At 39.7% G+C, this 57,671-nt stretch carries 43 protein-coding genes (1 of these 43 running past the window's edge); 23 read left to right on the plus strand and 20 right to left on the minus strand.

The genetic code is table 11. The features are described 5' to 3' along the window. Window positions 1–759: 759 nt before the first annotated feature. The 7 genes from QQK09_RS12025 to htpX all read right to left on the minus strand — a co-directional run bounded on the left by QQK09_RS12025 (window position 760) and on the right by htpX (window position 13,103). Entirely contained in the window at window positions 760–1,551 is a 792-nt protein-coding gene (locus QQK09_RS12025) for a DUF3800 domain-containing protein (RefSeq protein WP_284204394.1), read from the minus strand. A 1,482-nt stretch (window positions 1,552–3,033) separates the two neighbouring features. Next, a complete protein-coding gene (yddG, locus tag QQK09_RS12030) occupies window positions 3,034–3,957 on the minus strand; it encodes an aromatic amino acid DMT transporter YddG (protein ID WP_284204395.1) in 924 nt (307 codons plus the stop codon). Further along, on the minus strand, window positions 3,920–7,894 hold the full coding sequence (locus QQK09_RS12035) for a translocation/assembly module TamB domain-containing protein (protein WP_284204396.1): 3,975 nt from the start codon (window positions 7,892–7,894) through the stop codon (window positions 3,920–3,922). The genes yddG and QQK09_RS12035 overlap by 38 nt, the downstream gene beginning before the upstream one ends. Before the next feature lie 17 nt (window positions 7,895–7,911). Continuing rightward, window positions 7,912–9,627, minus strand: a complete 1,716-nt coding sequence (locus tag QQK09_RS12040; protein WP_284204397.1) for an autotransporter assembly complex protein TamA — start codon at window positions 9,625–9,627, stop codon at window positions 7,912–7,914. Between the two features lie 233 nt (window positions 9,628–9,860). After that, window positions 9,861–11,045, minus strand: a complete 1,185-nt coding sequence (locus tag QQK09_RS12045; RefSeq protein ID WP_284204398.1) for a PAS domain-containing protein — start codon at window positions 11,043–11,045, stop codon at window positions 9,861–9,863. After that, window positions 11,038–12,015 carry an ABC transporter substrate-binding protein gene (locus QQK09_RS12050; protein WP_284204399.1) on the minus strand — a complete coding sequence of 326 codons (978 nt, stop codon included), beginning with the start codon at window positions 12,013–12,015 and terminating at the stop codon, window positions 11,038–11,040. Before QQK09_RS12050 ends, QQK09_RS12045 begins: the two co-directional genes overlap by 8 nt. A 212-nt stretch (window positions 12,016–12,227) precedes the next feature. Further along, a complete protein-coding gene (gene htpX / locus QQK09_RS12055) occupies window positions 12,228–13,103 on the minus strand; it encodes a protease HtpX (RefSeq protein WP_284204400.1) in 876 nt (291 codons plus the stop codon). Between the two features lie 127 nt (window positions 13,104–13,230). Between htpX and QQK09_RS12060 the strand changes: the two genes are divergently transcribed. After that, window positions 13,231–13,512, plus strand: coding sequence for a peptidylprolyl isomerase (locus QQK09_RS12060; protein ID WP_284204401.1), 282 nt, complete (start codon window positions 13,231–13,233; stop codon window positions 13,510–13,512). 78 nt (window positions 13,513–13,590) lie between these two features. On the opposite strand, the gene QQK09_RS12065 is transcribed toward QQK09_RS12060, so the two are convergent. The 3 genes from QQK09_RS12065 to QQK09_RS12075 form a co-directional block, all read right to left on the minus strand. Next, window positions 13,591–14,538, minus strand: a complete 948-nt coding sequence (locus tag QQK09_RS12065) for a sensor domain-containing diguanylate cyclase (protein ID WP_284204402.1) — start codon at window positions 14,536–14,538, stop codon at window positions 13,591–13,593. Between the two features lie 95 nt (window positions 14,539–14,633). Continuing rightward, complete coding sequence (locus QQK09_RS12070) at window positions 14,634–15,167, minus strand: hypothetical protein (RefSeq protein WP_284204403.1); 534 nt, start codon at window positions 15,165–15,167, stop codon at window positions 14,634–14,636. A 28-nt stretch (window positions 15,168–15,195) separates the two neighbouring features. Further along, window positions 15,196–17,403 carry an LruC domain-containing protein gene (locus QQK09_RS12075; RefSeq protein WP_284204404.1) on the minus strand — a complete coding sequence of 736 codons (2,208 nt, stop codon included), beginning with the start codon at window positions 17,401–17,403 and terminating at the stop codon, window positions 15,196–15,198. 384 nt (window positions 17,404–17,787) lie between these two features. Here QQK09_RS12075 and QQK09_RS12080 point away from each other — a divergent pair, with 384 nt between their 5' ends. From QQK09_RS12080 to QQK09_RS12170, 19 genes are all read left to right on the plus strand, one after another. Continuing rightward, complete coding sequence (locus QQK09_RS12080) at window positions 17,788–18,798, plus strand: glycosyltransferase family 4 protein (protein WP_284204405.1); 1,011 nt, start codon at window positions 17,788–17,790, stop codon at window positions 18,796–18,798. Window positions 18,799–18,964: 166 nt separating this feature from the next. Continuing rightward, window positions 18,965–20,227: a glycosyltransferase family 4 protein gene (locus QQK09_RS12085; RefSeq protein ID WP_284204406.1), complete on the plus strand. Its 1,263-nt coding sequence runs from the start codon at window positions 18,965–18,967 to the stop codon at window positions 20,225–20,227. Next, window positions 20,217–21,347 carry a glycosyltransferase family 4 protein gene (locus QQK09_RS12090; RefSeq protein WP_284204407.1) on the plus strand — a complete coding sequence of 377 codons (1,131 nt, stop codon included), beginning with the start codon at window positions 20,217–20,219 and terminating at the stop codon, window positions 21,345–21,347. The genes QQK09_RS12085 and QQK09_RS12090 overlap by 11 nt, the downstream gene beginning before the upstream one ends. Further along, window positions 21,344–22,810 (plus strand): lipopolysaccharide biosynthesis protein, encoded by a 1,467-nt coding sequence (locus tag QQK09_RS12095; protein ID WP_284204408.1) that lies wholly within the window; start codon window positions 21,344–21,346, stop codon window positions 22,808–22,810. The genes QQK09_RS12090 and QQK09_RS12095 overlap by 4 nt, the downstream gene beginning before the upstream one ends. A 167-nt stretch (window positions 22,811–22,977) precedes the next feature. After that, complete coding sequence (locus QQK09_RS12100) at window positions 22,978–23,724, plus strand: acyltransferase (protein ID WP_284204409.1); 747 nt, start codon at window positions 22,978–22,980, stop codon at window positions 23,722–23,724. A 1-nt stretch (window position 23,725) separates the two neighbouring features. Next, window positions 23,726–24,892: a glycosyltransferase gene (locus QQK09_RS12105; RefSeq protein WP_284204410.1), complete on the plus strand. Its 1,167-nt coding sequence runs from the start codon at window positions 23,726–23,728 to the stop codon at window positions 24,890–24,892. Continuing rightward, entirely contained in the window at window positions 24,889–26,433 is a 1,545-nt protein-coding gene (locus QQK09_RS12110; RefSeq protein WP_284204411.1) for a GumC family protein, read from the plus strand. Before QQK09_RS12105 ends, QQK09_RS12110 begins: the two co-directional genes overlap by 4 nt. Next, entirely contained in the window at window positions 26,430–27,542 is a 1,113-nt protein-coding gene (locus QQK09_RS12115; RefSeq protein ID WP_284204412.1) for a glycosyltransferase, read from the plus strand. The genes QQK09_RS12110 and QQK09_RS12115 overlap by 4 nt, the downstream gene beginning before the upstream one ends. Then, complete coding sequence (locus QQK09_RS12120) at window positions 27,539–28,753, plus strand: glycosyltransferase family 2 protein (protein ID WP_284204413.1); 1,215 nt, start codon at window positions 27,539–27,541, stop codon at window positions 28,751–28,753. Before QQK09_RS12115 ends, QQK09_RS12120 begins: the two co-directional genes overlap by 4 nt. Before the next feature lie 63 nt (window positions 28,754–28,816). Beyond that, window positions 28,817–29,506 carry a sugar transferase gene (locus QQK09_RS12125; RefSeq protein WP_284204414.1) on the plus strand — a complete coding sequence of 230 codons (690 nt, stop codon included), beginning with the start codon at window positions 28,817–28,819 and terminating at the stop codon, window positions 29,504–29,506. 6 nt (window positions 29,507–29,512) lie between these two features. Further along, window positions 29,513–30,529, plus strand: coding sequence for an endonuclease/exonuclease/phosphatase family protein (locus tag QQK09_RS12130; protein WP_284204415.1), 1,017 nt, complete (start codon window positions 29,513–29,515; stop codon window positions 30,527–30,529). A gap of 189 nt (window positions 30,530–30,718) precedes the next feature. Continuing rightward, on the plus strand, window positions 30,719–31,060 hold the full coding sequence (locus QQK09_RS12135) for an STAS domain-containing protein (RefSeq protein ID WP_284204416.1): 342 nt from the start codon (window positions 30,719–30,721) through the stop codon (window positions 31,058–31,060). Then, window positions 31,048–31,941 carry an OmpA family protein gene (locus tag QQK09_RS12140; RefSeq protein WP_284204417.1) on the plus strand — a complete coding sequence of 298 codons (894 nt, stop codon included), beginning with the start codon at window positions 31,048–31,050 and terminating at the stop codon, window positions 31,939–31,941. The genes QQK09_RS12135 and QQK09_RS12140 overlap by 13 nt, the downstream gene beginning before the upstream one ends. Then, window positions 31,938–34,058 carry an SLBB domain-containing protein gene (locus QQK09_RS12145; protein ID WP_284204418.1) on the plus strand — a complete coding sequence of 707 codons (2,121 nt, stop codon included), beginning with the start codon at window positions 31,938–31,940 and terminating at the stop codon, window positions 34,056–34,058. Before QQK09_RS12140 ends, QQK09_RS12145 begins: the two co-directional genes overlap by 4 nt. 46 nt (window positions 34,059–34,104) lie before the next feature. Beyond that, window positions 34,105–34,842, plus strand: coding sequence for a P-loop NTPase family protein (locus QQK09_RS12150; RefSeq protein WP_284204419.1), 738 nt, complete (start codon window positions 34,105–34,107; stop codon window positions 34,840–34,842). Between the two features lie 19 nt (window positions 34,843–34,861). Next, the gene (locus QQK09_RS12155; RefSeq protein WP_284204812.1) at window positions 34,862–36,388 is read left to right on the plus strand and encodes a response regulator; all 1,527 of its coding nucleotides are present in this window, start codon (window positions 34,862–34,864) and stop codon (window positions 36,386–36,388) included. A 165-nt stretch (window positions 36,389–36,553) separates the two neighbouring features. Continuing rightward, window positions 36,554–36,937, plus strand: coding sequence for a response regulator (locus tag QQK09_RS12160; RefSeq protein ID WP_284204420.1), 384 nt, complete (start codon window positions 36,554–36,556; stop codon window positions 36,935–36,937). Between the two features lie 209 nt (window positions 36,938–37,146). Continuing rightward, window positions 37,147–40,128, plus strand: a complete 2,982-nt coding sequence (locus QQK09_RS12165; RefSeq protein ID WP_284204421.1) for a PAS domain-containing hybrid sensor histidine kinase/response regulator — start codon at window positions 37,147–37,149, stop codon at window positions 40,126–40,128. Between the two features lie 31 nt (window positions 40,129–40,159). Beyond that, the gene (locus tag QQK09_RS12170) at window positions 40,160–41,569 is read left to right on the plus strand and encodes a sigma-54-dependent transcriptional regulator (RefSeq protein WP_284204422.1); all 1,410 of its coding nucleotides are present in this window, start codon (window positions 40,160–40,162) and stop codon (window positions 41,567–41,569) included. Between the two features lie 51 nt (window positions 41,570–41,620). On the opposite strand, the gene norR is transcribed toward QQK09_RS12170, so the two are convergent. After that, window positions 41,621–43,186, minus strand: coding sequence for a nitric oxide reductase transcriptional regulator NorR (gene norR / locus QQK09_RS12175; protein WP_284204423.1), 1,566 nt, complete (start codon window positions 43,184–43,186; stop codon window positions 41,621–41,623). Between the two features lie 208 nt (window positions 43,187–43,394). On the opposite strand from norR, the gene norV reads away from it, so the two are divergent. The 3 genes from norV to QQK09_RS12190 are packed head-to-tail and all read left to right on the plus strand — an operon-like array spanning window position 43,395 to window position 46,435. Next, the gene (gene norV / locus QQK09_RS12180) at window positions 43,395–44,903 is read left to right on the plus strand and encodes an anaerobic nitric oxide reductase flavorubredoxin (RefSeq protein WP_284204424.1); all 1,509 of its coding nucleotides are present in this window, start codon (window positions 43,395–43,397) and stop codon (window positions 44,901–44,903) included. Then, window positions 44,900–46,045, plus strand: a complete 1,146-nt coding sequence (norW, locus tag QQK09_RS12185) for an NADH:flavorubredoxin reductase NorW (protein WP_284204425.1) — start codon at window positions 44,900–44,902, stop codon at window positions 46,043–46,045. Before norV ends, norW begins: the two co-directional genes overlap by 4 nt. Before the next feature lie 54 nt (window positions 46,046–46,099). After that, entirely contained in the window at window positions 46,100–46,435 is a 336-nt protein-coding gene (locus QQK09_RS12190; RefSeq protein WP_284204426.1) for a TehB family protein, read from the plus strand. A gap of 84 nt (window positions 46,436–46,519) precedes the next feature. Here QQK09_RS12190 and secF read toward each other — a convergent pair whose 3' ends face one another. From secF to QQK09_RS12235, 9 genes are all read right to left on the minus strand, one after another. Next, a complete protein-coding gene (gene secF, locus QQK09_RS12195; protein WP_284204427.1) occupies window positions 46,520–47,467 on the minus strand; it encodes a protein translocase subunit SecF in 948 nt (315 codons plus the stop codon). Window positions 47,468–47,485: 18 nt separating this feature from the next. Beyond that, on the minus strand, window positions 47,486–49,348 hold the full coding sequence (gene secD, locus QQK09_RS12200; RefSeq protein WP_284204428.1) for a protein translocase subunit SecD: 1,863 nt from the start codon (window positions 49,346–49,348) through the stop codon (window positions 47,486–47,488). An 87-nt stretch (window positions 49,349–49,435) separates the two neighbouring features. Beyond that, entirely contained in the window at window positions 49,436–49,771 is a 336-nt protein-coding gene (gene yajC, locus QQK09_RS12205; protein ID WP_284204429.1) for a preprotein translocase subunit YajC, read from the minus strand. A 128-nt stretch (window positions 49,772–49,899) separates the two neighbouring features. Further along, window positions 49,900–51,027, minus strand: coding sequence for a tRNA guanosine(34) transglycosylase Tgt (gene tgt, locus QQK09_RS12210; RefSeq protein WP_284204813.1), 1,128 nt, complete (start codon window positions 51,025–51,027; stop codon window positions 49,900–49,902). A 112-nt stretch (window positions 51,028–51,139) separates the two neighbouring features. Continuing rightward, window positions 51,140–52,189 (minus strand): tRNA preQ1(34) S-adenosylmethionine ribosyltransferase-isomerase QueA, encoded by a 1,050-nt coding sequence (gene queA / locus QQK09_RS12215; RefSeq protein ID WP_284204430.1) that lies wholly within the window; start codon window positions 52,187–52,189, stop codon window positions 51,140–51,142. Between the two features lie 267 nt (window positions 52,190–52,456). Further along, a complete protein-coding gene (gene phoU, locus QQK09_RS12220; RefSeq protein WP_284204431.1) occupies window positions 52,457–53,164 on the minus strand; it encodes a phosphate signaling complex protein PhoU in 708 nt (235 codons plus the stop codon). Window positions 53,165–53,346: 182 nt separating this feature from the next. Beyond that, window positions 53,347–54,159 carry a phosphate ABC transporter ATP-binding protein PstB gene (pstB, locus tag QQK09_RS12225; RefSeq protein WP_284204432.1) on the minus strand — a complete coding sequence of 271 codons (813 nt, stop codon included), beginning with the start codon at window positions 54,157–54,159 and terminating at the stop codon, window positions 53,347–53,349. Between the two features lie 70 nt (window positions 54,160–54,229). Continuing rightward, window positions 54,230–55,888 (minus strand): phosphate ABC transporter permease PstA, encoded by a 1,659-nt coding sequence (gene pstA / locus QQK09_RS12230; protein ID WP_284204433.1) that lies wholly within the window; start codon window positions 55,886–55,888, stop codon window positions 54,230–54,232. Window positions 55,889–55,966: 78 nt separating this feature from the next. After that, on the minus strand, window positions 55,967–57,671 hold the 3' portion of the coding sequence (locus tag QQK09_RS12235) for an ABC transporter permease subunit (RefSeq protein WP_284204434.1). 521 nt of this gene lie beyond the right edge of the window; 1,705 of the gene's 2,226 nt are visible here — the last part of the coding sequence; its start codon lies beyond the right edge, outside the window — the gene reads right to left on this strand; the stop codon is at window positions 55,967–55,969.

Consider the following 57,671-nt stretch of genomic DNA (forward strand, 5'->3'; position numbering starts at 1 on the left):
GGGAAAAGTAATATTTAGATTGACGTGGGAAGTCATACCAACGCCTTGCTAAGCGGATAAAAATGGTTGGTTAAAATCGCGAAGCGATGACCAACTGTTTTTATTCCGTTTAAGCACCTTGTTAGCCGGCTTTATAAGTGACAAAAGTAGATTAACAAACGGCTGATTATTGGAGATTTAGCTTAACATTTCGAAGCTAAACTGCCAGTTAAAAAACAGTGCTAAATGAAGGCTTGATTGGAAACCAACACCCAAATAGCAAACTAAAAAACAATGAACGGAAAACTGATTCAAAGGAAAAACGACCACTCGTTTTTACAAAAATCATAAAACAAAACTAGCTATCTGCGAAGACAGCTAACGCCTTGCTAAGCGGACTAAAATGGTTGGTTATAATCGCGAAGCGATGACCAACTGTTTTAGTTCCGTTTAAGCAACTTGTTAAATGGCAAACCAAAAGTAAAAAAGAGCTACACACAAAACAAGTACTTGGCTTTTATTTAAATTATTGATTCATCATAAACGAAGCTAGTTTACGAACGAAGTAAATGCCCTATTCGATTAACATTTATGAGATGCTGGTTTTGATAACCCCAAGAAACAACGCATTTTACTTTGAATAAAACAGACTTTAGAAACCCAACATTTAGTCTGATTCACAGCCCATTTAACGCCTGCTTAAGCGGACTAAAATAGTGGGTTAAAATGTGTAGCGAAGCGAAACGTAACCCACTGTTTTAGTTCCGTTTAAAGCTCTTGTTAGGTGCGTTTTGGAAGTGGGTATTTAAGCCTTACAGGTTCAGTTGTAACTTCCCTTCCTCCAACTCTTGGATCAAAAAAGTACCATACATTGAACTTTCTCTCTGTGCCCCAAGTATCATGTTTTAAATCATCCCAGCCTAAGTATGTGGCTATTTTAGTGGCAACTGCTAATTTTGCTGGAGAAGAGGCTTTACCTTGAAAAGCACTCATCACTGCACCAAGCAAAAAATCAGCGATTTGAATATGCTCGGAATCTTTTGAGTCTTTAGTTACGACACTTTTAATGAGTGCGCTTCCTCCAAGCTCTTTTGTTAACATACTATTTGCTATTTTATGAAAAGCCTCGTCTGCTTTTTTATACCTTGATGGTAATGGATCCACTTCAATTCTAAATTCACAATCACGGCTAGGGTGAGCTTTTATTACTGCTTTAATTTTCGTAGATATAAGCTTTGTAAAATGTTTTCTCATTGCTAAGTCATAGTCGCCATCATGGAACGATTTATCAACCATTCCCTTTCTTATAACTATACAATGAAATGCTAACCATGAATTTTTGAAAAAGGTCTCGATTAACTCAGCGTAAAAATCAGCATAGAATTTTTTATGGGCTTTTTGCCACTTAATTTCATTGTGATAGTTATGTTTTTCTCTTAACTCCCGAATGATTCTCGTAAAATCACCTCGTCTTTGGTATTTCATCCAAAGAGAGCCAAAACCATAATATACCTGCCCATCTATACCCGATTCATCACAGGCAACGTGCCAAATTAGTTTACCTGTGCTCATTCGAGTCTCCTAGTAGCACCTAACGCCTTGCTAAGCGGATAAAAATGGTTGGTTAAAATCGCGAAGCGATGACCAACTGTTTTTATTCCGTTTAAGCAACTTGTTAAATGGCAAACCCAAAGTAAAAACAGAGCTACACACAGAACAAGTATTTGGCTTTTATTTAAATTATTGATTCATCATAAACGAAGCAAGTTTACGAACGAAGTAAATGCCCTATTCGATTAACATTTATGAGATACAGGCTTTAATAACCTCAAGAAACAACGCATTTTACTTTGAACAAAATAGGCTTTAGAAACCCAACATTTAGTCTTATTCACAGCCCATTTAACGCCCATATTAACTGGATAAAAATGGTGGGCTATAATCGCGTAGCGATGACCGCCGTTTTTATTCCAGTTGAATTGACTTGTTAAATGGTAGGCCTAGTGCACACTCAATTGAGCATAAAATTCAGGCAAAACCATTTCTAAAATTTAAGCTTCATAATAAACGAAGCTAGCTGATGAACGAAGTTAATACTATGTTCTCATTACATTTTTGAGAGTCGAGTTTAAAAACCAAACCAACTTACCGCACTTGGAAAAGCCTTAAATGTGCGAGCAACGAATTACGCTCAAGGTCGAAATAACCTAACCATTTTCGAGTATTTTCAAAGAAACTAGATATCAAACTGCGCAAACAACTTTGCACAAATTAGACCTAAAAAACACAAACCCAAAAGAACTCTACGAAAACCATTTAACGCCGCATTAAGCGGATAAAAATAGTTGGTTATAATGTTGAGGCACGAAACATAACCAACTGTTTTTATTCCGTTTAAATGCCTTGTTAATTGATGCCGGTAATAGAACTTTTTACACCAATTATTCTAGTGACCATTTCAATATTGAGAATCCAAATACCAAGCGGAAACTACACACCTTTTTAGCAAAATTGCACGCTCAATATTACGTAAAAACTAGGCAAAAAATGAAGCCTCTATTTACTAAAAACTAAGCTAATGAGTTTTATGCTTTTGGGTTTTTATAAAAGCAAAACTCTATTAGCGAAAATACCTTAATCTGGCTGAATGTGCAGATTAAAAGTCACATTCGAGACAACTTATTTGAGCGTATTTCATACATTAGTTGGTATTAAAAAAACTTAAATTTGAAAACATATCCCAAATAATTTTAAGGCCAATTAACAGCTTATTAGACAGAAAAAACCACCAATCTATAAAGAAACATGGAATTCAAAATCATTTTTAATTGACTTAATATACATTAGTTTAAACAGCTATTTCAATAATTTAATAAAATAAGTCAAAAAACTGTGATATAAAATTAATATAATTTTCTTTATTTTTGGTAGAAAGGCGGAAAAAGCAACAACTGAACATAAAAACAGCCCTTTGGTAAGCGTAAAGGATTAGAAACACGCTCGCTATTAAAGCCTTAGCTTAAGGTAATACTTAACCTATTGGGGAGTTTCTAGTTAAGAAGTGCCCTTTTGTCTTGTAAACCACCAACATAACAACGAAGCAATAGTCACCATCATCACACCTTGCCAAAAAGTAGCCGTAAGTTCGATATCTAAAATCATCGCCGATATAAAAGTAGATAAAAGTGGTGTGAAGTACGACAGTGTGGCTAATAGCATCATATTGCCGCCAATGATGGCACTATTCCACAGAGCATACGCACTGCCCATTGCAATTCCGGTGATCAGCAAATCAATGACTGAACTGCTATTAAATACCATCGTGGCTTCATCACTTATAAAATAGAACACCCATAAAGTAATAGCCGTTGCGATAAAAAATAGCGTGATTGCGTTTTTTCCATTAGCACGCTTTTTAGTAATATTACAATAAAAAGCCCATATGAAAGCGCCTATTAAAGCTAAAGAATAGCTGGTTGGATTGGTAATAAAATTATCAGCTAATTGTTTTGCTGAGAGTCCTTGATCGCCACTAACAGTCCAAGCAACACCAAAAAAAGATAATGCGATTACTGGGTAAACACGTTTATCAATCTTAGTATGACTCGTCAATGCCGTAAGTAAAACAACTAACGTAGGCCATAAATAGTTAATGACACCCATTTCAACCGCTTGAATACGAGAGTTAGCCATGCCAAGTGCCAATGATAAACAAATTTCGTAACTGACAAACAGTGCGCCGCCAATCATAATATATTTAACAGAAAAACGTTTTAAATGTGGGATGCCAAGTACCATGATTAAAAACAGTGCACTGACTGAATAGATCATTGCAGCACCGCCAATAGGACCAAGTTGTTCTGCTACATTACGGACCAGACCAACGGTTGCACTCCACAATAAAATGGCTAAACACCCTGCAATTGTATACTGCTTGTTGCTACTCACGTTTATCCCAATCCCATTCATAATACGCATCGACTGCCTGATAAATACCACTTGAAGCTTCGATGTATAATCGTTCCAATATTTCATAACGTAACGATAATATTGAGAAGGTATCAAATACGCCAACGCCATAACTTATCTCAACGCCGGGGGCAATTTCACCGCGAATACCGACGGATTGTTCATCCCCGGTACCACTTGACGAAAGCGATAAATCTTTAATTCCTATCTCTTCACCAATACTGCTCATTAGGTTATCTGATTGCCCTGCTGCAATATCGATTAACATATTTGCCATGGTACTACTGTCTGAACTGCTGTTTAGACCTTGTCCTCGGGTAAGATAAGATAATGCTTCTTGTTGTGCCATCGCAGGTTCAGAAAATATCACGAGTTCTAATTCATCAACAGGACCGGTCACACGGACACCAGCGGTGACATCATCTTCTATTTTGCTTGGATCACGTATCGCCTCTATTTGTAAATAAGGAGACTCTGGCGCTCCTTGGAATATAATTCGACTATCTTGTAGGGTCAGTTGCTGTCCTAAAGCACGGTAACTACCATCACTTAATTGTAATACGCCGTTAATACTCAAGTCTTTTTCAAATGGTTTTTCTATTAACAACTTTCCGCCGATAAAGGTATCTAATCCAAGTGCGACGATTTGTAATGAGTTACCCAGATCAACAGAGAGGTCGATGATCACCGGTAAATCAGGAGCAACCGTTTGTTGCTCGACATCAACAATTACAATATCTGAAGATTCCGATATTGCCCCTGCCGCTAACTCTTTAACGACGATTTTCCCTTTATCAACAAATAAATCACCATCAATTTTTACCTGATCATTAAATGAGATACTGATATCTGGTGTAATTAACAGATCGATCTTTCCATAATCATAAATCTCTAACTGCTGTGCATAGAAGTGAATATCACCCATGAACGTATTAGACCAATCAAATTGACCGGTGATGAATGCGACGCCTGGGTTTTCTTTTGCAACCTGCTGTACTTTCTCTTTATCAGCCAACGGGTGTAATATTTTACCCCCTACTTTTTTTACTGATTTATCAAAAAAATTAAACGTATTAGTTAGTAAGGGGACAGCAGCCGCTTTTTCAGTGATGGTATTATTACCACTGCTATTGAACGAACCTTGCAACGTTGCACTACTTTGTACGATTTCTATATTTGCACTCAATTCTTTAACATTCATAGGAAGATCGGTACTGCTTATTAAAGAATCGCGAATATTAACCTTACCGTTAACAGTCGGTTTATCTAATTTACCTGTAATCGAAACTTCGCTACTTAACTGCCCCTCTAACGAATCTAAAGCGGGAATGAGTGGTAAAAACAATGAAAAATCAGGAAGATTAGAGATGATTTTTGCATCTAGCGTTGGCTGTTCATTATAAGGTTGTAACTGCCCTTTAATATTAACGTCGATAAGTTTATCGGCATAAATTTTTGTATCGACCAAGATTTCATTCGCTTTTCCTTCGAGATTTATCTTAAACGTCTCCATTGCATAATCTCTGAATATTTCTGGATCAGAGTCGGTATTAATTTTTAATAACATATCGTCAGAGAAAAGGTTAACCAAAAACGTCGGGTTGACATCTTTTTGCCACTGTAGATCTGCATTAGCTGAAAGTGCCCCTTGTAGTTTCAAATGGGCAGGCAAAAAGGGTGTTAAGTTTGCTAATAGATATTTATCTATATCAAGTACGACATTACCTGACTCAGCGATATTGACCTGTGTAATACAAAGACGACCTGCATTACTCGTCTCTGGGGTTTTAGCCTGCCAACAGTGAGGTGTAATTTCGATATTATCCGCAGCAGATACCACATCAAAAGGCGTCGACAATGTCAGCGTTTGATGAGGCAAATCGATGATTGCATTATTCAATTTAACCAATAGTTGTTGATCGGTTTGAGTGACAAAAACAGCCAAGTCCGTGGAAATTAACTCGCTATTGGCCAACAACTCAATTTTGTGTTGAACACCTTCACTTTGCTCATTGTTCTCTGCATCGATGTCGTGGGTGATCTTGATGGCTAAATCATCAATTAATTGATCCGCTGCTATTATGTTGTTTGCATTGAGGGTTAACGAAATTTGTGGTTTTTCACTTAATAACACTTCACCATCAAGATTGATATTACCCACTTGATAGTCCTGATAAGTGAGGCTATTCGCAACCAACGAACTCTCTATCTGCAATAAATCAGAGGGTCCTGTGACATTAACCGTTCCTGTAATCCCGCCTTTTAATGCGAGCATGAGGTGACTAACATCAACAATATTTAATGATATCGCTAAATCATTTTGTGTTGCCAAATACCCATTAATTAACAAACTATTATCATCGTTGTCGATTGCTAATTTATCAAACAGTATCCCTTGTTTATCGTCACCTGAAATACGTCCACTCACGGTTAGCGGTCGCGTCAATAGCTCACCAACAATCGCTAACTCAGGGAAATCGAATTGCCACTCTGGATCTGCATTTTCAAAAAGTGTTACCGCGACTTGTTGTTTAATATTCCCTGAAAAATGTCCTTCGTATTCAGTCTCTAATTCAGCTAAATCGATATCAGTGATGCTCAGTTCACCTAACCAATCAATTTTTTCTTTCCAAGCGAGTAAGCCAGAAAAATCAATGTTACCGGACAGTGTTTCAACATTTAAAGATTCTATTTGTAGATGTTGCAAACCACCATTGGTTTTTAAGCTTACGTTACCTGCGGGAAGTTCACTCACCTGATAATCACTTTGTAATTCAATCTGGTAATCAAGCAGAGAGCCTTTACTGACAAAACGTCCCTGCTCTATGCGGTATTGTGCATCTCCGGTCAGCGGCCATTGTAAATTCTGCCAATCAAGTGATATTTGGTGTGGTAAGTTATCGGCAAACAGATCTAAATGACTGCGTAATTGTAAATCGATTTTATTTGAGAGTCGTAGTTCACTGTTTAGGTTCGACAAACTACCATTGCTGGTAAATTGGAAATTAATGTCTTTTAGTAATGTTGCTGGCTCTAGTTGTTTTATATTTTGAATTTGTCCATCAAGCGTAATATTTAATGGGTAATCGTCTATGAAGTTAATATTACCTGTTAAGTTGGCCTTCGTTTCTGGAATGTCGATAGCAAATTGCGTGATTGCAAGTTCTGACGCTTTAAAGGTAAATTGTGTATCAAGCTTATTCAGTGCAAACAATGTTTGCTTATTTTGTACCAGTTCAAAGGTATCGATATTGATCGGATCAACCGTCAGATTGATGGGTAAACTGACCGTGGGTAACATTCCATCTGTTAATATCGCGGCGATTGATTGAAATTGCAGATTTTGCTGTTTTTTGACGCTGCTGTTTGTTGGCTTACTGGCAATCACTTCTGGTGCACTATCAGGTAATGTTACAAGCAGTCCACTTATTTGCGATGCGAGTGTGACATCCTTTTTAAAGGCATCTGCTTGTAATGAAATTTTATCGAGATTAACCGCTAGCGTGCCCATCGTAAAATCAAGTTCACTAACGGTAATATCACCAACAATCAATGCGATTGGAATATCGATATTCAGTGGCTGTCCACCATCTTCAACAACCTCAGGTTCCTCTGCTTCACTCGTTTCTGGTAGCGATATCTGTACGCCAGCGAGTGTTAACGAATCTAAACAAACACGATTAAAGAGGCAACCCCAATCAAATTGATAATTGGCATGGCTAATCTTGATTTGCGTTTCACCATCTAACCAAGTGATATCTGAAAATGTGGGTGAACTTAATAGTGAGCCCTCTTCTAATTCCACAGACAAACGTGATTCAACTTGTTTTACAAGTGAAATAATCAACTGGTTTCCACTGTGGGTTAACAGCAAAAAACTACTCGCTAAGGCGGTGATAGCAAACAACGAGAGTAAGGTAACAAGGCTATATTTACTTATTTTCATTACCCACTTCAAGATAATCATAATTCAGGTCCTATCATGAAATGAATAGCAAAACTGTCTATCTCATTAGTAATGGGTTTAGCAACATATAAGCGCACAGGACCAACGGGCGAAGCCCAGACAACCCCCATACCAGCACTGCTCGACATCACTTCGGAAAAATCATCGGTTGCCGTACCGATATCGCTGAACAAGGCTATTTTCCAGTTATCTGCGACTGGAAAACGATATTCAAGACTGGCGACGGTTAAATATTTACCACCAAGTAGGTAACCATCGTCATCTTCTGGTGCAATACTTTCATAACCAAAACCACGTACGCTTTGATCGCCACCAGTGAAAAAACGCATGGATGAAGGTACATTATAAATAGAAGATGTTTGAATCGCACCCAGCTCTATCGACCCAACAAATTGATGCCCAGAATAGGTACGTAAATACTTAGCTTGCCCGTAAATTTTTATTAAATCATCGCTCGAAAGCCACCACTCATTGGAAACTTCAAGCGACGTCATTAGCCTATCCCCCCAAGTTGCGTTAATACCGCCTTTTGTACGGGTACGGCTAAAACTGACGCCGGGTATAATTAATGAGGTAGAAAAGTCTTCCTGTCCTTGCAAACCTTGTTCATGTTCATAACGAATAAAAGCAGTTCGTTCCCATTGATTAGAGAATCGCCAATGACGGCTAAAACCAACTAAAAATTGCGTGGTATCAGTATCATTCTGCTCTACCAATTTATAACCGGTTTGGACCGACATATAATTATAAATAGGATCTTCTAACGGAATTTTATAGGTTAAGGAAGCTTCTTGTTTTGGAATCGACGCCACGACATTCCCTTCTACCGAGTGTCCCCACTGTGTTACCCAAGGACGAACCCAACGAAACTTACCACGTATACCTTCATCGGTTGAATAACCGAAACCAGCATTAAAAGAGTCTTCCGGCTGCATCGATGCGACAACATTGAGTGGAACTTGTAACCCGTCTTTTTCATTAAAATCGGGCAGAATACTAATACTTTTGAAATACCCAGTTTCATTCAAATCACTATTAAAAAAACCAAGTTTTCGAGTATCAAAGGGGTCTCCTACCTCAAAACTTCTGAGGCTAATAATATTTTTCTCTGCCACAATGGGGGCATCAAACAGAAGTTCACCAAACAGATAGCGGGGGCCGGTATTGAACCATAAGTATACGTTGGCACTGTTGGTCAATGATGAAACATCTACGCGTGCTTTTTCAAAAGTAGCATCAAAAAAACCATAGCGTCTGGCAATACTTTTTAATCCTCCTTTAGCGCTTTCATAATTAGCATGTAACAAAGGATCCCCTTTGCTAAGCTCAAAGGTTTCGATTAATTGTTTGAAATCAGATAAATCTTTTCCGGCACCTTTTAACTCAATATCAGAAATATCTATCACCGTCACGGGGCCAACCACGATATCTAATGTGACAAGTTGATCATTACTTTTATCTGTAACAGTAATATCAACGCTAGATTGATAAAAACCAAATACACGTAATGCCGTTTGTGTTGAATTGACGACTTCAGATAAATAATCATCGTCATTGGCATTTTTAGGTGCATCTAGGTTATCTAAATAGATTTCAATATTATCTTCAGCATCGCCATCGGCACCGTTTATTTTAAACTTTATCTCAGCGCTGCTAGCCACACTATAAAATAGCGCCAGCAAGGGTAATATTAACGTTGTAAAAATCTTCATCTGTATTGTACTAATAACCTATGTGTGTAATAAATTGATCACGATTTTAAGTAACCGAAGTGGCTAAATGACACCAGTCATCACCGTGAGTATATTAATTGTTTACCCTAAACAATCACGCTAAAAGAGATACTGCGCATTAAAAGTGTGAACGAGCGGTAAATGGCAGCACGATATACTTGTATTACGGCTAACCGTTGAACGTTACTGCTAGCGACATTTCTACTGTTTCTTTATAGTACAGCCTCAACGACTTTCACATTGTTCGTTTTTTGAAAGTGACTTATCTCAGTATGAGTGCCTACAATGCGCAAAGGTTCCCCATCACTGCCCCAAGAAACCGTTTGGCCACGACTCAGTATCCAACAATAGCTACCGTTATGACAACGTATTCGGTAGGTGCTTTCAAAGAAGGAGTTTTTACCACTAAAGTGCAATTGTAATGCTTTAATTGTCGAGTTTAAGTCATCTTTGTGAATAAGTGCTTCCCACTCTTCGATGCTACTTTCAAACTCACCTTGTTGATAACCCAGCATCTCTTGCCAGCGCTGAGAAAAATAGACACTGTTTTTTTCAATATCCCAATCCCAGACTCCATCTCTCGCACCATTAACGGCATATAATAAACGTTGTTCTCGCGCAGAAAGTGTATTTAAGCGCTGATTAATCCGTTTTGTAAAACCAATAAATGCACGTTGTAAATCACCAAGTTCTCCATAAGCTACCTGTTGCTCCTCAGTATTTGCATTTAAGTCAGAAACTGACATTGTTTGCGCGAGTTGGTTAAGTGGATTGATGAAAAAGCGTTTTATCGCATAGATGAAAATAAGTAAACAAATTAATAATGTTAGCGTTACTTTTATCAGTGAGAACAATGTTTCATAACGTAGCTCAGTGATGGCATGACTCAATGAATAACGAATATAAATTAAACCGTTAAATTTACGATTTAATGTATTACCTTTAGAAAGCATCTGCAGCGGGACATACACGAGTAGGTCTTGCGCCCGTTCATTATATTCAAAAATAAAGTCATTTTTTTCAATCACTTGATTTAAAAGAGCACCATCATAATGGGGTAATTGCAACTGTGCAAACATATACTTGTCACGCAGTTGATTACTCAATACAATTTGTTGGTTGTGGTCAACGACAGCGATACGCATTAAATTATAATCTAGCGCTGCTTCAGAAATAATATTCTGAGCTTGGGCTTTCTCTAAGCGCATCAAGGCATAAGACAGGTTGGTTTGCAGATTACCCGCGATGCCTTTGATATGCTGTTCTTTTTCGCTATAAAGTTGTTGCTGTGCCTGTTGATATTGGAAAGTAAAAACCAAGGTTTGTAAGCAGATAATGGCTAAAAACAGTGCGCTAGGCACTGTCACGGCAAGGGATAAGTTACGAATACTATTCATAGATAACACGCTCTAAAATACGTGTAGAGATATTTGAGGTAAAATCGTTGGGCATTTTGCCGAGCATCTTTTTTTGCGTCATAAACAAGCTTAATTCATTGGCTTGTATTTCAATGTTTGATGGCGTGCCCGATAGATGCATTAATGCATCTTTTGGCTCAATAAAGCGCGTCCCCTTAAAGGATTCGGCTAATAACGAAGGAAATACCTGTAAACGCACCGCCATGGTTGTTAACGCTTGTTTTTCATTTTGTAAATAATAATCACGTGCATTATAAAATTGCGTTAAAAGTTGCGTGACTTTTATCGCTTCATGCTTAGCGACATCAGAACGTACGATCATTAAATGAGTAATACGCTGCTTTAATTGGCTAGAGTTGAGTAACTCACGCGCACCAAGTGCCAATAATTGCTGCTTTTGTGGTTCACGTACGATTAAACCATCAATATGCTCCTGCATATATACATCTTTCACTTCACTCTGTTTTACTTCTAGTAATTGAATGGTTTGATTATTCAGTCCCGAAATTACAAAGGCTTCATTCAGTAGTAATGCACCGGCGGATTTATTTTCATAACCAACAGAGTGCCACTTAAGACCTTGCAAAGAGGTTATTTCAGGCTTCACTAAAAGTGCATCGCCTCCCATTGAGTGATCAATTACAGATACAATTTTAAGGTCGATGCCTAATGCAACGAGCGTAAGCACTTCATCCAATGATAAAAAGGCCACATCCAACTTGCCCGCTTGAAAGGCTTGAATAACGCTACTTGCCGCTGACAATTCGAACAAAGAATACTGCTCTTCAGGTAGGTAATTTAACTCTTTAGCAAGAAATAAAAATTCGAAATTTGGCCACGGGGCAGCGGCTACGGTAAGGGGGCGATCATAGGGGTTGCAGGCTGATAATAAAAAAACAGACACCAATAAAATTGCTAAGCGCTGTGCCAATGCAGCAGGTAATGTCATAAAAAACCTAAATGGATGCCGTATACAAAAGAGTTAAAGGTGATCATGACAGATATAGACAAACAAAAAAACCGCTATTTATTGATAAATAGCGGTTTTTTATTATTTTGAGTGTTGGTACTTGTTCTACCGTCTCGGGATTGTGACTGCAAGTGCATTAAATAAGTGGTGATTAACCAATACAGATAATCATCACTTAAAGGCTGTTGATATTAGCCATTAAAAGCCTGAAGTGCCGCAATACGAGACTCAAGGGGAGGATGAGACATAAACAACCCCCCACTGCGTTTTCCTGAAATACCAAAGGCCATTAAACTACCTTCTAGTTGTGGTTCACTGCCCTTTTGTAAACGTTGCAATGCAGCAATCATTTTCTCTTTACCCACCAGCGATGCAGCACCAGAATCGGCACTAAATTCACGTTTTCTTGAGTAGTACATCACAATCGTACTTGCCAACACACCAAATATCATCTCTAAAATAAACACGATAATGAAGTATGAGAAGCCATGTCCTGAAGACTCTTCTTCATCATTGTTACTAATGAAGTTGTCAATAATACCGCCGACAACACGGGCAATAAAGATAACAAAGGTATTCACAACACCTTGAATCAGTGCCAAAGTCACCATATCGCCACTTGCAACATGACTGACTTCATGGGCTAATACCGCTTCCGCTTCATCACGCGTCATGGTATTTAATAAGCCGGTACTTACTGCTACCAGTGCTTTATTTTTGTTCATACCCGTTGCAAAGGCATTCATATCCGCTGCGTCATAAATCGCAACTTCAGGACACGCAATACCTGCTTTTTGTGCTTGAGCACGAACAGTATTAAGTAACCATGTTTCAGTTTCATTGGCAGGTGTTTCAATAACAACAGCACCTGTACTGCGTTTCGCCATCCATTTTGATATCGCTAACGAGATAAACGAACCACCAAAACCAAATACAATAGCCAGTATTAATAACCCACCAGTACTACGAGAATCCATCCCAGTAAAAGCAAAAATAACATTTAATACAATACCCAATACCAATACTACGGCTAAGTTAGTCATTAAAAAGAGAACAATACGTTTCATATAAACCTCGAATATAGATAAGAGAGGACATAATATGGCTTAGGGTTATTTTTGCAAGCAAAATGTTGATTGATCGCAATTTTTACTTTATCTTGCCTCCTTTATAAACTAAAAATAGGAATACCTCATGGCTTTAGCAAGTGCACGTCATATCTTAGTAAGTTCTGAAGACAGCTGTCTAACATTGAAAAACGAAATTGAAGCGGGTTCTGATTTTGCAGATCTAGCAAAAAAACATTCATCTTGCCCATCTGGTGCACAGGGCGGTGATTTAGGTGAATTTGGACCAGGTATGATGGTACCTGAGTTTGACAAAGTTGTATTCAGCGCACCAGTTGGCCAAGTTCAAGGTCCTGTAAAAACACAATTTGGTTACCACTTATTAGAAGTGACTTCACGTCAAGACTAATTAAGTAGACCTTAACGCCTTTGTTTATTGTTAAACAAAGGCGTTAAAAATTGAAAACATACTCTTTTACTCGGTAACCTATTCCTTCTTCGATATAGCACGGTTTCTACCCACCTTTTTAGCCATATAGAGTGCAGCATCAGCTCGATTTAATATATCGCGTACATTTTCATCTTCCTCTTTAATCGCACTAACACCAATCGATACGGAGATACCAACAGTACATTTTAAATTTACAATATAGAAATCATGCTTGTTAATCGCCAAGCGAATTCGTTCAGCTAAAATATAGGCTTTCTTTAAATTTGTTTCTGGCAGTAGCACCACAAACTCTTCACCACCAATACGACAAAGCGTATCCGTATTCCTGACCATATCTGTACACATTCTTGCTAATGCTTTAAGGACATCATCACCACCTTCATGACCATAGTTATCATTTACTTTTTTGAAGTGATCAATATCTAAGAGCATAACTGAAAAATCTTTATGGTAGCGTTTCGCTATCGCAAATTTTTTCTCCGAAATAACTTCAAAAAATCGTCGATTACTGATGTTGGTTAACGCATCGGTATTAGCAAGCCGTTCTATTTGTTGTACTGCTATCTCTAAATCATGTTGCAGTTTTTTCAACTCGGTAATATCGACACCAAAATAGATTTTAATATCCTGCTCAAGGTTCATTCTGGTCATACGAAACCAACGACCATCGGTGAGATCAGTTTCAAACTGATTAACCTCCTTCACCTTATGTAGCTCATTAACTCTAGCCATCCATTCATCAAAATCTTGTGTCTCAATATTAATACCACGCTTTGTCTGCCATGCTTGTTTTAATAATGTCTTGTTAGTTACCCCCACTAGCTGATCATTAGTGCTACCAAATATGTCAGCAAAAGTATGATTACAATAAAGAATTTTATTCTCTTCCCCTTGCATGACGACAAAACAATCTGGCGAGATTTCAAGCCCTTTAATAATTAACGATTTAAGATTAAAATCAGCTTCTTTATCATGTTTAATCACTGAAATTACTCCTTTTATTTTAATAGTGCATCTACAAACTAGCGTGCCCTATTATGACTGATTACAAACCCAATTCTTGTGGGATGAGTGTAGGTTTACCAGGTTAACTGGTTGTTCAATAAGACTTGTTGTTTTTGCAAAGCTGGCTCACCATCATAGAACCACACTTCAATCAGATAACTGTCGCTATCATTAAAGGCAATAAAATCTTGGTTAAATTGTCCATTTTGCAAATCCCCCGCCACAACACGACTTGAAGCATCCGGGTAATATTGACCAGAAGGTAACAATTGGTATTGACTATAAACGGAGACGTAAGCCCGCGCATCGGTTTGATTGTTAGCAGCGAGTAAATTATCAAGGTCAAGGGACACATTCACTTGCTGCTTGCTAGTAAACTGAAAATCATCACTGGCAATAAGTTCACTCATTCGCAGGGCTTCACTTTCAACTACGTCGAGTTGTTCAACGACTGGAGTTGTAATTTGTGTGGCAGTACTGACTGCAGTACTATCACTATCAACGCTAGCCGAACCCGCTGAAGATGAACCACCACCTCCACCACCACAACCTAATAATGTTGAAATGAACAGTGCACTACTTGTTATTTTTATTTTTGAAATCAACATAAAACTACCTCATGAATAAAGTTATAATTTAAAACAGGTGTCTTGCTATCGCCTGATTAAGGTCAAACCACTGACTGCCTTGATTACCATTGCTTTCAACAAAGGTTTGAAATTCAGGGTAAGCATTTAACAAAGGACTGCGTTCACTCGGCCATTTCCAAGGCCCTGATACTTCCAACGCCCAAGGTAGGTTGTTACTATTACGGAAATAACGCCCCGTTGAAGGATCACTGGTATCATCTGCAAGACCATAAAAATCACTGTTAAATTTTTCAGTCGGAGCCTTATCTACAAGATGTATTTCTAACCCTCTGCCAGGATGACTGGTAAACATTTCACCATGATAAAGCCCCTCAGTTGCAAAAATAAATGGGTCATAAGGTGCACTAATGGTGCCTATTTCAATCGGATTGATCAGCGGGACACTGATCTCAAAGTCAAAGCTTTGGGTTTGGTTACAACCTTTTTCGGTACGATGATAACTACACACACTGCTTGCTTGTTTCCACAGGTCTTGGCTTATGATGACGACCGCATTGCTATTACCCGTTTCTAATATGGGATAGGTAGTTGCCCCATTCGTGCCACTATATTGCTGTTCAATATTATTGTGCAGTAAACGCAAAGTTTGCTGATTCACATTGGTTGTGTCGACATCTTCTAACTGCACCGCAAAACCATTATGGTAAACACCACCCAATGCTTGTAATTCACCTTTGATATCAATACGAACCACTTGATTATCTTGTATCACTTCCACTGTACGGTAATACATAACAACATCATTCATATCGTAATCATCACTCGCTGGCCATTGGTCTTCGTAAGCTAAGGTCACCCAACTATTTTCACCAGGGTAATAACGATAACTAATGCCGGACTCACTAATTGTAAAAGCGTGATCTTCCACTTCACCAGAGCTACTACCGCCATAATAATTCAATTCAGCTTGCTGACTGAAACGGAATCGACTCCAACTATTACCTGCTACCGCGCCATCGGGAACACGTAATGACAGAACGTTGAGCCCTTCTGTTAAGGCAATATCAACTAAGCTTTGTTCATCTTGATCGTCAAAGTCACCATCTCTATTCCAATCAAACCAAGCACTCAAAATACCATCTCGTGACGCATAAACAGTGACCACCGAATCTAAACCAATCTCAAATGCAGTGACAAAATTAACCCCATCTTCATCATCGAAACTTTGATCATTTAACAGCGTGCTGTCGTCTGAATCGGCGCCAGTATAACCATCATAATCACCATCAGGGGCAGTTAGACCAAGATAGGTTTCCCCATCTAATAAATGTCGAGCACCATTATCAGCAAGCAAGGTTGCGTAGGTCTGCGGGGCATCACCAAAGTCAATATTTGAAGGTGAGTCTTCATCAATTAATGGTGCAGACGCGCAACGTGCACCATCGTTTTGACTAGAACTTGGTCCATCAGCAAAATGAATTGCGGTCACATCTAACGCTTGTAATTCGTCAATCGTGCTATTGCTCGTTACGCTAGAGAGATCGATTCTATAAATTTTCCCATCCTGATTACGTGATAGATAGAAATAACCATTTACATCAAAATACATTGCACCAAATGTGCCTGTTTCTCCACTCTCACCAATATACTTAGCAGCGCCCGTGTCGGGTGATATTTGGTACAATTTCCCCGTGCCATTATCAACACCGTAAAGTTGGTTGTCGTTAGGGTTGAAAGCAATATCCGTTAAATTAACACTGGCCTTACCAATATGCTGTGCTGTGAGTGCTGCTGTAATGTCATTATCCAGTGGGCTTAGGTCAATTTTATAAAGCCCTACATTTTTGCGGTATAGGTAATAGTGGTGACTAGAGACATCGCCGACAAAGAAAGTGTAATCTGCAGGTAAACCACTCACATTAAGTGCCTGAACTTGAAAATCACTGTCCATTCTCACCACTTGTAAATCTGTGGTATTAAAACCGTATAAATACCTATCTTGTTCATCAAAACCAAGACCGTTGATATTGGCATTAATGCCCGGGTTATCTTCTATCAACTGAAAGCTACCGGTGACAAGGTTCACGCCATAACTCGCAACTGGCTTGCCTTGAAATAAAAATGCCTTACTTGGGCAAGTACTAAAGGGGGCTGCATTAACTGCGGTGATACTCTGCCCAGCCATTAATGCACATGCTGTGAATAACGTTCTACTTTTAAAACCAAATTTACCAAGAGCCTTGTAATGCTGCATAATAGGTTTCCTTAAATCATCATCTGTTAACCAATGTTAACGTTGCTATGATTGATGTATTACAAGTCCTGTGCCAAAGTTTAAAAAAATCAACTGAATAAACTTAACTAGCTGTTTTTATGTGGCTTCATGTAGTTTTATGGCTATTTATATTTTTCCCCCGCTTCTGTTAGACCGCTGCCTAAGTACAACTATCAATGCAAATTAAGAGTAAAATTGCATTCTGCAATGCGCCATGCAGTTTTATTAAGGACAATCACAAACTGCGATATTGAACAAACAAGCGTACAGCCCACGCCCTTACTGTTTCTCTTTATATATATAAATCAAGGCATCAATCTTGCAATGTTGATAATCAGAAATTGACCAGTAAAAGGGAAATGCATGCAAAAACACAATATTTGGCTGCTGTTAGACAGCAGTAAAAGCGGTGGTATTGAGTCACACGTACAGCAACTCTCTGAGGGCTTGACGTCACATGGCGAACAGGTTGAAGTTGTTTTTATGACTGATTACGGACACCACCCCCTTCGCGACAGGTTAGATACGCTTGGTATTCGTCATACTAGTCTGGATGGCACTTTCAGCACGCTGTACAAAACAATAAAACAACAGCAACCAATGGTAGTGCATACCCATGGCTATAAAGCAGGAATACTGGGGAGATTTGCTGCACGCTTAAATCGTATTGCATGCATAAGCACTTATCACGCCGGTGAAATTGCTACGGGTAAATTGGGGTTTTACGATTGGTTAGATCGCTTTACAGCGTGCCTCTCAAACAAAAACTTTGCCGTTAGCCCACAAATAGCAACGCGATTACCCGGTCAGGTGGCACTGTTTGATAACTTTGTAAATACAGATCACTTATCTGATGCAACGGGTGAACAGATTGCGTTCGTGGGTAGAGTTAGCGAAGAAAAAGGCCCCGATTATTTTAAAGCATTAGCGAGTTTATTACCGAACCTCGATTTTCATCTCTATGGGGAAGGACCACAGTTACCCGAGTTACAGAAACAGTGTCCTAAAAACTTAATATTACATGGTCAGCAAGATGATATGTCTTTGGTATGGTCCAATATTGGTTTATTAGTCTTACCGTCACGCTTTGAAGGTTTACCGATGGCGGCACTTGAAGCGATGGCACGTGGTATTCCAGTACTTGCCTTTAATGTTGGCGCTTTAAACAAGCTGATCGATCATGGTTTTAATGGCTGGTTAATTGAGCCGGGCAACATGGATCTGCTCACTAAACAAGTAAGTGCATGGTCTACTTTTAGTGAACAACACAAGCAGTGCTTACAATCAGCCTGCAAAAGCACCATTAAAAAACAGTTTTCTAGCTGTGTCGCGATTCCTAAATTGATTGCAGATTACCAACAGGTTGTAAAATAGCCACACTCTCAATTTGCAAACTGCAATGCATGATCATAATAATCATGCTTAGCACTAGCCTCAACAACTACAAAACTGAAACATTTCATTTAAATACAACAAGTTAAAAACATGGCGCGGTGCTTGCAATTGTTCAACTATCAATGGCAAAAGCGAGTATCAGATCATGAATAACGAAACCAAGCAATCAGCAAAAACCATTCTTTTTACCCATTACGGTGATAACTGGATACGTGGCAGCGAACGTTGCTTATTAGATCTGATCACTCATCTTGATAAACAACAATTTAACGCGGTGCTTTGGTGTAACCAACCGCTGATGGCCGAAGAGGCAAAAGCCCTCAATATCGAAGTTTACTGCAGCGACTTCCCTTTATTATTAGGATGGACAGCACCGCGCTTTGATCTATTTGCTTTTGCAGGGCTTATTAAGCAAGCCACCCAGTTGATAAAAAATCACAATATTAGTCTCATCCATGCAAACAGTGCAGCCCCCTGTCAATGGCTAACCTTTGCTGCCAAAAAGAACAAGATACCGCTTATCTGCCATATGCATACCAGTTATCAACTGCGAGATAGGCTTACATTGGGTTTATACCAAACGGATATGGTAGTTGGCGTCAGTGACTATGTCGTCGCTCCTCTTCGCAAAGATAACAAACCAGATACACAAATTAATGTCATCAGTAATGGTATCGATACGCAACGACTTTTAGCACAACCTGTGGTCAGCCTGCGTGAATCATTAGGCATTAATGCTGGTGATTTTGTGATTGCTAGCGTCGGATCATTAATTGCACGTAAAGGGTTTGATCTATTGATTGAAGCCGTGGCGTTATTAATTGAAAAAGAGATATCTGTTCATCTTCTTCTGATAGGTAGTGGTCCCGAATATGGCAACTTAAAAGTGCAAAGTAAAAAACGCGGTATTCAGCAACACATCTCGTTTTTAGGTGAATGTGAAAACCCGGTTGGCTTGTTACGCGGAAATGCAGATATTTTTGTTTCAACAGCAAGAGAAGAAGCGTTTGGTTTGGTACTTGCAGAAGCCAGTCTAGCAGGGTTAGCCGTCGTAGCGCCGGACACAGGCGGTGTCCGTGACGTAGTTATTGATCAGCAAACAGGCACATTAGTAGCAACGGAAAATGTTGATGCCGTGGTTGGAGCGATTGAGCACCTCTATTTTCAACCAAGACTCTGTTTTGAGATGGGTAAAGCAGGACAGCAACATGTACTAAATAACTTTACCATCGAACAGAACACCCACAAATTTCAAAGTTTATATCATCAACAGCTTTCTACAGCAACGCACAAACAGGCATGGTACAAGAGTGTTGCATTAAGATGGGATCTCATCACTAGCTACTGCAGCGCATTAAAAAACTTTTACCAAAACAGCACTAAAAAAGGATTAATTCATGAAAGATAAACAGCATATTATCGTTGTTGATCCAACTGCATTTGCAGGGGGATCCAAAGTTGCGACAGAAAGTATTTTAGGCTTACTTGGTAAACAGCAACGTATCACGGTATTAACCGCCGACAGCAGTTCGTGGAAGAGTGATTCGATACAACGTGTCAAGTTATATGAACCCGCATGGTTGGCTCTACAAGAGCAAGGTATCGGCTATTTTATTCGTCATGCATTTATCGCCCTTCAATTGCTATTGATACGCTTACGTTTAGGCCCATTTGACACCGCAGTTGGTGCATCAGGCCCTGGTGTTGATTTAGCGCTGTACCTGCTGCGTCCAGTGATGAAATTTAAGATTATTCAACTGATTCACGGACCGGTTGCGAAATCACGCACTATCGCACGCTGTTTAAATGCCGCACATCAAGTACATTACTTACAAAGTAGTGCCCTCTCCTTAAAAAATGCACTCAGCACACTAGCAGGAAATCAAGTAACGTTGCCTGCAAACTTTCTGTTATTAAAAAATGGCCTCACCGATGCACAATGGCCAACAACATGCCAAACCCATACACCGGTCATTTTTTGGGCCGCTTCTTTGTTAAAATGGAAGGGATTAGAAACCTTAATAGCAGCACTCCAGTCCATGACAGAACATCCACGTACGCATATCTGTTATATCAAACCAAAAGGGGTGCAATTGCCAGTCAGTGACGCGCCAATTTTAATGGAAATGGTGAATTGGCATGACAATCCAGACAATATTGATCAACTACGTGCCAACAGTAATATTTTTGTATCCACCAGCAAAAATGAACCCTTCGGATTATCTATTTTAGAGGCGATGGCAGCAGGACATTGCGTTGTCATTCCTGAAGATGGCGCTTATTGGGATCTGCAATTAGAACATAATATTAACTGTGTTAAATATGCGGCAGATGACCCACAGGATTTAAGTGAAAAATTGTTAATGCTCAGCAATGATCTCACGTTAATTAATTCACTTGGTGCACAAGGTCGAGTTGTAGCGCAGGATTACCGAGCAGAGAAACAGTATCAACAAATTGTGACGTGTCTTTCCTCCCATGATATTCAAAAACAGATCAAAAATAGCGCCACAAGGAGCGTAACATGAACACCAATAAGTTAGTTAATCGCTTCAAGTTAACTAGCGACATGATACTCAGCCCGAATATCAAACAGGGAATCCTTTACGGTGCTAGCATCGCATTGATGAAAGGTGTGTCATTATTGATTCTGCCCTTTGTTGCAAACCACCTTAGCACCGAGGAGTTTGGTCGATTAGAAGTGATCAGCACCATCGCGGTTATCGGTAGTATTTTGGTAGGAATGGGACTTGAAGATACATTGTTTCGATTTGCAGGCAGCGAAAAATCAGCATTAAAACGACGTAATACCGCCGCTGAAATATTCACCTTAACGCTGATTATTGCTTTTTTCACATTGCTGGGCGGTTGGTATTTAGCGCCATTATTGACGCCTTATTTCCCGGGTGGTCCCTCTGTCTATGAAGTACGCATATTACTATCAGTATTAGCACTAGAAGGTGCCATTGCCGTCCCTTTAGGTTGGTTACGCATGAATGACCGCGCACTCAGCTTTTTCTTTTCGACAACCGGACGTGCGTTGATACAATCGTTGTTGGTGGTTATATTTGTTATGTCTGATCGTGGTGTGACCGGTATTCTAGAAGCAGGTCTGATTGCCGGACTGTTACAAGCGTTACTATTAATTGTATTACAGTTACGTGATTGCGGCCTTAAGTTCAACCAACAGACCAGTAAACGAGCCTTTATTTATAGCCTACCGATCGTGGCCAGTGGTTTAGTCGCCTTTGGGTTAAATGGCATGGATAGATGGGTGTTAGCTGAACAAGCGACCTTAACCGATGTTGCACAATTTGGGATAGCCGCAAAATTTGCATTAGCAATGGTATTACTTATGCAACCCTTTGGCATGTGGTGGTCTCCACGCCGTTTTGAGGTATTAAATAGTGATGATGGCAAACAAAAGGTAGCTAAATACATTGTATTAGGCACGGTTATCGCATTACTGATCACGGTTGTCGTTGCATTAATATCACCCGCATTAATTTATTGGTTATTACCCGCAACTTACCATCAAGCGGCACAATATGTAGTGGCGATTGCATTAATCATGTTACTAAAAGAGCTTGTTGAATTATATAATATTGGTTGTTTTAACGGCGAGACGACATCAAGCCAGCTGATTATTAATGTGGTTAGCACGATCATCGGTATCAGTTTAATGTTGTGGTTAACGCCACTATACCAAGTCTGGGCGGTTATTTTTTCGTTACTGATGGCGCAGCTAATTCGTTTAGTTTTGTTTTATCAGGTTAGCCAACACTTTTTATCACTCGCCTACCCTATCCACTCACTGCTGTTATTAAGCTTATTATCGGCTCTGTGGCTTTTAGTTGGCGCACAGGTTACTGGCTTAGCACTTTCATTATTAGTATTAGTTTGTGCTGTGGTTAGCCTACTGCTCGTTGCACAACAGCTTAAATTAATTAGCTTACCAAACACCTTACTCAATAAAGTCGCCTCAACCTAAACCAGAGTGAACGATTTGCAAATTGCGAAAGTAGTTTGCAAATCACCATCAACGTCGATTTCTAAAACACCAATAAAACCATAAGCAATTGATTTTATTGCACTTCAAAAGTTGGCTCGATCTCTGCAATAACCTAAGTAAGCAAATTAACTACTTAGGAGGCAGGGATGAAAGCAATCTCATTAAATCAAACCAAACATTGGCTTAAAACAAGCGAACATCCCTTTGCAAAATTTGTATTTGCTCAACTTAAAAGCATGCTCAAATTTGAATTACCGGCACCTAAATTTATGCTTCGTTCAGCTTATTTTGTGTATCAGATTTTAACCACCCTACTCACCACTATGAGCCGTATTTTATTATGGACCCCGTTGTTTAAAGGACGTTTGGAAAAAGTGGGTAAAAACTTAAACCTGTATGGCGGATTACCATATATCAGTGGTCCTGTTCGTATTATCATCAACGATGATTGTAGAGTCTCGGGACAATCCACTTTTACAGGTCGAAGTTGTGCAACAGTTGCCCCCGTTTTAACCCTTGGCAATAATATCGATATTGGTTGGATGACGACTATCGCAGTTGGTAGCAACGTTTCACTCGGTGATAACGTACGTATTGCAGGACGTGCTTTCTTGGCTGGATACCCAGGTCACCCATTAGACCCAACAGCACGTGCATTAGGCTTGCCAGAAACAGACGATCAAGTCGGCGATATTATTATTGAACAAGACGTTTGGTTAGCAACAGGGGTTTCTGTGATGGCTGGCGTACGTATTGGACACGGTACGATTGTGGCAGCGGGCAGTGTAGTAACACACGACCTGCCTGCGATGGTATTAGCTGGTGGAGTGCCAGCCCGTGTTATCAGAACGCTTACAACGTCAGATAAGTCTGACGCTGTTGAGGAGAAGTAATATGCATCATGATCTGATCGTATTTGCTGAAGACTGGGGTGGCTTGCCTAGCAGCACGCAGCACATTATTAAGCAACTGGCTAAAACACGTAAAGTAGTATGGATAAACTCTATCGGTTTACGCCAACCTACATTAAATATGCGTGATATTAAACGTCTATGGGAAAAGTTAACTGCATCAAAACTGAATGTGGATGACAGCCAGCAACATAACCAATGTATACCTCAACAAAATGAGATACACGGTGATCAACATTTTCAGGTTATTAACCCACGCACACTACCTGCGCCGCGCAGTAGACTGGCACGTTATATCGCTAAAAAATTATTACTGAAACAAATTTTACCGATCATAAAAAAGTCCCAACTTAACAACCCTATCCTTTGGACATCGTTACCAACCGCGGTTGATTTTGCAGGTTGTTTTGATGAAGCGGCATTAGTTTATTATTGTGGTGACGATTTTTCAGGATTGGCAGGCGTTGATCATGACACCGTTGCTCAACGTGAACATGAGTTATCTGAAAAAGCAGATTTAATCATGGTATCAAGTCCTAATTTACTGCCGCAATTTCCTGCTGAAAATACACAATTACTTACCCATGGTGTCGATTATGCGTTGTTTGCAACACCCGTCGAGCGAGCTCCAGACCTACCTAATGATGGCCGTAACATCGCAGGTTTTTATGGCAGTATTTCGCAGTGGTTAGATATCGAATTGTTGCTAGCTACGATACAAAAAATGCCCCATTGGCACTTTGTTTTTATTGGCCGAGCAGTGATTGATGTTAGTAAACTAGCTGCCTTAGAAAATGTCACCTTCTTAGGTGAACGCCCTCATCATCGTTTACCTGCATATTGCCAACATTGGACGGCGTCGATATTGCCCTTTGTTGATAATGCGCAAATACAATCTTGTAACCCACTTAAGTTAAAAGAATATTTAGCCGCGGGTCGCCCCATTGTTTGTACCGATTTTAAAGCTATCCATGCTCACCGTGGTCTCGTGCAAATAGCGAATAGCAGTGATGCAATGGTGGAAGCGTTAACCAGTTGCGAATACTTACAGGAAATTGACCTGTTTCCCGAAACGCTACGTAATCGCGTTATTGAGAAAAGCTGGGCATCACGAGCGGGTCAAGTGTCAACATGGATTGAACAATTATGAATACATTACATTCGCGTTTTTATTTTATTCTCTCTGGCGCATGGCGTCGTCGTTATAGCATTCTACTACCCGTTGTTATTCTGCCGTTGTTTGCTGTTTTAATTAGTTTTATCGGCAATAAAAATTACACCTCACACACCAGTATGCTCATTCAAGAGACGGCTAAATTAAACCCATTTTTAGAAGATCTTGCGGTCTCTTCGATGCTTAAAGAGCGTATTAACTCACTTAAAATTTTACTCCATAGTCGCCATATATTAGGGGCCGTTGCCCTTGAACGAGGTTTGGTCGATGAAAATACAACCGCACAACAACACGATCAAGTGATCGCTGAACTGTCCGCTGCACTTAACATACAAATGCTAGGTAAAGATCTGATTCGTATCGATTACCAATCATCAACGCCGACCGGAATGAAAGAGATGCTGCAATCTGTCAGCACCCAATTTATCGAACAGGTATTAGCACCAGAACGCTCATCAATGAATGATTCAAGTCGTTTTTTAGCCGATCATTTGCGTAAACGTCAGCTAGAACTAGATAAAGCAGAGCAAGCAATGGCGGAATTTAAAGACCAACATGCGGCTGAATTACCCGAGCTATACCTGACTAATGTGTCGCGCTTATCACAGATGAAGCAACGTCTGTTTGAACGCCAAGCAGAATTAGCAGGCGCAACACGTAGCTTAGGCGGTATTAACCAGCAATTATCAAAAACAAATCCGGTATTAGGGCTTATTGAACAAAAAATAATACGCCTGCAAAGTGAGTTAGCGCTGTTACGTTCACGTTATACCGAACAACACAGCAAAGTTGTCACCGCCCTTAAAAACCTTGAGCGTTTAGAGCAGGAGCGTCAAAAGTTACTGAGTAATGAAGATGAAAATCTCAGTGTTGAGAAGTTATGGGCATTAGGTAATAACTATCAATTAAATAATAGTGATATGGCGAGCCGAACGAGCACTGATAACAGAACAAACGACAATAACAATCAACCACTATTGGTGTCTCAACTTGAAAATATGCAGATAACTAGTGACAAAGTAGAAGGCTTATTTGAAGAGGTAAAAAGCCTAAAGCTAATGATTGCAGAGTTAGAGCAACAGATGTCTGGTTACGGAGCTAACGCAAGTCAGTTATCAAAACTAGAGCGAGAAGTAGCGATTAAGCGCGACCTTTATGATGACATTCTGTTACGTTTTGAAAAAGCAGGTATTACTGAGTCATTAGGCGTGTTTGAACAGGATAAACGCGTGAAAATTATAGATCGCCCTTTCACGCCTACCGCTTCAACTAATAAACCGTTAATCCTGTTTATTATTAGCGGCATCATTGGCGGATTGTTTTTAGGTTGTGGCTTAGCGGTAATGCAAGAGGTTACCGATAGCACGCTACGTAGCCGTGCACAGTTAGAAAGTTTAACCGGCGTACCAGTGTTAAGTCGCATACCACGCATTAATGCGAAGCAAGAAACTCAACAAGACAATTCCGATCAGCCACCAGCAACGAATCAACCGTTCCTTGAGGGAGAAGCAATATGAAAACCATCATCCAAGTTGTACAACATTTACGCCCAGGTGGTATCGAAACCCTTGTATTGGATCTATTAGCATTTAGCCAAGCAGATGAAACAACCATTATTGTTAGTCTTGAGGGTGAACTCGAATCAGCAATTGAGGCTTGGCCTAAGTTAGCGCCTTACCGTGATCGTCTAATCTTTGTTAATAAGACGCCCGGATTAACGCCATCATTAATATTTACATTAGCAAAATTATTCAAAAAACTTAACGCCCATGCGATACACACGCATCATATCGGCCCACTGTTATACGCAGGCTTTGCTGCGCGTTTAAGTAGTATTAAGCACCTCATCCATACTGAGCATGATGCATGGCACCTAAATGACAAAAAACGCTGTTTATTACAGCGTTTTGTTATCAAAGCAGTGCGACCAACCCTTGTGGCAGATGCGAAAACCGTTGCGAATCAGATGCAACTTAAGTTGCAATGTGCGAATAAAATTAACGTGATACACAATGGTATCAATAGCCAACTGTTTATACCCGGTGATCAATGCCTTGCTCGTCAAGGTTTAAATTTACCTCAACATGTCACCCTTATCGGTTGTAGTGGCCGTATGGAGGTCGTGAAGGGACAGAGCGTATTACTGCATGCTTTAACTGCACTACCAGATAATATTCACCTTGCTTTCGCAGGGGGTGGTAGCACCGAACAGCAGCTACAAGCACTCGCATTGAAACTCGGTATTAATAAACGTGTTCATTTTCTCGGTCGCCTCGACAATATGCCAATATTCTACCAAGCACTTGATATTTTCTGCTTACCATCTTTGAATGAAGGCTTCCCGCTTTCCCCTTTAGAGGCACAATCTTGTAATATAAAAACCTTAGTAACCGATGTAGGCGCAAGTAAAGAAACACTATGCCCTGAAAGTGGACAGTTTGTCATCGCAGACAACGCACAGGAAATGGCACGAACATTGCTTTCTATGTTACAAGACCACAAAACATATCAACCGCGTGAGTTTGTTAAACAGCATGGTGAAGTACGTACCATGGCACAAGCCTATGCATCACTTCGTTTTGTGGGTAATAACAAAGCAGCTATTTTAGGAGACAGTCGTTTATGAACAATCTGATCCTTATCAGCATCACTGTAATGAGTGGATTGTTGGTTATTTATCATCATTTAGGTTACCCGTTACTATTACGTTACTTAACTAAAGATAAAATGCGTACTAAAAACCAGCAAGCCAATCGCTTTTATGTAAACAGCACGGCGGATGATCTGCTACCAACAATCGCTATTATTATGCCAGCCTATAACGAAGCACAGTGGATAGCTGAAAAAATACGAAATTTAAGCGTGTTAGATTACCCGACAAATCGACTACAAATTATTATTGGTTGTGATGGTTGTAGTGATGATACTTATCACTTAGCTTGCGCAACAGCGAAAGAACCAGAGTGTGAACACCTTGATATTAAGGTACTTGATTTTAAAGTAAACCAAGGAAAAGTAGCCGTTGTTAATGCATTAGTGGCGGATGTTGATTGTGAGTTGGTTGCTTTGTCTGATACGTCGGCGCTACTTTCCATCGATTCACTGCTGATCGCAGCACAACGTTTCAACGATCCAACAATTGGTGTGCTGAATGGTCATTATCGTCTTATCAAGCCAGGCTCTGCAGGTGAACAAGCCTATTGGGATTACCAAAGCCAAATAAAATTAAGTGAAGCGGTATTAGGTTCAACACTTGGTGCACACGGCGCTTTTTATATGTTTCGTCGCGCACTGTTTGAACCCTTAGCAGCAGACACGATTAATGATGATTTTATCTTACCGATGAAAATAGTAGAGGCAGGTTACCGCGCCGAATATGAAGACACAATTAATGCGTTAGAGTTAGAAAGTGCAAACAACAACCAAGACCATCAGCGACGTCGTCGTATCGCAGCGGGTAATTTTCAACAGTTATTACGATTAAAAAAACTACTTTTACCGCGTTATAAAGGCATTGCGTTCTCCTTCATTTCTGGCAAAGCATTACGTGTGCTGATGCCTTTTATGATGATTACCTCTTTATTGGGTAGCCTCTGGTTAGCCGCTGATTATTGGCTGTTTATGCTATTAGCCATTATACAACTTAGCGCTTATTGCATTGCAACTTACCAATTGATTCGCAAACCAAAAAACAGTCATAAAGTAAGTAAATTACTCGCTTATTTAGTCAGTGGTCATATCGCTGGATTAATAGGTACTTTACGCTATTTATTTCGCTTAGATAAAGGACATTGGACTAAAACCAGCAGTCCTGAACAATATAGTAATAACAAATAAATTACGTCATGAAATTCTGATCGCTCGCTATCATTAAATTTGAAACAAAGTAAGGATTACATTTTGAAATTAATTACCGATACATTTAACACCAATCAACAGGCTTCAAACATGAATAATCAGCAAGGTTATATTGATCCTATCGTCCAACGCGGTAAGCGTATTTTTGATGTGCTATTTTCACTTTTTGCGCTGCTATTCCTATTACCATTACTCCCCTTGATCGCCATCGCAATTAAGTTGGACAGCAAGGGCCCTGTATTTTATCTACAGTCACGCTTAGGTAAAGCACATCAGGGCAGTCATCCGGTGTTTAACGTAATCAAGTTTCGCACCATGGGCACCGATGCAGAAAAAGAAGGCGTCGCAATGCTTGCAACAAGGTCTGACCCACGTATTACGCGCGTCGGTAAATTGTTACGCAAAACCCGATTCGACGAAACACCGCAATTTATCAATGTATTACTAGGTCAAATGTCGGTGATTGGGCCAAGACCAGAACGACCAGAATTAACCAACGAAATAGATAAGAAACTGCCTTTTTTTAGTGAACGCACTTATCAGGTATTACCCGGCTTAACTGGGTTGGCACAAATTAATCAAAGTTACCTGGGTAGTGTAGATGATATTGACCAGAAACTAGCCTTTGATCATGCTTATTCACTCGCTATCAGTGAGCCACTCACCTGGCTAAAAACAGATTGTTCTATTTTAGTAAAGACCGTGTTAACCGTACTTAAGTGTAACGGTTAATAAGCAATGAAATGGAACTCTTCTGAGTTAATAAAAGCAACAGTACACAGTGTTTTTTTGTTCATTAATATCATGGTATTGATACTACTACTGTTACCGATGCTAACAACAAACATGGGAGCTTGGTGGTTAGATAACTTACTTAATTTACAGATTCAATGGTCGCTACTGGCTCTACTATTAATCATCATTAATATTTTTTATATTAAGCAATTAAGGGTTATTTCAATACTAATGTTTAGCACGTTAATCAGCATTAATTTACTGCCACTGTATGTATCTGACAGTTCCGCAACGACACCTTTATTAATGACACAGACGGATAATAATCAACTTAATATTGCGCAGATAAATTTACGTTACGACAACCCTAACCTTGCACAGTTATTACCTGTTTTAGGCAATAAAAGTTATGACTTGCTAATCATTCAGGAAGCGTCTGATGAAAAGCATCAATTAATAAAGCAGTTAACTGACTATTACCCTTATCACTTTGGGATCAGTAAACGACATGCAACACCCGATGGCATGGCCATTTTCTCACGATCACCCATTATTGAGAATAAACTGCATCATTTAGGAGGGCAGCATGGTCATCTGTTGGAAGTGATATTACAAAAGCAAGGGTTAACGGCACCGATACAGCTTTTTGCATTGCATCCGGTTTCTCCTAGAAATGCACAGCTCTGGCAGACAAGAAATGAAACCCTCGCGATACTGTCTGACATTGTCGTTGCTTCACCCTTTACGCACAAACTGGTCGTCGGAGATTTTAATAGTTCACCTTGGTCGGTGCAGTTTAAAAACTTTCAGCGCACTAGCCAATTAAAAAGCAGTGCAAGCGGGTTTGGTTATATTGCTAGTTGGTCATACAGTGATAAACCGATACTGTCGCTACTGAGCAGTGTTTACATCGATCACCATTTAGTCAGCGCACCATTTAACGTGGTTAACAAACGACCATTACCGATCCAAGGTTCAGACCATCAGCTGATTTTAACTGAGTTGCAGGTAAGCAATTAGTTTACCAATCAATAATGATTTTTTATGTAGCTTATAATCGATAATATCTTGCAAATGGATTTGCATAATGCAAAAAACCTCTCGTAACACCTCATACAAAAATCATAACCACTTGTTTTTTAATAGATAAATTTCTTGGCACGCCCCGTGCAATAGTTCATCTAACTTCAACAGTAAATGGATGAAATTATGAATATTGAACAGTTTGAAACAGACAATAACAACCTCATGATTACGCTAAGTGGCGAAATGGATGCCCTTGGATGTAGTAAAATTCGTCCTAATTTAGAGCAGATAAGCGCACAGAAACAAGCGCATATTGTTATCGATATTAGCAGGGTGAGTTTCATTGACAGCTCGGGTATTGGCGCGATTGTATTTCTCTTTAAACGCCTTAAAGAACAACAGCGCACCATGAAAATTACCGGTGTACAGGGGCAACCAAAAGAGCTGATGCTATTACTGCGTATGGACTCGGCGATCACCATGGAATGTGTAGCAGACGAGGAGATGATGCAATGCGCCCACTAATCCAGACAACAGTCACTGCAGTAAGCCTAGCAGTTTTACTCACTACCTCAGGCTGTTCAAGTAAACCACCACAGGGTAAAGGCGGTTTAGCAGAGCATGATTATAGTAATCAAAACAATGACTATAGCAATGCTGCTGACCACCCTATTGGCCTTGAAAATGCAGTTTATTTTGAACAGCAATTATCACAACGTCATTTAGATGCATTATTAGCAGCAGGTGCAAATACTTGTTTTCCTGCTAGCATAACCACCATCAAAATTCGCCAAGCAAGAATTGCTCGTCAATTACAGGGCGGCCTTGAACTTGATGCGGTTAACGATTTGATCATCCAACGTGATCAACTCAGTCGTTTAGAACGTCGCCTTAATTACGTACAACTACAGGATAGCTGCCTACCCTCGGACAGCTACAACGGTAATGTCTCAGGTAATATCGCCAAATCTGCAATGCCAATGGCAGAAAGTAATCAGAGCTTAACGGCACTTAGCGAACAACAATTGAAAGAGATCAATGCGCTACTTAATAACAATAACCAATTTGTGATTAACTCAACAGCACTGAATCCACGTTATATTGGTCAGCTTTCTGAAGCAACACAGCTATTACGTGCACACCCTCAATACCATTTAAAATTAACCGGTCACGCAGACTCAAAGGGTGACCCGGCAGAAAATGTAAAACTTTCATTGGCACGTGCTTCACAAGTAGAACGCTACCTACTTATTTTTGGCTTGAGCCCTAACAATATTGAGGTTAATGGCAGCGGGTCAAATGAGCCACTTTTTTCTGATGACCAACCACAAGTAAGATTAGTCAACCGTCGTGTCAGCATTGAACTGATCAATGCAAATAATTCACCAGAGGTTACGCCAAAATGAATATTTTAAACTTGAAAAGTACGTTGTTATTTATATTCTTATTGATAGCAATTAAAACACCGTTAATGGCCGATTCACAAGATTACCAAATCCAAAATGGTGATCTATTACAAATCTCATTACCTGGTGAAGCGGCACTCAAAGCCCCTTTTCAAGTGGACAGACAGGGACGCATTATACTGCCTGAAGTCGGCGCAATGCAGGTTAGTGGATTATCAATCCAAGCGGTAACATCACAAGTGAGTGATCAACTAAAAACAGTATTTATTGATGTCGATAATCTTTCTGTTTACCTACTTAAAAAACAACTTATTATCAGTGTACGTGGTTACGTTGAAGAGCCCGGTGAGTTTACCTTACAATCTGATGCGTCAATTCAATTAGCCATTTATGCAGCGGGCGGTCTACGTAAAGGGGCACAACTGGATAGATTGCAATTAATTCGTGATAAAAAAACCACCGTATTTAATTATAAGAAATACCTAGATAGCGGTGATAGCAGCCTATTACCAACTTTAAGATCAATGGATGCACTATTCATTCCTGCATCACCGATGACGGGTAATATAGAGGTTGAATATAACCCTTCTGATATTACTAACGCGGGCGATTCAGCCGATAGCAGCACATCAATTAAAGTGTTTGGCGAAGTCAATCACCCCGGCAGCTTTGCATACCGAGAATCAATGGATATCGTTGATTTACTGATGGGCTCTGGTGGTGTGACACGTTATGCAGGTGTAGAAAAAATTCGTGTAATTACCGATGGTCAGCCTACCTTATTTAATCTAAAAAAATACCTTGATAGTGGTAATCAACAATACTTACCAACCATTAAACCCGGTGCGACTATTTTTGTTCCGAAACAAGAAGAAGAGATAAAAAGCGGTGCAAACATGGTTTATGTAATGGGCGAAGTCGCTAAACCAGGAGCCTATGAAAGTACCAAGGGCGCAACCTTTATGGACATTCTTGCGAATGCTGGTGGACCAACACGTTTTGCAGAATCACGTCAAATTAGAATTATCAAAGCCAACAACAGCATCATTGCATTTGATTTAAGCGCATATACAGAGGGACGCCTTAACAACATTCCTGCTATCTCGCCTGGTGATGCGATCTTTGTGCCTGAAAAAACCGACATGAATGAAAAATCGTGGCTTAAAGTGACACCAAACAGAGCAGTACGTGTATTAGGCTCGGTTGTTCACCCCGGTCGTATTGAATGGTCAGATGAGATGTCATTACTGGACCTATTAGCACACGTTGGCGGCCCAACACCGGAAGCGGATACAGCAAATATTGAAATCGTGGTGCCAATGGGTAATGGCAGTACTAAGGTACATCAATTTAATTTAAATGCATTTTTAAAAGATGGCATGAGTGACCAGCAACTCCCTGTTATCAGAGCCGGCAGTACGATCATGGTTCAGCAATTGCCACAGGACCCAAGTGATAACAAATCACAGTGGGTACGCCAGTCTTCTGAAAAATCTATTTATATCTTTGGTCAAGTTGGCGCACCAGGGCGTTACATGTTTACCAATGAAATGAATTTTTTGGATATCCTCGCTGCCGCTGATGGCCCAACTAATGAAGCTGACCTGCGTAATATCCGTATCAATCATCGTGATGATATGCGTAAAGGCGTGAGCAAGTTAGACCTTGCATTGTATTTTGAGACCGGTGATGACCATCTATTACCACAAGTTAGCACTGGCGACACGATCTACATTCCAGAGAAAGATCGTATCTGGTTAGATAAATCAAAAGAGAGCACCGTACGTGTATTAGGCGCAGTCAACAAACCCGGTCGCTACCGTTTTGATGACACCATGACCGTATTAGATCTATTAGCAGAATCAGGCGGCACAGTAGAAGACGCCTACATTGAAAATATTACTGTCGTTAATATGTCATGTTGTCGTGACCAAGCACGTAACTTTGATTTAAAAGAGTTTACCCGTAGCGCAGCATTTGCAGACCTACCCGTTTTAAGAGCCGGTGATACTGTTTACATTCCTTACCGCAGCGAAAGTGGTTATGAGAAATTCCGTAAAGGCTTAACCGATGTCATTCAAATTGTTGCGCTAGGTGCATTAATAGGCCTGTTATAAAGCAATTGAACGTATTGCAAACCGATAACTGAATGGAAGAATAGACATGAATATACCCTATCAGAATATGGAAATTGAACAGATTTACACACAACTACTCGCAACCCCAAAAACATCGTTAGCCGTTTGCTCTGCTGAACAAGGGGAAGGTGTGACTAGTCTGGCGTTTGCATTAGCGCAACGTTGCTTATTAGCCGGTCATTCAACACTGCTGGTGGATCTCAACCTCTACCGTCCAGCGATTAAAGGTGTGTTAGCGATTGATACAACAGCACAGCAAAACAGCACTAACGTGATCAGCAAACATGAAAACATATTACAACAACCACAGCTCGTATTTAGTCAACATAGCACGATCGTTGTCAGTGGCGTGGTTGCGCCTACAAAAAGAGAACATGTCATGAGACTGCGCCAACCGGGCATATTAGAGCAATGCATCGAGCAATGGTTGCAGGAATACGATACAGTAATCATTGATAGTTCGCCTTTAAATCGTGTTAACGCACAAAATATTCCTGCTGAGCGTGTTGCAGCAGCTTGTCATGGTGCGTTACTAACAGTGCTGGCAGGAAAAACATCGGAAGCCTCTGTGCACAGTGCGGTAAGCAAACTCAATAATGCCAACGCACAATTATTAGGCAGTGTATTTAATGATCGCGACAACCCAAGTTTAAAAAATGAATTGTTACGTGAAATAAAACGCATTCCAACACTATTATCATGGCTTAGTCGCCCTTTAACCAACATGATTAAACGTAGCCGTTTTTTAACTTTCGATATTTAAGCAATAGGATGTTTAAGTGATGCATAAACTATTATTAGCGATCAGCCAGCCCGTTTCAGCACAACTACCACGTGACTTTCGCCATGCTTTACAAGAAATAATTACCGATCAGATACCTAAACTGATCCAACAACGTATATTACTTTGCCTGTCTGAAGCACTGACTAACCTGATCGAACATGCTAAACCACCAGCAACAGAAATTAGCATTCATTTCACGCAAGAAAGTGATGGTTGGCAATTAACGATATTTGATAATAGTGATGCTTGGGATTGTACTGAAAATTTAGATGACGACCTGTTAACGGAGTTCTCTGATCAAGAGAGTGGCCGTGGTATCGCACTAGTACATGCACAGAGTGATAAAATCGATTATCAACCCGGAAGCAATGATACACCCAATCAGTTACTGCTATTTTGGGCGTTACCAAAAGTACAAATCAAGCAAACCGTCTTAATAGTAGAGGATAACAACAGCCTGCTATTATTATATAAAGCCTACCTGATTAAAAATTATCACGTTGTCACGGCGTTAAATGGTTACCAAGCCCTTGAAATATTAAGTACCCATCATATTGATATCGTATTGTCCGATATAAGAATGCCACAAATGAACGGGTTATCACTGCGTAAAAAAATCAATCAACAATCAGGCAGTGAATTAATCCCTTTTGTTTTTCTTACTTCTCAAGATGATGAAATGGTGCAGGAGCAAGCAGCACAACTAGGCATTGATGACTACTTAATCAAACCGGTGCAAAAAGCACAATTAATTAATGTCATTAAACGTATTTTAGGACGCTCACAGCAAGTTTATCAGCAATTAACTACGCGACTGGATAAAAAAATCACCGATTCATTACCTGCAACCCTAGCAACAAAAGCCCATGGCTGGCGGATGCAAGTGGCAAGCCGTCATACTGGCTCTGGTGGTGGTGATCTCTTGCTACAACACAACTTTACCGATAAAACGCAATTGCTGCTTACAGATATAATGGGCCATGATGACAGTGCAAAATTTTTCTCCCATGCATATGGAGGCTATTTACATGGATTGATACAATCGATGCAATCAAGCCAAGCACCTGGTTACATCTTACAGCAACTTTCAAACCGTGCATTGGATGACAAACTGCTATCACAAGTGACCCTTACCTGTTGCTCGTTACAGTTATCTGAAGCGGGCAAAATAAGCATTGCTAGCGCCGGGCACCCTGCTCCGTTATTGATATCCAACGATAATATCAGTGAAATTGATACATCTGGCGTATTACCGGGTCTGCTTGAAGATTGCTACTATGAAAGCAACAGCCTGACAATTATACCGGGACAAAGAATCGCCCTGTTTACAGATGGTTTATTTGAATCAGCAATAGACAATACCGCCCGCGAACAGCTGCAACAAAAGATAACCGCATCATTATTATCAACATTAAGCCTGCCAATCGAACAGGCATTAAAGCAGGTAATGACCGTATTCGACCAGCTAACCAATGCTCAACCCAGTGACGATACCTTATTATTGTTACTTGAACCTATTGAGTGAGACAAATAAAGGTCAGTAGCAATTAACTATAAGCTGTCTAAATAACAGCCAAAACAGCATTAATTTTCACCAAGCAACTGATATATAAGCTAACAATGAGAGGCAGGTAGCATTACTAAAAGCAATATAGTGATATAAATTATTTATCAACAGTGAGGAGCAACTATGTTATTTTGGAAAAGTACAAAAAAAATTCTCATCATTGATGATGATCGCACCCTATTAAGACGTCTTTCTATACATTTAGAAAAAAATAAAGAGTTAGAGATTATCGTCTCCGATAATGCAACTGAAGGGCTAGCCGTCGCTCAGAAAATACGCCCGAACTTGATTATCCTTGATTGGATGTTACCAGACATTCAAGGTATCGACCTGCTGGCGACACTAAAAAATAGCAAAAAAACCAATAAAATTCCGGTAATTATGCTCACGGGACGCAATAAGATAGGCAATATAGAAGATGCCTTTGAACGTGGCGCAGATGATTATATGGTTAAGCCTTTCTCACTACAAAAATTAGCTGAGAAATCATTTTTTCTAATGAAATAAGCTGCTACCTCATCCATAATTAAAGTATTACAAATTACACGACTCAAAGGATTGAATCATGAATTACTGTTTATTAAGCTCAATAACTCCCCGAAAAATTATTATTAAATCAACCACAAGCGTTAACTGGCAATAGCCGTCTCCTGCAGCATATAGCATGCTATGCGCTAATCTAGGCTATCTCAAGATTATCAATAAAGGTATTAATAATGAGTTTTCGTTTAAAAACACTACAGGGTCTTCTAATCACTAAATCAATATTATTCATGATATTGATTTTCTGTGGCGCAGGTTTCGTGAGTGAATTCAATCAAGCGCATTTAAAACAACGTGCTGAATCAACCGTGTTATTGTTTAGTGAGACATTGAAAGAATCCCTTATTACTCATGACTTAAAGACCTTAGCAAGCTTTACAGAAGATCTGCTCGCACTTCCAGATATCAGCTATGTGCGTATTAGTAATAACGATTTTATTGTGGCGGAAGGTGCTGATAACGAATATTTAAACCGTACAGCGCCTACTAATAGCTCACTGCTTCATGGCAGTAAAGAAACGTTTGATATCAGTATTGGTGTTATTGAACAAGGGGTATATTATGGAAAAATTGAAATTGCCCTTTCTGTTAATCAAGTCCAGCAAGCCAATGCGCTAGTTAAGAAATGGCTTTTCCTTATTGTCTGCATTGAAATAATTTTCTCGGTCATCTTTTCATATCTACTTCATCGATATATAAACAGAAAAAACGTACATAAAGAGGATCTAACCGACCAGCATTTCGTCCCAACTCAAGCCTCTGCTGACATTGAAACGGTCAGTAACGATGAGCATAACAAAAACAAAAGCCACCTCGGCACTAAACAGAGTCAAGCACATAATCACGCCATCCTTTCAGCGTCTTTAGATGCGATCATCACCATTGATCAGGCGGGTGATGTGATTGACTATAACCAAGTCGCCGAACAAACCTTTGGTTGGCGCTATGATGAAATAGTAGGTAATAATCTTGCGGAATTTATTATCAATAAAGACAGACGCCATGCACATAATAATGGCATCAAAAAGTTTCTACTGACAAAAGACTCACCGGTGCTTAAACAGCGTTTACAACTCACTGCGCAGCATAAATTAGGGCATAGCTTACCAATAGAGATTAATATTGCACCGATTGAAACCGAGCAAGGCATGATATTTACTGCCTTTATTCGTGATATCACCTCACGCTTAGAAGCTGAAACAGAATTACGACTTGCGGCACAAACCTTTGAATCAAGTGAAGCGATGTTTATCAGTGATGCACAGGGAAAAATTATACGTACCAACCAAGCTTTTCGTACGATTACCGGTTACGAGCATCATGAGGTTGAAGGTAAAAGTCCGAATATTTTATCTTCAGGTCGCCACCCTGCTGAATATTATAACAGTATGTGGTCAACCTTAGTGTCACAGGGTAAATGGAGCGGTGAAGTCTACAATAAACGTAAAAATGGGGAGATATATCCAGAGTATTTAAATATCTCTGCAGTGATAGATAAGGATCAAAATATCACCCACTATATTGCCCATTTTATGGACATCAGTGAACAAAAGAATACTGAAGAAAAATTACGCTTAGCACGTAGCCAAGCAGAAGCGAGCAATGAATCTAAAAGTCATTTTTTAGCGTCGATGAGCCATGAAATACGTACCCCAATGAATGCTGTATTAGGCATTTTAGATCTGTTGGAAGAAAGCCCCCTCTCGACCAATCAATTAACACTGATCTCAACCGCGCGAGACTCTGGTGAATTGTTAATGACCATTATCAACGATATTCTTGACTTCACCAAAATGGATATCGACGAACAAGTCTTGCAATCGAGTACTTTTGATCTTCCCCATTTACTCAATAATTGTGGCAGTTTGCTTAAACACTTAGCCGATAAAAAATCTCTATCACTTAATATAATCGCCTCGGAACAACTGCCACGCTTTGTTAAAGGAGATCCGGATCGGATCCAACAAATCCTCATTAATCTGATCAATAATGCCATTAAGTTTACCGAACAAGGTAGCGTCACATTAAATGTACAACTTGATAGTAAGCAAAACAGTACTAATGAACCGTTATTGGTCTCTTTTCAAGTCATCGATACAGGCATTGGTATTCATGAAAATAACCAAGCACTGTTATTTGAAGAATTTACCATGGTTGACCAAACCCACAGTAGAAAATATGAGGGAACAGGATTAGGGTTAGCTATTTGTAAACGCCTCGTAGCATTGATGAATGGTGAAATTAAACTGCACAGTGAATTAGGAAAAGGCAGTAGTTTTGAATTTACTATCGAACTCGGCATAGCAGATGAGAACAGTATTCAGCAGATGCTTAATAAAGGCAACATTCAGTACCCTGCTGAGAATACGCGTATTTTACTTGCCGAAGATAACATCCCCAATCAAATGGTAATAAAACGCATTTTAGAGCTATCGAAACTCTGTGTCGATGTAGTGGCGAATGGGCATGAAGCCATTGAAGCAGTGCAAAATAAGCAATACGATATTATATTAATGGATATATCCATGCCCGAAATGGATGGCATGACCGCAACAAAAGTTATTCGTGAATTACCCGGTGCAGTGTCTAAAATACCCATCATTGCACTCACCGCACATACCCTAAGTGGTGACAAAGAGCGATTTTTAGCCGCGGGTATGGATGATTATTTGAGTAAACCAATTAAACGCGCCGCTACCTTAGGATGTATTGCACACTGGACCAACTCAACGGCCGCCGATAACAGTGAGAAAAGTGAAATGAGTGAGCTAAAGAGTGATAATGATAGCGATCAAAATTATGTTGATGAAAAGGTCTTGTTACAACTTGTTGCTGACACCGATGCTGAGATAGTGCCTGAATTAATCACCCTGTATATTGAAGACAGCCTAGAACGTATTGAAAGAATCAATACAGCTATCACAAAAGAAGATATCTATACGCTAGAATTTGAAACACATACCGTTGGTAGTAGTGCTGCCGCACACGGAAATGCTAAGCTTTATGAACTAGCAAGGAAAGTGGAAGTTTTATGTAGAGATAACCAGCATCAACAAGCATTAAAAGAAGCAAAACAATTGTTAGATGTTGCGGATAAATCGTTTGACCTACTCACAAAACGTGCCCAACAAGGCTTTATAGACAGCACCTCATAATTAAAACAAAGTATAAATAGGGACATCATAAATGACTGCCAATCCAAGAGTACTAATTGTAGAAGACTCTATTCCGCAAGCTAGATTGTATGAACAATATTTAAAAAATAGCCAATTAGATTTAACCGTGGTCACCACCGGTGCTGAAATGCAGAAATTTGTTAAAGAGACACCACCAGTTCTCATTTTACTTGACTATAAATTACCCGACATGGATGGTCTAAGTATCCTTAATTGGATGAATAAAGAGAAGTTCAGTTGCTTTGTAATCGTTATTACTGCACATAGCTCAGTTGATGTCGCGGTTGATATGATGCGTGCGGGTGCAGATGACTTTCTTGAAAAACCAGTCTCTGCTAGTCGGCTAAAAACCTCAGTAAAAAACTTACTTGAACGTGCTCGCTTACAAAGCCTATTAGATAACTATCAAAGTACATTTGAACGAAAAAATTACCACGGTTTCATTGGCTCAAGCCTACCGATGCAAGCGGTATATCGTATTATTGATGCAGCAGCACCAAGTAAAGCGACAGTTTTTATCACCGGTGAAAGTGGTACTGGTAAAGAGGTGTGTGCAGAAGCAATTCATGCACAGGGACCACGCGCTAAAAAGCCCTTTGTAGCATTGAATTGTGGTGCTATTCCTCATGATTTAATGGAAAGTGAGATATTCGGTCATGTTAAAGGTTCTTTCACTGGCGCATTCTCAGATCGTCAAGGTGCGGCTTCACAAGCCAATGGTGGCAGTCTATTTTTAGATGAAATATGTGAAATGGACCTCGACCTACAAACCAAATTGTTACGTTTTATTCAGACCGGTACCTTTAAAAAAGTGGGTAGTAATAAGCTTGAAACGGTTGATATACGTTTTATCTGTGCAACCAACCGCGATCCTTTAGATGATGTTGCTAAGGGACTGTTCCGTGAAGATCTGTATTACCGTTTACATGTTTTACCTGTACAGTTACCCGCTTTACGTGAACGTGGTAGCGATATCATTGAAATTGCGACCACGTTTTTAACTGAATATGCACAAGAGGAAGACAAAGCCTTTGTCACCTTCTCACCTGAAGTGAAAACATTGTTAATGGAGCAATATGATTGGCCAGGTAATGTACGCCAATTACAAAATATTATTCGTAATATTGTGGTATTACATAATGATACTATTGTGCAATTATCACACCTACCCGCACCGCTTAATAGTATCGATACCACTGCAATAATATCCAAATTAAGCAATAATGCGCCGCAACAAGGTAACCAAACTCAGGTAACGATGAGTACTGGCTTGGGTGATCAAATTCAACCCCTTGCAGAGGTCGAACGAAATACCATCGAACATGCAATCAACTACTGTGATGGGAATATTCCCAAAGCAGCCGCACTATTAGATGTCAGTCCTTCCACGATTTACCGTAAAAAACAGGGCTGGGAATAACTGTTTCGATAAATAAAATAACCCATGGGTGAATATGCTTTCACCCAAACGCTATTTAAGATGAAGCCTTTTTGCTAAACGATGTAAATTCCCCGTATCTAGGTTGAGTTTCTTAGCCGTCACTGACCAATTATTTTTACTGTCGTTATAAGTTCGTTCAATCAATTTAGCTTGAAAATCATCGGTTGCCTGCCGCAAACTAATCGCAACCGTTGGTATCTCTTGTAATGCCAGATCAATTGTTGCTACTGATTCTGTCAAAAGATGATCTTCACTTAGTTGAAAGTGTGGTGGTTTTAAGTGTAAATGAGCAACCTTATTTTTAGCATCAATGTGTGCACTACTTTGAGACTTAGCGATGACAGCAGCACGATTAATAGCATGCTCTAATTCACGTACATTACCCGGCCATGTATAGCTAGTGAGCAACTTAATGGCATCGGGATCTATAGATAAATGACTAAACCCCAGTTTTTCACGGCATCGCTCTGCAAAAAAGCCAGATAATAAGACTACGTCATGTCCGCGCTCTCTTAATGGGGGGACATGTACTGGAAATACATTTAATCGATGGTACAGGTCGGCACGAAAGCGCCCTGCTTTTACTTCTTCATGCAATGCACGATTTGTCGCAGCGACAATACGCGTATTCACCTTTAAGCTTTGCTCATCACCAACACGTTGTATATCGCCATACTGTAAAGCACGTAATAACTTAGCTTGCAACGATAAAGGTAATTCACCCACTTCATCTAAAAACAACGTACTATCATTAGCTAGTTCAAATTTACCTTTACGATCACTGATAGCGCCGGTAAATGCCCCTTTTACATGCCCAAAAAGTTCACTTTCGGCAACTGATTCGGGTAATGCGGCACAATTAAGATAAATTAAATTGTTTTTACAGCGGCTTGATTGTGCATGTAACGACGAAGCCACGAGCTCTTTACCCACGCCAGTTTCACCCGTAATTAATACCGATAATTCAGTGTCCGCCACCGCTTTTATTTGCGATTGTAAATCCACGATACCCACTGATTGACCAATCATCTGCGTAGGCAGAGGCTCATATGTATCAAGCATATCAACACGGTTAAACATACCGGTTTGATTTTCTAACTTTTCTAATAACAGTGAAGTATGCAAACTGGCAGCAGCAAGCGCACTAATAATACGTAGATCTTCATTAGAAAATTTTTCAAATTTATGCGTATCAAAAGCATCAATGGTGAGTGCACCAATCAGATGATCGTTTGCAAGCAGTGGTAAACCGATACAGGAATGCACATTTAACTCACCTTTATGATTCACGATCAGTCCATCATAGGGGTCAGGTAATTCACTATCAGCAGGGAAACGTACCACGTCACCCGCACGCGCAATTGCCTCCAACCTTGGATGTTGCTGAATATTAAAGCGACGCCCTAATACCTCATCATAAAGCCCATTAATCGCCAGAGGAGAGAATTGTTGGTCTTGGAAAGCAAGTAATGCTGAGGCATCACAATTAAACAGGTGTCTGATAACAGATAAAAGACGATCAAAGCGATCTTGGCTGGATACACTATTAGTCAGATCAATCGCTAATTGCGTTAATGCCTGATGCTTATTTTTCATTTTCAGCTCCTACCTATAACAGATTTTTAATATGTCATTATGACACTATAATTGTATAAATGACAATAAGGACGAACTGTCATTATGACCCCCCCTGTAAAAATAAAACCAATTATCACATAAAATCATACACTTAAAAACATGGCACAGCCTATGCAATAGTGTAGATAACTTTATAAATAATCCTAAAATAATACAGGCAAAAAACATGACTATTCATATTAAAAATAACATACATTGGGTTGGACAACGTGACTGGGAAGTAATGGACTTTCATGGTACTGAGTATAAGACAACACAAGGAACTAGCTATAATAGTTACCTTATCCGCGAACAGAAAAACGTGTTAATCGATACCGTTGATCATCGCTTCAGTCTGCAGTTTATTCAAAACCTAGAGATGGAGATAGACCTTAACGAGATTGATTATATCGTCATTAATCACGCTGAAGAAGATCACTCCGGTGCTCTTGCATCATTAATGGCTAAAATTCCCAACACACCTATTTATTGTACTGAAAATGCGATCGATTCTATTACTGGTTTACACCATCACCCCGAATGGAACTTTAACATTGTAAAAACCGGTGATACGTTAGACCTAGGTAATGGTAAGCAACTTATCTTTATTGAAACACCGATGTTACATTGGCCAGATAGCATGATGACTTACATGACTGAAGATGCCGTGCTATTTAGTAACGATGCATTTGGTCAGCATTACTGCGATGAACGTTTATTTAACGATGAAGTGGATCAGAAAGAGCTAATGGCACAATGTCGCCGTTACTACTCAAATATCTTAACGCCATTTAGTGCATTGGTGACGGCTAAAATTCATGAGGTATTAAGCTTTAACCTACCTGTTGATATTGTTGCAACCGCACATGGTGTTGTTTGGCGTGAAGATGCAACGCAGATCATCCACCAATACTTAGAATGGGCAGATAATTATCAAGAAGATAGAGTCACTATTTTCTACGATTCAATGTCTAACAATACACGTATGATGGCTGATGCTGTTGCACAAGGTATTAATGATATTGACGCTGCAGTATCAGTAAAAGTATTTAACGTATCACGCCACGATAAAAATGAAATACTTGAAAATGTATTCCGATCTAAAGGTGTATTAGTTGGCTCTTCAACCATGAATAACGTCATGATGCCAAAAGTAGCAGGTATGCTTGAAGAGATAACGGGTCTACGCTTTAAAGACAAAAAAGCAGGTGCATTTGGTAGTTATGGCTGGAATGGTGGTGCTGTTGATCGCATCCATACACGTTTAACTGACGCTGGCTTTGAAACTATTGTTGGCCTGAAAGCAAAATGGAGACCAGATGGACAAGCGATGCAAGCATGCCGTGAACATGGTCGCCATGTTGCAAGAAGTTGGGCATTACATGATTTGCACAATGTTAAAACAATACAGGCTGCTGTGGCAGACAAAGTAGCACAAGCAGTAAATCCTTCACCAGTAACACCGGTCAATGCAGCACCTGTTACTCAAGCAGCAACGAATGAAATGGCGGCCGCTGACTCACAAGAGATGTTATGTACGGTATGTAATTGGGTTTATGAACCTAAGCTAGGTGAACCAAATCAAGAAGTAGCACCTGGCACACCGTGGAATGAGGTACCTGATACTTTCCTTTGCCCAGATTGTGGTCTTGGAAAAGATGTATTTATCCCCGTTGCTGGAGAAAAAGCATCATGAATCCACCTATTATCATTATTGGTAGTGGCTTTGGTGCCTATCAACTCATCAAAACGATTCGTCGCACTAACAAAGAGCAACCAATTAGCGTTTTTACACTTGATGCGGGTCACGATTATAACAAACCCGATTTAAGTCATGTATTTAGTAAACAGCAAAGCAGTGCAGATCTTATTCGCACCAGTGCAACGGATTTTGCTAGCGAGTTTAACATTACGCTACATCCTTTTACTGAAGTGGAACATATCGATACCAAGCTACAACAAATTGTTGTGCAAGGTATCGTACACCCATACTCAAAATTGGTGTTAGCAACCGGCGCAAAAACGTTTATTCCACCGATGTTAGGTGAGATGAATAATGATGTGCTCACCTTAAACAGCCTACAAGAATTTGAAAGTGCACAACCACAACTACAACATGCACAGCGTATATTAGTAATTGGCGCAGGACTTATCGGCACTGAAATTGCGATGGACCTTGCGAGCTGTGGTAAAAGTGTCACGGTGGTGGATCCAAGTGAAGCGGTTATGGCAAACATGTTACCGACCATCATTGCTGATGCATTACAGAAAAAGATGCAAGCAGCGGGTATTACCTTCAAGTTAAACAGATCAATTAGTTCATTAAGCCGTACTAATACTGGAATTTGTGCACTGTTAAACAGTACTGAAATATGCGAAGTAGATTGTGTTATCTCAGCGGCAGGATTAAAAGCAAATACTGGGTTAGCAAAAAACTCGGGGCTAGAGGTTAACATGGGCATATTGGTTAATCAGCAGTTACAAACTTCAGCACAACATGTTTATGCATTAGGTGATTGTGCTGAGATCAACGGTAAAGTGAGAGCCTATTTACAGCCTATTATGTTAAGCGCTAACGCACTTGCAAAAACATTATTAGCACAGCCAACAGATTTAGCGTTGCCAGCAATGCTGATTAAAGTAAAAACGCCATTAATGCCGATTCAATTAGGTGGTGACACAGTGATGGGTGCAACTTCTTGGCAAGTTGAAATTGATGAGTTAGGCAGTTCAGTAAAAGCCTATAACCAACATAAACAGATGATAGGTTTTGTTGTCACCGAGGGGCATATGAAAAATGCTTTTCCACTATTACGCGCATTACCTGCGAACCTTTAATAACAAACATTAATCAGCAGGCTTTATTTAGGCCTGCACCTTAGGAGTTATATTATGTCTCATTTACGTATTCCAGCAAACTGGACAATCCAACGTTCAACCCCTTTTTTTACTAAAGATAATGTACCAAACGCACTGCTTACACATCATAATACGGCCGCGGAAGTATTCGGTCAGTTATGTGTTATGGAAGGCACCGTGACTTATTATGGTTTCGCAGATTCAGATGCAACAGAGCCAGAAGTCAAAGTGGTTATTGAAGCGGGACAATTCGCGACAAGTCCTCCACAATATTGGCACCGTATCGAATTAAGCGATGATGCGCAGTTCCATATTAACTTTTGGTCCGATAAAGATAAAACAGACCAAGCAATGTTCCATAAAAAATAATTGCTAAATGAAATTACAATATGAATAAAAAAAATGCCACTTTAAAAGTGGCATTTTATTATATCAAATGATGGAAATTATTGATTACATTAGTGCGTCTTGATCCGCACCCTCTTTCTCAATCACTTCTGGAATCATGTGTAAGCGATTAACACCTAGCTTAACGGCTGTTGCGCTTGCTACGTAAATTGATGAATAAGTACCTACGAAAATACCAATCAATAATGCAGTAGAAAATCCATGTATTAATGCGCCACCAACAACAAACAATGAAACAAGTACAAAAATAGTGGTACCCGATGTGATCATCGTACGGTTAAGCGTTTGTGTAATCGAGTGGTCAACGACTTGATCAGGTGTTGAGGTGCTCATCAAACGGAAATTTTCACGGATACGGTCAAATACAACAATCGTATCATTCAATGAATACCCCACTACAGCAAGTAATGCCGCTAATACCGTTAGGTCGAATTCTAATTGGAACAATGAAAAAACACCTAAGGTGATGATGATATCATGTGCCAATGCCATTACCGCACCCGCAGCTAAACGCCACTCAAATCGAGCACTTACGTAAATCATGATACAGATTAATGCGATTATAATTGCTAGACCGCCATCCTCTGCAAGTTCAGCACCTACGTTTGGACCAACAAATTCGATACGACGCATATCGACATTGCCATAGTCAGCACTTTGTAATGCTGCTAATACTTCTTGACCAATAACCACACCCTTTACGCCTTCACGTGGTGCAATCCGGATCAAGACTTCATGGCTACTACCAAAGTGCTGTACCACAGCTCCCTCAAAAGAAGCTTGTTCTAATGTTTCACGTACATCTGGTAACACAGCGGGTTGATCAAAACCCACTTCGATTAATGTACCACCGGTGAAATCAAGGCCCCAGTTGATTCTATTGATACTCAATGTCGCAATAGAAGCAATGATTAGAAATGCTGAAAGCCATGTTGCCGGCTTTGAGTATTTCATAAAACGAATGGGCGTTGTTCCCTTAAATAATTCAATCATAGTATTTCCTTAAACGCCTTAGATAGACAATTTCTTAATATCATTTCGTCCACCCCAAATTGCGTTTACTATTGCACGTGTACCAAAAATAGAGGTAAACATAGAAGTCGCAATACCGATCATTAATGTTACAGCAAAGCCTTTGATTGGGCCTGTACCCACTGCAAACAAGATAATAGCAGTAATTAATGTAGTAATATTTGCATCGGCAATGGTTGAGAAAGCATTTGAATAACCTTCATTAATTGCACGTTGGATCGATTTACCCGCTTTAATCTCTTCACGAATACGTTCAAAGATCAATACGTTGGCATCAACAGCCATCCCGACAGTTAATACAATACCTGCAATACCCGGCAGCGTTAACGTCGCCCCTGGTATCATCGACATCAAACCAACAATCATAACAATATTAAATATCAATGCAGTATTAGCAATAGCACCAAATTTACGGTAATAGAAGAACATGAACAGAACCACAGCTAGCAAACCATATACCATCGCTTTGATACCATTGTCGATATTTTGTTTACCAAGGCTTGGACCAATTGTGCGCTCTTCAACGATTTGAATCGGTGCAATTAGCGCACCTGCACGTAGCAATAACGCTAAGTTATGTGCTTCAGCAGCATTGTCTAAACCAGTAATACGGAAACTACGGCCAAGTTGCGCTTGAATCGTTGCAACATTAGCAATCTCTTCACGCTTCTCAATCTCAGTTTTACCATTGGCTTTCTTTTTACCTGTTGGTAAATATTCGATAAACAGCGTCGCCATCGGCTTACCAATATTATCTTTGGTAAAGCGTGACATTTTGCTGCCACCTTGTGAATCAAGTGAGATATTAACCTGTGCACGACCGTATTCATCTAAGCTAGATTGCGCATCGACGATATGGTTACCAGTTAGAATAATGCTCTTTTTGATCACATGAGGACGCCCATCACGCTCTTTATAAACAATACTTGATGACGGTAAACGACCGACTAATGCATCGTTAATATCCGTTTCAGAGTCGACAGGGTGAAACTCTAATGTTGCAGTCGCCCCTAAAATCTCTTTTGCACGTGCAGTGTCTTGAACACCCGGTAATTCAACTACGATGCGATCTGCACCTTGACGCTGTACTAACGGCTCAGCAACACCAAGTTCATTAACACGATTACGAAGAATACCTAAGTTTTGTTGTAACGCATCTTCTTTAGTCGCTTTTAGTTTTTCATCGCTCATTGCAACAGTTAATACGAACTCGCTGTTATCTTGTGCATCATCGAATAAATAACCTGGATTAATAGGTTTCAGGTAATCAACCGCTTTATCAAGCACTTCTTGGCTTGTAAAACGTAAAATAATCCCAGTTTCTGTATTCGCTTTACGAATACCACGGAAGCGGATTTTTTGCTCACGAAGTTCTGCACGGAAATCTTGAACCATCTGTTCTTGTGCTTTAGCAACCGCTTCATCCATGTCCACTTCCATTAAGAAATGAACACCACCACGTAAATCAAGGCCAAGTTTCAGCGGTGCACCACCAATAGCTTCTAACCAATCAGGTGTTGCAGGCGCTAAATTAAGTGCGCTGACAAAACCATCACCGAGTTCTTCACCAATCACTTCACGTGCGATAAGTTGGTCTTCACTTGAAGTAAGGCGAACTAATATTTGTCCATTTTCTAATACAGTGCTTTTAGGAGAGATGTTAGCTTCGCTTAATAGCGTTTCGACTTTATCGAGAGTAGCGAGTTCAACAGTAGCACCACGAGTTGCTGAGATTTGAATGGCAGGATCTTCGCCATATAGGTTTGGCGCTGCGTAAAGTAAACTGATTAGCACAATCGCGCCAAGCAGAAGATACTTCCACATAGGGTATTTATTTAACACAATACAGTCCTTTATGTACTGCCAATAACGAGAGTTGTCATTGACATAAGAAAAAAGCGAAATCGTTTCCGATTTCGCTCTGTTTGATTAGATTGACTTAAGTGTGCCCTTTGGAAGCACGGCAGTAATAAAATCTTTTTTAAGTGAGATTACGTTAGTTTCGTTTAATTCAATTTGAACGTATTCGTTTTCAGCATTGATTTTAACGATACGACCAATTAATCCACCAGATGTTAATACTTCATCGCCTTTACCCATGCTTTCCATTAGGTTTTTATGTTCTTTAGTACGACGTGCTTGTGGACGGTAGATCATGAAGTAAAAAATACCGGCAAAGATAAGCATCATAAAGATGAAAGAAAAACCGCCTTGTTCTGCGCCGCCTTCAGCTGCTGCATGTGCTTGTGAAATGAAAAAACTCATTTGGATATCCCCTGTAAAATAAAATTTAAAAGTTGTTATTTATTATGCGACTATAAATAGAAGTTGCTATTAGGTCATACCAACTTCTATTAACGTCTCGAAAAAGAGACGTTTAATTAGTCATCTTCTTATAGTTCGTCAATAACTGGTTTTTCAATACCAACTCGTTTATAAAACGTATCGACGAATTGGTCTAATGTACCTTGCTCGATGGCATCACGCAAACCTTTCATCAAACGTTGGTAGTAACGTAAGTTATGGATCGTGTTTAGGCGTGCACCCAAGATTTCTCCACACTTGTCAAGGTGATATAGGTATGCACGGGTGTAATTTTTACATGTATAACAATCACATTCTGCATCTAAAGGACTTGTATCTTCACGATGTTTAGCGTTACGAATTTTAACAACACCATCCGTGGTAAATAGATGACCGTTACGTGCATTACGTGTAGGCATAACACAATCGAACATATCAACACCACGACGAACACCTTCAACTAGATCCTGTGGTTTACCAACGCCCATTAAGTAGCGAGGTTTGCCTTCAGGGATTTTAGTCGTTACATGATCTAAAATACGGTGCATATCTTCTTTTGGCTCACCAACCGCTAAACCACCAACTGCATAACCATCAAAACCGATTTTTTCAAGACCTGCTAATGATTCATCACGAAGGTGCTCATAACAACCACCTTGAATAATACCAAACAGTGCATTCGGATTTTCTTGTTCATCAAAACGTTGACGACTACGCTCAGCCCAACGTAATGATAATTTCATTGAAATATCCGCTTCTTGCTCAGTCGCAGGGTACGGCGTACATTCGTCAAAGATCATCACAATGTCAGAACCCAGGTCGTATTGTACTTCCATTGAAATTTCTGGTGATAAAAACACTTCATCGCCGTTAACCGGGCTACGGAAGTAAACACCTTCTTCTTTAATTTTACGCATTTTACCAAGGCTGAATACTTGGAAACCGCCTGAGTCAGTTAAGATTGGACCATTCCACTTCATGAAATCATGCAGATCACCATGTTGCTTAATTACTTTTTGTCCAGGGCGTAGCCATAGGTGGAAAGTATTACCCAGTAAAATCTCAGCGCCGGTTGCATCAACCTCTTCTGGTGTCATTCCTTTTACTGTGCCGTATGTACCAACAGGCATAAATGCAGGCGTTTCAACCGTGCCACGCTCGAAGGTCAAACGACCACGACGTGCACGACCATCGGTTGCTAAAAGATCATATTTCATTTTCATTTTTATTCCTCGTCGGAAAAACAGTCCGACTATTACTGTTAACATTGCTGTTATTTAAATACTTGTTGCTGTACTACTTGTAAAAAACGTTGCTAATTACTAACTACTATTTGCTTTCTTTATTGGTCAAAAACATCGCGTCACCATAACTAAAGAAGCGATATTGCTCTTGAATAGCTATTTTATAGGCTTTATCGATATGTTCTTTGCCTGAAAATGCACTAACCAGCATCAATAGCGTTGATTCTGACAAGTGAAAGTTGGTCAACATTGCATCAACAATTTGAAATTTATAACCAGGATAGATAAAGATATCGGTCTCTGCAAAATAGGGTGCGAGTTGTTCACCTTTTGCAAGGGTAGCCGCTGCGGCACTCTCAATAGAACGTACAGAAGTTGTCCCAACAGCGATCACGCGACCGCCATTTTTCTTGGTTGCGATGATTTTATCCACCACCTCCTGAGAAACTTGAGCTAATTCACTGTGCATATGGTGTTCAAGAATATTGTCAACTTTAACTGGCTGGAAAGTACCCGCGCCAACATGCAAAGTAACAAAGGCTAAGTCAGCCCCTTTTTGCTTTATTTTTTCTAAAATATTTTCATCAAAATGCAGGCCAGCTGTTGGGGCTGCAACCGCACCCGGATTTTTATTATAAACCGTTTGGTAACGCTCTTTATCTGCATCTTCATCAGGACGGTCAATATAAGGCGGTAATGGCATATGCCCGATGTTTTCTAATACTTCTAAAACTGATTGTTCGTTATTGATATGAATTTCAAATAACGGTCCTTGACGCTTTACCATCACTGCATCAACGCTATTTTCTAAACGTAACTTGCAACCAGGTTTAGGCGATTTTGAACTGCGAACGTGAGCAAGAAAACTGGTTTCATCTAAAACACGCTCGACCAACACTTCAATTTTGCCACCCGTTTCTTTCTCACCAAACAAACGTGCTGGAATAACACGGGTATCATTAAAAATAAGTAGATCATCTTTATTGATAAGATCAAGGATATCGGGGAATTGCAGATGATTGATTTCACCGGAAATACCATCAAGTGAAAGTAATCGACTACCACTACGTTCCTCTTTTGGGTAACGTGCGATTAATGATTCAGGTAATTCAAAAGAGAAATCAGAGACTTTCATGAGTAGGTTCCGCAAAATAAAGCGAGGATTATACCCTACTAAGAATGCTCTGCAACATGCATAAACAGGACAACGGTTAAATATCCCTCATTCAGATACGTTGTAGCTGATTGTTTAAGTTAAAAGCTGAGATGAATAAAAACTAACAGGCTCAATATCATAATCAAATAACATCAAGTATCGGGAGAAAAGATAAGGAGGTATTACCCTTTATAGAGGAATACGACCTACAGGTAACACTGCAGGCCGATATTGATACCAAATAGATTATTCAGATAATAATGCGTTTAGTTCCTCTTCTGTTGCATGGCGTACATCCACACCTTCCACCAAGTAAACGATTTGTTCACATAGATTTTGACAACGATCACCAATACGTTCAATTGAACGCGCTGAAGCTAAGACTTTAAGAATAAAGGGAATAGACCGTGGGTCTTCCATCATAAAGGTCATCAATTCACGCACAATACTTTCGTATTGACGATTAACTTTTTTATCTTCGCTATGAATCGCAATCGCTGCTTTCATATCGAGGCGTGTAAAGGCATCGAGTGAATTATGCAACATCTTCAACACAATCTGTCCCATATTTTCAAGACCGATCAATGATGGCACCTCTTTACCATGGTTTTCAATTACCATTGATGCAATACCTGCAACACCATCACCAATGCGTTCAAGTTCAGTAATGGTTTTCATAATGGTTAGGATTAATCGTAAATCACTCGCAGCAGGCTGACGTTTGGCAATAATACGAGAACACTCTTGGTCTACATTTGACTCAAATTGATTCACTTCTTTATCTTTTGCTATGACACGGCGTGCTAGGTCAACATTATTATCAGCCATCGCATTTAATACATCAGCAAGTTGTTGCTCAATAAGCCCGCCCATCTGCATCACTTGGTTACGTACACTCTCGAGTTCGCTATTAAACTGGCCTGAAATATGACGATTTAGGTTTAACGCTTCCATGATTTATCCTTTTTAACTCAATTACTGTTGTCTGTGTTTATAAAATTATTTATAGAGTTGTAATAACGGTTCAGAACTAAGCTATTTATTCATAGTTCTAGGCGAAAACGCGCAATTTAGTTTTTTAAATGAGCATTTTTCAACGATGAAATAAGATTAAATAGCGACGTAATGAATGGTTTTTAGCCGTAGCGCCCTGTTATATAATCTTCGGTTTGCTTTTTATTTGGCGTCGTAAATAGCGTATTCGTATCATCATATTCAATCAGCTTACCCATATACATAAACGCAGTTTGATCTGAAACACGTGCAGCCTGTTGCATATTATGGGTTACGATAACCACGGTAAACTTCGCTTTAAGCTCGGTAATCAACTCCTCAATGGTCAACGTTGAAATAGGATCCAAAGCCGATGTTGGTTCATCAAGCAATAAGACTTCAGGGTCAATCGCAATCGCACGGGCAATAACTAAACGTTGTTGCTGACCGCCCGACAAACCAAACGCATTATCATGCAAGCGGTCTTTTACCTCATTCCACAATGCCGCACTGCGTAATGAGTTTTCTGCCGCTTCATCTAATTTACGACGGTCTTTAATTCCCTGTAAACGCAAACCGTAAACAACATTTTCGTAAATAGATTTCGGAAATGGATTTGGTCGTTGAAATACCATTCCTACTTTACGACGCAATGCTGCAACATCAACAGATTTGTCATAGATGTTAATACCTTGAAGTTCGATACTGCCATCCACTTTACAGATATCTACAAGATCATTCATACGATTAATACAGCGTAACAGTGTCGATTTACCACAACCAGAAGGTCCGATAAACGCGGTCACTTTGCCCTTTGGGATTTTCATCGATACATCGAACAACGCCTGCTTATCGCCGTAATAAAGATCTAAATTTTTAATTTCTAATGCCGTATTTTCAGCACTCAAATTTGTTAACATGCCTGTTTCTGCTGTGGATTTTGGTAATGTGATCATTTTATTTTCCTACTAAATTCTTTAAGTAACGCTAAAAACTCATCTGTTTAGCCATTATTAACATGTTCTTTTAGTGCTCTAACGCGCGGTATTTTTCACGTAAATTATTACGGATAGCAATCGCAGCTAAGTTCAAACCGATAATGACGGTCACTAATAAAAATGAGGTCGCGTAAACTAATGGTCTTGCAGCCTCAACATTTGGACTTTGGAAGCCAACATCGTAGATATGGAAACCTAAGTGCATAAACTTTCGCTCCAAGTGTAGGTATGGGAAGTTGCCGTCCACAGGTAATGCAGGTGCCATTTTTACCACCCCCACTAACATGAGAGGTGCCACTTCACCCGCAGCACGTGCAACGGCCAATATCAAACCGGTCATAATTGCAGGGCTGGCCATCGGTACGATGATACGCCATAACGTTTCTGATTTTGTTGCACCTAATGCTAACGAACCTTCACGTAAAGTACTTGGTATACGACTTAATCCCTCTTCCGTTGATACGATAACAACGGGTAACGTCAATATTGCTAATGTTAGAGCAGACCATAAAACCCCTGGCGATCCGAATGTTGGTGAAGGTAATGCTTCTGGATATAATAATTGGTCAATACTGCCACCGACTATATATACAAAGAAACCTAATCCAAATACCCCATATACAATCGAAGGAACACCCGCTAAATTAATCACCGCAATACGAATAAATTTAGTAATCGTATTTTTCGGTGCATACTCATGTAAGTAAATAGCCGCAATAACACCAAATGGTGTCACAATCACCGCCATTAACATCACCATAAATACGGTACCAAATATAGCCGGGAACACGCCCCCTTCTGTATTTGCTTCGCGAGGATCGTCACTGACAAACTTAGCCGTTTGATGGAACCAGTGCTTCACTTTTTCGAAGAATGTCATTTTGTTTGGTAGATAAAAATCAAGTACTTTAGCCATTGGCATGACCACATCACGGCCAGTCATATCAGTTATTACCACTGAATCACGCTGTGCTTCGGTACGGTATGCAAACAACTGTTTTTCTAAGACCAAATATTCATCACGCAATTGCTGTGATTGATTTTCTAGCTCGACAATTTTCTCTGGCGTTAATGTCCCTTCTAGATTTAATTTACGCTGGTTAAGCCTAATTCTTTCTAGTTCAAAGTTGATACGCCCTATATCACCTTTTAAAAGATCATTTTCTTTTGCTTTAAGTGTACTGGTAAGTTCTAATCTTGCGGCAAGTTCAATTTCAAGTTGCTCAGGAGAAAAGGATAACGTTTTTCCATTTTCTTGAATCTCTTTTATATAACCATAAAAGTTACCATTTTTCGTACGCTCTAAAACAACAATATTTGCCGGCACATATCTTCCCGCGATCGTTGTTTCTAAAATCCATTGGAAATCTAGTTCTACATATTCACGATTACCGACTTTAATTAAGTAACGCTCTAAAGTATCACCTCGACCTTCAAGACCAGTAATACCGGCATCAACTAATTGCTGCTTAAGCACCGTTTCACTGTCATAGATTTCGCCTATCACATTGCTATGAACACCTTGACTATCAACCATATCAAATTCATAGACAGTTGCAGGCCAGAAGAAACTTAAGCCTCTCCAACCAATCAACACAAACAATCCGATCACCATGATCAAACTGACACTTACGGCACCACCGGTCATCCAGATCCAAGGGGTACCTGATTTAAACCACTTATTCATAAAATTCCCTATTAACACTTTACTATCATCTGTTATCGTTTCGATACTAAGTTACTAGTATGCAGCTATTAACCTGAACTACAGGCTTGAATACTTTTCGCGTAAACGTTGGCGAACAAGTTCTGCCACGGTGTTAAATACAAAGGTAAACAGAAATAGTACAAAAGCGGCTAAAAACAGCACACGATAATGTGAACTTCCCACTTCAGACTCCGGCATCTCAACAGCAATATTGGCTGACAGTGAGCGCATTCCTTCAAATATGTTCCAATCCATGATCGGAGTATTACCCGTTGCCATCAGTACAATCATCGTCTCACCAACAGCACGCCCAGTGCCCATCATAACCGCAGAGAAGATACCTGGGCTTGCCGTTAAAATAACTACTTTTGCTAATGTTTGCCAAGGTGTCGCACCCAACGCAAGTGAACCCATGGTCAAACTTTTTGGCACACTAAAAATAGCATCTTCGGCAATAGAATAGATGGTTGGAATCACTGCAAAGCCCATCGCAATACCAACAATTAAAGAGTTACGTTGGTCGAAATTAATTCCAAGCTCATTAGTAAGATACATACGCGTATCACCATCAAATAACCATAGTTCAAGCGTGTCACTAAAACTCATCGACATATAACCTGCTAATAATAAAACAGGGATAAGAATCAGTGGATGAATACCCTCTGGAATTGCCTGTTTGATATTATTTGGCAGTAACGTCCATAATGCGGCAGTGACAAATATACTCAACGGCAGTGTAATCAATAACAATATGATTCCTGGCAGTTGATTTTCAATCAGAGGCGCAAGCCATAAACCCGCAAGAAAACCTAATATAACCGTTGGTAAGGCCTCCATTATTTCAACTGTGGGTTTAACATATGAACGAATTGAAGATGACATGAAATATGCGGTATAAACAGCACCTGAAATGGCAATTGGCACAGCAAATAACATTGCATAAAAGGCTGCTTTAATCGTACCAAAAGAGATCGGAACTAAACTCATTTTGGCTTCAAAATCATCACTTGCAGAAGTTGATTGCCATAGGTATGAAGCTTCAGGATAACCTTCATACCACACTTTTTGCCATAAAGCTGACCAAGTAATTTCAGGGTGCTCATTATCAAGGGTATATAATGTGACCTGTTGTGAATCAACGACTAACAGTGCATTAGCACGTGGAGAAAAAGCAACGGAAAGGTTTTCATTATTACTTACTTTTTCATTTAGTAACCGTGTGTCACCTGTAGTATGAAAAATTGATAGGTAGCCCTGCTTATCGGTCGTCAAAAAACCTTTACGGAAAAATTCAGGAACAATATCTGCAATACTTTCACCAGCAGAGAAATCACGTATAAAAGTAAATGAACGTTTATTGTCTTTTAAGACTTCGAACCATTGACTAATAACACCATTTTCATTGGCTACCATCAAAGAGCTAGCCCCGGTCAACAATTGAATATCAGTCACATGGCTGCCCGGTGCATTCACTGACATTGCTGATTTAAGGCGAATATTATCGGCATCAGAAATATCGTAAACAATTAAATTATCATTAGAGCGGATAAATAGGTTATTGAAATCTGGACTGAGTAACATCTGAGACACGTTTTTAGGCATCGATGGTAATTCAATCAACTCAGATTCCCAAACAATTTCCTCAGTCATCATATCTTCGGTTGCATTGAAAACGACCAACAAACCACGATTATCACTAGTTACTGCTGCGATAGCGGCATACTCATCATCCAGTTCAAAACTAACAACATTAATTGCTTTA

Origin of the sequence: Psychromonas marina, assembly GCF_030161115.1 — a bacterium.
Lineage (GTDB): Bacteria > Pseudomonadota > Gammaproteobacteria > Enterobacterales > Psychromonadaceae > Psychromonas > Psychromonas marina.

Coding starts and splice junctions, on each gene's coding strand:
- QQK09_RS12130 (WP_284204415.1), top strand. CDS start 29,513: ATGAAATGGAACTCTTCTGAGTTAATAAAAGCAACAGTACACAGTGTT.
- norV (WP_284204424.1), top strand. CDS start 43,395: ATGACTATTCATATTAAAAATAACATACATTGGGTTGGACAACGTGAC.
- QQK09_RS12135 (WP_284204416.1), top strand. CDS start 30,719: ATGAATATTGAACAGTTTGAAACAGACAATAACAACCTCATGATTACG.
- yddG (WP_284204395.1), bottom strand. CDS start 3,957: ATGCGTATTATGAATGGGATTGGGATAAACGTGAGTAGCAACAAGCAG.
- yajC (WP_284204429.1), bottom strand. CDS start 49,771: ATGAGTTTTTTCATTTCACAAGCACATGCAGCAGCTGAAGGCGGCGCA.
- QQK09_RS12120 (WP_284204413.1), top strand. CDS start 27,539: ATGAACAATCTGATCCTTATCAGCATCACTGTAATGAGTGGATTGTTG.
- secF (WP_284204427.1), bottom strand. CDS start 47,467: ATGATTGAATTATTTAAGGGAACAACGCCCATTCGTTTTATGAAATAC.
- QQK09_RS12145 (WP_284204418.1), top strand. CDS start 31,938: ATGAATATTTTAAACTTGAAAAGTACGTTGTTATTTATATTCTTATTG.
- QQK09_RS12080 (WP_284204405.1), top strand. CDS start 17,788: ATGCAAAAACACAATATTTGGCTGCTGTTAGACAGCAGTAAAAGCGGT.
- norR (WP_284204423.1), bottom strand. CDS start 43,186: ATGAAAAATAAGCATCAGGCATTAACGCAATTAGCGATTGATCTGACT.
- QQK09_RS12100 (WP_284204409.1), top strand. CDS start 22,978: ATGAAAGCAATCTCATTAAATCAAACCAAACATTGGCTTAAAACAAGC.
- QQK09_RS12045 (WP_284204398.1), bottom strand. CDS start 11,045: ATGAATAGTATTCGTAACTTATCCCTTGCCGTGACAGTGCCTAGCGCA.
- QQK09_RS12095 (WP_284204408.1), top strand. CDS start 21,344: ATGAACACCAATAAGTTAGTTAATCGCTTCAAGTTAACTAGCGACATG.
- QQK09_RS12090 (WP_284204407.1), top strand. CDS start 20,217: ATGAAAGATAAACAGCATATTATCGTTGTTGATCCAACTGCATTTGCA.
- queA (WP_284204430.1), bottom strand. CDS start 52,189: ATGAAAGTCTCTGATTTCTCTTTTGAATTACCTGAATCATTAATCGCA.
- QQK09_RS12140 (WP_284204417.1), top strand. CDS start 31,048: ATGCGCCCACTAATCCAGACAACAGTCACTGCAGTAAGCCTAGCAGTT.
- phoU (WP_284204431.1), bottom strand. CDS start 53,164: ATGGAAGCGTTAAACCTAAATCGTCATATTTCAGGCCAGTTTAATAGC.
- QQK09_RS12035 (WP_284204396.1), bottom strand. CDS start 7,894: ATGAAAATAAGTAAATATAGCCTTGTTACCTTACTCTCGTTGTTTGCT.
- QQK09_RS12050 (WP_284204399.1), bottom strand. CDS start 12,015: ATGACATTACCTGCTGCATTGGCACAGCGCTTAGCAATTTTATTGGTG.
- QQK09_RS12110 (WP_284204411.1), top strand. CDS start 24,889: ATGAATACATTACATTCGCGTTTTTATTTTATTCTCTCTGGCGCATGG.
- pstA (WP_284204433.1), bottom strand. CDS start 55,888: ATGAATAAGTGGTTTAAATCAGGTACCCCTTGGATCTGGATGACCGGT.
- norW (WP_284204425.1), top strand. CDS start 44,900: ATGAATCCACCTATTATCATTATTGGTAGTGGCTTTGGTGCCTATCAA.
- QQK09_RS12105 (WP_284204410.1), top strand. CDS start 23,726: ATGCATCATGATCTGATCGTATTTGCTGAAGACTGGGGTGGCTTGCCT.
- QQK09_RS12060 (WP_284204401.1), top strand. CDS start 13,231: ATGGCTTTAGCAAGTGCACGTCATATCTTAGTAAGTTCTGAAGACAGC.
- QQK09_RS12040 (WP_284204397.1), bottom strand. CDS start 9,627: ATGAAGATTTTTACAACGTTAATATTACCCTTGCTGGCGCTATTTTAT.
- QQK09_RS12155 (WP_284204812.1), top strand. CDS start 34,862: ATGCATAAACTATTATTAGCGATCAGCCAGCCCGTTTCAGCACAACTA.
- htpX (WP_284204400.1), bottom strand. CDS start 13,103: ATGAAACGTATTGTTCTCTTTTTAATGACTAACTTAGCCGTAGTATTG.
- QQK09_RS12190 (WP_284204426.1), top strand. CDS start 46,100: ATGTCTCATTTACGTATTCCAGCAAACTGGACAATCCAACGTTCAACC.
- QQK09_RS12165 (WP_284204421.1), top strand. CDS start 37,147: ATGAGTTTTCGTTTAAAAACACTACAGGGTCTTCTAATCACTAAATCA.
- pstB (WP_284204432.1), bottom strand. CDS start 54,159: ATGATCACATTACCAAAATCCACAGCAGAAACAGGCATGTTAACAAAT.
- tgt (WP_284204813.1), bottom strand. CDS start 51,027: ATGAAATATGATCTTTTAGCAACCGATGGTCGTGCACGTCGTGGTCGT.
- QQK09_RS12170 (WP_284204422.1), top strand. CDS start 40,160: ATGACTGCCAATCCAAGAGTACTAATTGTAGAAGACTCTATTCCGCAA.
- QQK09_RS12160 (WP_284204420.1), top strand. CDS start 36,554: ATGTTATTTTGGAAAAGTACAAAAAAAATTCTCATCATTGATGATGAT.
- QQK09_RS12025 (WP_284204394.1), bottom strand. CDS start 1,551: ATGAGCACAGGTAAACTAATTTGGCACGTTGCCTGTGATGAATCGGGT.
- QQK09_RS12115 (WP_284204412.1), top strand. CDS start 26,430: ATGAAAACCATCATCCAAGTTGTACAACATTTACGCCCAGGTGGTATC.
- QQK09_RS12150 (WP_284204419.1), top strand. CDS start 34,105: ATGAATATACCCTATCAGAATATGGAAATTGAACAGATTTACACACAA.
- QQK09_RS12070 (WP_284204403.1), bottom strand. CDS start 15,167: ATGTTGATTTCAAAAATAAAAATAACAAGTAGTGCACTGTTCATTTCA.
- QQK09_RS12075 (WP_284204404.1), bottom strand. CDS start 17,403: ATGCAGCATTACAAGGCTCTTGGTAAATTTGGTTTTAAAAGTAGAACG.
- QQK09_RS12085 (WP_284204406.1), top strand. CDS start 18,965: ATGAATAACGAAACCAAGCAATCAGCAAAAACCATTCTTTTTACCCAT.